At 58.9% G+C, this 42,051-nt stretch carries 42 protein-coding genes and 4 pseudogenes (1 of these 46 cut by a window edge); 28 read left to right on the top strand and 18 right to left on the bottom strand.

Annotation, left to right across the window (positions count from 1 at the left end; all coding sequences use genetic code 11):
• Window positions 1-175: 175 nt before the first annotated feature.
• A complete protein-coding gene (locus GGQ67_RS17620; protein WP_183901426.1) occupies window positions 176-607 on the bottom strand; it encodes a plasmid maintenance toxin (PemK-like) in 432 nt (143 codons plus the stop codon).
• Complete coding sequence (locus GGQ67_RS17615; protein WP_183901425.1) at window positions 594-872, bottom strand: type II toxin-antitoxin system Phd/YefM family antitoxin; 279 nt, start codon at window positions 870-872, stop codon at window positions 594-596. The genes GGQ67_RS17620 and GGQ67_RS17615 overlap by 14 nt, the downstream gene beginning before the upstream one ends.
• A gap of 76 nt (window positions 873-948) precedes the next feature.
• On the opposite strand from GGQ67_RS17615, the gene GGQ67_RS17610 reads away from it, so the two are divergent.
• The 3 genes from GGQ67_RS17610 to GGQ67_RS17600 all read left to right on the top strand — a co-directional run bounded on the left by GGQ67_RS17610 (window position 949) and on the right by GGQ67_RS17600 (window position 4,066).
• Entirely contained in the window at window positions 949-2,112 is a 1,164-nt protein-coding gene (locus GGQ67_RS17610; RefSeq protein WP_183901441.1) for a site-specific integrase, read from the top strand.
• A 22-nt stretch (window positions 2,113-2,134) separates the two neighbouring features.
• Window positions 2,135-2,446, top strand: a complete 312-nt coding sequence (locus GGQ67_RS17605) for a hypothetical protein (protein ID WP_183901424.1) — start codon at window positions 2,135-2,137, stop codon at window positions 2,444-2,446.
• Window positions 2,447-2,533: 87 nt separating this feature from the next.
• Window positions 2,534-4,066: a histidine kinase dimerization/phosphoacceptor domain -containing protein gene (locus tag GGQ67_RS17600; protein WP_183901423.1), complete on the top strand. Its 1,533-nt coding sequence runs from the start codon at window positions 2,534-2,536 to the stop codon at window positions 4,064-4,066.
• A gap of 76 nt (window positions 4,067-4,142) precedes the next feature.
• Here GGQ67_RS17600 and GGQ67_RS17595 read toward each other — a convergent pair whose 3' ends face one another.
• From GGQ67_RS17595 to GGQ67_RS17585, 3 genes are all read right to left on the bottom strand, one after another.
• Entirely contained in the window at window positions 4,143-5,837 is a 1,695-nt protein-coding gene (locus GGQ67_RS17595) for a methyl-accepting chemotaxis protein (protein ID WP_183901422.1), read from the bottom strand.
• Between the two features lie 91 nt (window positions 5,838-5,928).
• Window positions 5,929-7,233, bottom strand: coding sequence for a sensor domain-containing diguanylate cyclase (locus GGQ67_RS17590; RefSeq protein ID WP_183901421.1), 1,305 nt, complete (start codon window positions 7,231-7,233; stop codon window positions 5,929-5,931).
• Window positions 7,205-8,062 (bottom strand): alpha/beta fold hydrolase, encoded by an 858-nt coding sequence (locus GGQ67_RS17585; protein WP_425503795.1) that lies wholly within the window; start codon window positions 8,060-8,062, stop codon window positions 7,205-7,207. The genes GGQ67_RS17590 and GGQ67_RS17585 overlap by 29 nt, the downstream gene beginning before the upstream one ends.
• Window positions 8,063-8,481: 419 nt before the next feature.
• Between GGQ67_RS17585 and GGQ67_RS17580 the strand changes: the two genes are divergently transcribed.
• The gene (locus tag GGQ67_RS17580; protein WP_183901420.1) at window positions 8,482-8,691 is read left to right on the top strand and encodes a hypothetical protein; all 210 of its coding nucleotides are present in this window, start codon (window positions 8,482-8,484) and stop codon (window positions 8,689-8,691) included.
• Window positions 8,692-8,738: 47 nt separating this feature from the next.
• Here the strand turns inward: GGQ67_RS17580 and repC are convergent, their stop codons facing one another.
• The 4 genes from repC to GGQ67_RS17560 all read right to left on the bottom strand — a co-directional run bounded on the left by repC (window position 8,739) and on the right by GGQ67_RS17560 (window position 14,343).
• Window positions 8,739-9,953 carry a plasmid replication protein RepC gene (gene repC / locus GGQ67_RS17575; RefSeq protein ID WP_183901419.1) on the bottom strand — a complete coding sequence of 405 codons (1,215 nt, stop codon included), beginning with the start codon at window positions 9,951-9,953 and terminating at the stop codon, window positions 8,739-8,741.
• Between the two features lie 163 nt (window positions 9,954-10,116).
• Complete coding sequence (repB, locus tag GGQ67_RS17570) at window positions 10,117-11,127, bottom strand: plasmid partitioning protein RepB (RefSeq protein WP_183901418.1); 1,011 nt, start codon at window positions 11,125-11,127, stop codon at window positions 10,117-10,119.
• Window positions 11,124-12,341: a plasmid partitioning protein RepA gene (gene repA, locus GGQ67_RS17565; RefSeq protein WP_183901417.1), complete on the bottom strand. Its 1,218-nt coding sequence runs from the start codon at window positions 12,339-12,341 to the stop codon at window positions 11,124-11,126. The genes repB and repA overlap by 4 nt, the downstream gene beginning before the upstream one ends.
• Window positions 12,342-14,049: 1,708 nt before the next feature.
• Window positions 14,050-14,343 carry a DUF736 family protein gene (locus GGQ67_RS17560; RefSeq protein WP_246400221.1) on the bottom strand — a complete coding sequence of 98 codons (294 nt, stop codon included), beginning with the start codon at window positions 14,341-14,343 and terminating at the stop codon, window positions 14,050-14,052.
• A gap of 892 nt (window positions 14,344-15,235) precedes the next feature.
• Here GGQ67_RS17560 and GGQ67_RS17555 point away from each other — a divergent pair.
• Window positions 15,236-15,520 (top strand): hypothetical protein, encoded by a 285-nt coding sequence (locus GGQ67_RS17555; protein WP_183901416.1) that lies wholly within the window; start codon window positions 15,236-15,238, stop codon window positions 15,518-15,520.
• A 187-nt stretch (window positions 15,521-15,707) separates the two neighbouring features.
• Complete coding sequence (locus GGQ67_RS17550) at window positions 15,708-15,938, top strand: MFS transporter (RefSeq protein ID WP_183901415.1); 231 nt, start codon at window positions 15,708-15,710, stop codon at window positions 15,936-15,938.
• A gap of 293 nt (window positions 15,939-16,231) precedes the next feature.
• Here the strand turns inward: GGQ67_RS17550 and GGQ67_RS17545 are convergent, their stop codons facing one another.
• Window positions 16,232-16,594, bottom strand: coding sequence for a transcriptional regulator (locus tag GGQ67_RS17545; protein ID WP_183901414.1), 363 nt, complete (start codon window positions 16,592-16,594; stop codon window positions 16,232-16,234).
• A 93-nt stretch (window positions 16,595-16,687) separates the two neighbouring features.
• Here GGQ67_RS17545 and GGQ67_RS25370 point away from each other — a divergent pair, with 93 nt between their 5' ends.
• Genes GGQ67_RS25370 through virB11 form a run of 13 tightly spaced genes read left to right on the top strand, consistent with a single transcriptional unit; the run spans window position 16,688 to window position 26,868 of the window.
• A complete protein-coding gene (locus tag GGQ67_RS25370; RefSeq protein WP_246400220.1) occupies window positions 16,688-17,227 on the top strand; it encodes a hypothetical protein in 540 nt (179 codons plus the stop codon).
• 2 nt (window positions 17,228-17,229) lie between these two features.
• Window positions 17,230-17,916, top strand: a complete 687-nt coding sequence (locus GGQ67_RS17540) for a lytic transglycosylase domain-containing protein (RefSeq protein WP_183901413.1) — start codon at window positions 17,230-17,232, stop codon at window positions 17,914-17,916.
• On the top strand, window positions 17,913-18,212 hold the full coding sequence (locus GGQ67_RS17535; RefSeq protein WP_183901412.1) for a TrbC/VirB2 family protein: 300 nt from the start codon (window positions 17,913-17,915) through the stop codon (window positions 18,210-18,212). Before GGQ67_RS17540 ends, GGQ67_RS17535 begins: the two co-directional genes overlap by 4 nt.
• A 2-nt stretch (window positions 18,213-18,214) precedes the next feature.
• Entirely contained in the window at window positions 18,215-18,556 is a 342-nt protein-coding gene (locus GGQ67_RS17530) for a VirB3 family type IV secretion system protein (RefSeq protein ID WP_183901411.1), read from the top strand.
• The gene (locus GGQ67_RS17525) at window positions 18,549-20,930 is read left to right on the top strand and encodes a VirB4 family type IV secretion/conjugal transfer ATPase (RefSeq protein WP_183901410.1); all 2,382 of its coding nucleotides are present in this window, start codon (window positions 18,549-18,551) and stop codon (window positions 20,928-20,930) included. The genes GGQ67_RS17530 and GGQ67_RS17525 overlap by 8 nt, the downstream gene beginning before the upstream one ends.
• Window positions 20,930-21,628 carry a P-type DNA transfer protein VirB5 gene (gene virB5 / locus GGQ67_RS17520; RefSeq protein ID WP_183901409.1) on the top strand — a complete coding sequence of 233 codons (699 nt, stop codon included), beginning with the start codon at window positions 20,930-20,932 and terminating at the stop codon, window positions 21,626-21,628. The genes GGQ67_RS17525 and virB5 overlap by 1 nt, the downstream gene beginning before the upstream one ends.
• A complete protein-coding gene (locus tag GGQ67_RS17515; RefSeq protein WP_183901408.1) occupies window positions 21,625-21,858 on the top strand; it encodes an EexN family lipoprotein in 234 nt (77 codons plus the stop codon). Before virB5 ends, GGQ67_RS17515 begins: the two co-directional genes overlap by 4 nt.
• Window positions 21,859-21,862: 4 nt before the next feature.
• On the top strand, window positions 21,863-22,798 hold the full coding sequence (locus tag GGQ67_RS17510; RefSeq protein WP_183901407.1) for a TrbL/VirB6 family protein: 936 nt from the start codon (window positions 21,863-21,865) through the stop codon (window positions 22,796-22,798).
• 36 nt (window positions 22,799-22,834) lie between these two features.
• Window positions 22,835-23,101, top strand: coding sequence for a hypothetical protein (locus GGQ67_RS17505; protein ID WP_183901406.1), 267 nt, complete (start codon window positions 22,835-22,837; stop codon window positions 23,099-23,101).
• A gap of 3 nt (window positions 23,102-23,104) precedes the next feature.
• Window positions 23,105-23,776, top strand: coding sequence for a VirB8 family type IV secretion system protein (locus GGQ67_RS17500; RefSeq protein ID WP_183901405.1), 672 nt, complete (start codon window positions 23,105-23,107; stop codon window positions 23,774-23,776).
• Window positions 23,773-24,627 (top strand): P-type conjugative transfer protein VirB9, encoded by an 855-nt coding sequence (virB9, locus tag GGQ67_RS17495; protein WP_183901404.1) that lies wholly within the window; start codon window positions 23,773-23,775, stop codon window positions 24,625-24,627. The genes GGQ67_RS17500 and virB9 overlap by 4 nt, the downstream gene beginning before the upstream one ends.
• A gap of 13 nt (window positions 24,628-24,640) precedes the next feature.
• Complete coding sequence (gene virB10 / locus GGQ67_RS17490; RefSeq protein ID WP_183901403.1) at window positions 24,641-25,813, top strand: type IV secretion system protein VirB10; 1,173 nt, start codon at window positions 24,641-24,643, stop codon at window positions 25,811-25,813.
• 8 nt (window positions 25,814-25,821) lie between these two features.
• Window positions 25,822-26,868 (top strand): P-type DNA transfer ATPase VirB11, encoded by a 1,047-nt coding sequence (virB11, locus tag GGQ67_RS17485; RefSeq protein ID WP_183901402.1) that lies wholly within the window; start codon window positions 25,822-25,824, stop codon window positions 26,866-26,868.
• Window positions 26,869-26,875: 7 nt separating this feature from the next.
• Here virB11 and GGQ67_RS17480 read toward each other — a convergent pair.
• Window positions 26,876-27,391 (bottom strand): annotated as a pseudogene (locus tag GGQ67_RS17480) (IS66 family transposase); the annotation flags it as partial.
• Between the two features lie 80 nt (window positions 27,392-27,471).
• Entirely contained in the window at window positions 27,472-29,025 is a 1,554-nt protein-coding gene (locus GGQ67_RS17475) for an ISL3 family transposase (RefSeq protein WP_183901401.1), read from the bottom strand.
• An 89-nt stretch (window positions 29,026-29,114) separates the two neighbouring features.
• On the opposite strand from GGQ67_RS17475, the pseudogene GGQ67_RS17470 reads away from it, so the two are divergent.
• Window positions 29,115-30,047: pseudogene (locus GGQ67_RS17470) on the top strand (ATP-binding protein); the annotation flags it as partial.
• A gap of 169 nt (window positions 30,048-30,216) precedes the next feature.
• A pseudogene (locus GGQ67_RS17465) lies at window positions 30,217-31,198 on the top strand (IS3 family transposase); the annotation flags it as partial.
• Window positions 31,199-31,348: 150 nt separating this feature from the next.
• Here GGQ67_RS17465 and GGQ67_RS17460 read toward each other — a convergent pair.
• Window positions 31,349-31,477 (bottom strand): annotated as a pseudogene (locus GGQ67_RS17460) (IS110 family transposase); the annotation flags it as partial.
• 189 nt (window positions 31,478-31,666) lie between these two features.
• On the opposite strand from GGQ67_RS17460, the gene GGQ67_RS17455 reads away from it, so the two are divergent.
• A complete protein-coding gene (locus tag GGQ67_RS17455) occupies window positions 31,667-32,254 on the top strand; it encodes an NAD(P)H-dependent oxidoreductase (RefSeq protein WP_183901399.1) in 588 nt (195 codons plus the stop codon).
• 22 nt (window positions 32,255-32,276) lie between these two features.
• Here GGQ67_RS17455 and fixJ read toward each other — a convergent pair whose 3' ends face one another.
• A complete protein-coding gene (gene fixJ, locus GGQ67_RS17450) occupies window positions 32,277-32,909 on the bottom strand; it encodes a response regulator FixJ (RefSeq protein WP_343056524.1) in 633 nt (210 codons plus the stop codon).
• Window positions 32,902-34,425, bottom strand: coding sequence for a PAS domain-containing sensor histidine kinase (locus GGQ67_RS17445; protein WP_246400219.1), 1,524 nt, complete (start codon window positions 34,423-34,425; stop codon window positions 32,902-32,904). Before GGQ67_RS17445 ends, fixJ begins: the two co-directional genes overlap by 8 nt.
• Window positions 34,426-34,624: 199 nt before the next feature.
• Between GGQ67_RS17445 and GGQ67_RS17440 the strand changes: the two genes are divergently transcribed.
• Both GGQ67_RS17440 and GGQ67_RS17435 read left to right on the top strand, forming a co-directional pair.
• Complete coding sequence (locus GGQ67_RS17440) at window positions 34,625-35,290, top strand: helix-turn-helix domain-containing protein (RefSeq protein ID WP_183901397.1); 666 nt, start codon at window positions 34,625-34,627, stop codon at window positions 35,288-35,290.
• Between the two features lie 70 nt (window positions 35,291-35,360).
• Window positions 35,361-37,739 (top strand): phosphoketolase family protein, encoded by a 2,379-nt coding sequence (locus GGQ67_RS17435; protein WP_210279686.1) that lies wholly within the window; start codon window positions 35,361-35,363, stop codon window positions 37,737-37,739.
• Window positions 37,740-37,835: 96 nt separating this feature from the next.
• Here the strand turns inward: GGQ67_RS17435 and GGQ67_RS17430 are convergent, their stop codons facing one another.
• Both GGQ67_RS17430 and GGQ67_RS17425 read right to left on the bottom strand, forming a co-directional pair.
• A complete protein-coding gene (locus tag GGQ67_RS17430) occupies window positions 37,836-38,030 on the bottom strand; it encodes a hypothetical protein (RefSeq protein ID WP_183901396.1) in 195 nt (64 codons plus the stop codon).
• Between the two features lie 182 nt (window positions 38,031-38,212).
• Window positions 38,213-40,009, bottom strand: a complete 1,797-nt coding sequence (locus GGQ67_RS17425; RefSeq protein ID WP_183901395.1) for an acetate/propionate family kinase — start codon at window positions 40,007-40,009, stop codon at window positions 38,213-38,215.
• A 201-nt stretch (window positions 40,010-40,210) separates the two neighbouring features.
• Here GGQ67_RS17425 and GGQ67_RS17420 point away from each other — a divergent pair, with 201 nt between their 5' ends.
• On the top strand, window positions 40,211-40,600 hold the full coding sequence (locus tag GGQ67_RS17420) for a hypothetical protein (protein WP_183901394.1): 390 nt from the start codon (window positions 40,211-40,213) through the stop codon (window positions 40,598-40,600).
• 24 nt (window positions 40,601-40,624) lie between these two features.
• Complete coding sequence (locus GGQ67_RS17415; RefSeq protein ID WP_183901393.1) at window positions 40,625-41,074, top strand: universal stress protein; 450 nt, start codon at window positions 40,625-40,627, stop codon at window positions 41,072-41,074.
• A gap of 41 nt (window positions 41,075-41,115) precedes the next feature.
• On the opposite strand, the gene GGQ67_RS25365 is transcribed toward GGQ67_RS17415, so the two are convergent.
• Window positions 41,116-41,397: a hypothetical protein gene (locus GGQ67_RS25365; protein WP_246400218.1), complete on the bottom strand. Its 282-nt coding sequence runs from the start codon at window positions 41,395-41,397 to the stop codon at window positions 41,116-41,118.
• Window positions 41,398-41,486: 89 nt separating this feature from the next.
• Between GGQ67_RS25365 and GGQ67_RS25360 the strand changes: the two genes are divergently transcribed.
• Window positions 41,487-41,933 carry a universal stress protein gene (locus GGQ67_RS25360; protein WP_246400217.1) on the top strand — a complete coding sequence of 149 codons (447 nt, stop codon included), beginning with the start codon at window positions 41,487-41,489 and terminating at the stop codon, window positions 41,931-41,933.
• A 40-nt stretch (window positions 41,934-41,973) separates the two neighbouring features.
• Window positions 41,974-42,051, top strand: the beginning of a protein-coding gene (locus GGQ67_RS25355) for a hypothetical protein (protein ID WP_246400216.1). The gene runs 87 nt beyond the window's last position; only the first 78 of its 165 coding nucleotides appear in the window; the start codon lies at window positions 41,974-41,976; its stop codon lies beyond the right edge, outside the window.

The following is a 42,051-nucleotide window of genomic DNA, read 5'->3' as shown; positions in this document are numbered from 1 at the left end:
GAGTCCGGAGAATTAGGGCGAGTCCGGCGAAATTGGAAAACCCCTTGTCCTGAGAAATCAGTGAGATAGAATCCACTCGATTAAGAATGCCGACACTTAGATTCATGGCAAATCACGGCGGCAACGACCGCTGGACGCGCCGAACTTGAGGGCTAACAACAGGATGAAGAACTGCTTAATCGCTGCGAACGGTGGCCTTGTGACGCTGGCTTCGGGCGAGTTCGACAAATCGGCGCTTCACCTCTTCGAACATGGCCGGTGGCAATGGCCCGTAATATCCGCTCTCGCTGTCAACAGGGCGAACGTCAGGCCCCGGCCAGACGAAGCGATTGCTTTCGCTCAGAACGATCCACGACCGCTCATCATCGAGACCGAGGCGGCGCTTGGTGGCTGGCGGGATTTCGATCGCATCTCGAGGATCGGATGGCGGGGAATGGGTGATCGGCAGGACACGAACCGCAGGTGTCCCGTCCTCAAGCATTGCAACAATGGCCAGCACGAGAGCCTGGCGATCCTTGTCCCCCTCCTCTCGTCCGTCCAGATGCTGCCAGTGCCAGAGATAGGAATAGCGAAAGACCCAGCCGACCTTGGGTTCAGTCGGCAGCATTCTTGTCCATCAGCAGTTCGGCATTGAGATGATCCAGGGCAGGCTCCATCGTCGAAGCCTCGATCGCGGAAAGCTCGTCGTCACTGATCGCAGCCGTCAGATCGACCCGACGGTCCCGCTTGGCGAGGCGAAGGTAATCTTCATAGGCCATGAGCACTGTGCGCGGCCGGCCGTTCTTGGTGATGATCACCGGCTCTCGCACGGCCACGTCCTGGTAGGCGCCGAAATTCTTCGAAACCGCAGCTGCTGTCACAATCGACGTCATGGCAGATCTCCTTGTTCCGGAATATACGGGCTTTCCGGAACATTTGCAAACGCTCCAAAGAATCTGGAAGTACAAGATGACGAGGAAAGCTCCAAACGCCCTTTCCAGCAGCGACACACTCGCGCGCCGCGTGGAAGAGCTCGATACCATCGCGTCCGTCTTGCCGATGGAGCGGCGTGACGAACTCGCCGAGCTGCTGACGGATCAAGATATCGAGACGCTGCGGCATCTCGTCAACGAAGGCATGGGTGCTAATACGCTTCGCGCATTGACCTCCGATCTGGCCTATCTTCAGGCCTGGTCGCTGGCAGCCATCGGTCGATCTCCTCCCTGGCCTGCGCCAGAAGCACTTCTGCTAAAGTTTGTCGCCCATCACCTGTGGGATCCTCAGAAACGCCTGACAGATCCGGACCACGGCATGCCGCCGGACGTGGAGAACAAGCTTCGTCTCCAGGGCTTTCTTCGATCATCTGGTCCCCATGCGCCTGACACCGTACGCCGGCGCCTTGCCACCTGGTCGACGCTGACCAAATGGCGTGGGCTGCAGGGTTCATTCACCTCCCCTGCCCTTAAATCCGCCATCCGGCTTGCGGTGCGTGCGACGCCGCGACCGAGGAAGCGCAAAAGTGCGAAGTCCGTGACAGGCGATGTCCTGCAGAAGCTGATTGGTACCTGCCGGACCTACAGCCTGCGCGATGTCCGGGATAAGGCAATCCTGATGGTTGCCTTTGCCTCGGGCGGCCGGCGGCGCAGCGAAATCGCGGGCCTCAAGATAGAGCAGCTGCAGCCGGAAGAGCCGATCCAGATTGACGAGGCCCCTCCCCTGCTCTCTCGTTCTATTCATCTCGGTCGCACGAAGACCAGCGGCGCCGACGGTGATGAAGTGGTCTACATCAGCGGTCGACCGGTCGATGCGCTGAACGCATGGCTTGCGGCTGCAAAAATCGACAAGGGCAGTGTCTTCAGGGCGATTGATCGGTGGGGCAATGTTTCGCGGCGATCGCTGGACCCGAAGGCAATCAATGACATCGTCAAGCATCGGGCTGACCTAGCTGGCCTCGATCCGGCGGAGTTTTCGGCTCACGGGCTGCGATCCGGCTACCTGACAGAAGCCGCCAATCGTGGGATTCCTTTGCCCGAAGCGATGGAGCAGTCAAGGCATCGATCCGTTCAGCAGGCATCGCGATACTACAACAGTGCCCAACGGCGCAGCGGCCGCGCTGCTCGGTTGATGGATTAGCCATGTGGATGAGGGAGCATAGATGAGTGAATTGCAAAACCGCATCGTAGAACGCTTGGGAGCGCTGGACCCTTTGCGGGAGGTGGCCCTCACCCCGGACAAGCGGGAGAGGCTTATGACGGCAGCAATCGGCCTGTTCTACGCCGCAGGAGGAGATGCAGACGATCTAAAGGAAATTGTTCTCAAGGCCGATGATCGCAACCGCCGTGACGTGGCAGATGCCGCGGCCCAAATGGTCGTCGCAACTGCAGCGGTCAGTTACGCATCCGACCTCGACCTGGTCCAGGCGGCCTATAACTGGATTGACAACACACCGGTCTCGCTCTCCGACTGAGCTGTCTGGATTTCCGTTGATCTTTATGTTCCGTCTCGTTAGCTGTGTTCAGAATTCATCAACCGGACCACATCGGGAGGATGGGAGGTGACAACAGGCGAATCTACCCGATCTGTGTCGAAGGTCGCAGCGGTTGCCACCGCGGCGGCTCTGGTCGCGCTATTGTCCATACTCGGTACGTGGGCCGCACAATCCTATTTTGCAACGATCAACCGGGCCGAAGAGCGCGCCGTTGCATCTGTAAAAATCGTCGCAAGCCATGTGTCTTGGATCCATCAGATGGGTACGCAGACGGCTCGCCGGATTGACGATGCACTTCGCCTAACGGATCTGAGGTTCGACGGCAATATCCGTGATATGGACGTGGCGACCCAAGGATTGCCGAGCGGCGTTCAGGCCTATGTTGTCGATGCTGAAGGCCGAACGCTTTATTCGACCGACCCCGAGATCAAGCCCGTCGACATCACGGATCGGGACTACTTCACAGCCGTCAGGGATGGACAGACAGAGTATGTTTCCTCCCTCCTCATCAGCCGTCTCAACGGCGACCAAATTTTTGTATTCAGTCGACGCATCGTGCGAGAAGGTAGATTCATGGGCGCCATCATGGTGTCCGTTCCTGCGAGCATCACGCGGCCAATATGGGAAACAGTGGATCTCGGCGGCGACTATGCCATCAGTTTTGTTCGCGATGACGGCATGCTGGTGGCGCGCTACCCTCTGCCCGCAACGACTTTGGACATGTCCGGCTACGTCCTCTTCACGGAACATCTGAAGGAAGCGCCGTCGGGGACATATTTCGCGGATGCCTCTCCAATGGACGGTGTAAAGCGTCTGGTGGCGTATCGGCGGGTAGAAGGCAGCCCCTTCGTCGCCGTGGCGGCCGCAGACTACGACTTTCTCATCCAACCGTTCCGGCAGACGCTGCTGATGTTGGGAGTAGTCGCCATCATGATCATCGGCGGTGCTGCCGTTGCTGCTTGGTGGATCCTGCATCTCTTAAGAGCACAAGAGCAGCAATCGGCGCAGCTCGCCAAAGCGCTCGAATCCAACGAGATGCTTTTGCGTGAAATCCATCACCGGGTGAAGAACAACCTTCAATCCGTGATGTCGCTGGTCCGTCTTCAGATGCGTGGATCCGAGGGCTTTGATGCCCTCAACAGTCGGATCAAATCGATGATCGCGGTTCACGAGCAAATCTATAAACACGATGCATATGCGGAGATTGATGCAGCGGAACTGATCCGCGCTGTCGTCTGCAGCGCAGTATCCGCCCATGACGCAAAGCTACGTGTCGAATTCGATCTACAATCTCAACCGGTCGCAGCTGATAAGGCGACAGCGCTTGCCTTGCTGGTCAATGAAGTTGTGACGAATGCCATCAAGTACGCATATCCTACCGGTGAAGAGGGAAGCTTGTCAGTTACCCTGACGACACAAGACGAGTTTGAGAAAAGTCGCCTGAGCATTAGCGACGAAGGTGTGGGCTTCGACGTCAGTGCGGTTTCGCTTGGGACTGGCACGCGACTCGTAGATGGATCCGTTCGGCAACTCGATGGAAGTTACGAGTTCCACTCCGACGCCGGAACGCGATTCTCCGCTGACATCAGACTGGTCTGAACAAACAACCTCGACCAACAATTCGCGAGCGATATAGCAATGTGGCTTTAACTCCTCCAGAAGCCGATGCGCGTTGCTACCTGCTGGACGCAGCCAATCGAGGTGTTCGGCGAATCGCTGCCATCTCTGCCGGACTTTTCCCGAAGCGCGACAGCGACTGTCGCAGACCCTCAGTCTCGTTGAGGAGAGCATTGCTGGCTGCCGTGGACTCCTCCACCATCGCGGCATTCTGCTGCGTTACCTGATCGAGTTGGTTGACGGCACTGTTCACCTCCGACAGCCCGATCGCCTGCTCTTTTGCTGCGCCAGCGATGGCAGTCATGTGCTCGTTGACGCTCGCGACATTGTTCTGGATACCCTCGAGCGCGACGCCCGTATCAGCCACCAACTTAACCCCCGTCTTGACCTCGTCCGAGGAACTTTTGATCAGCTGATTGATCTCCTTGGCGGCCTTCGCCGAGCGTTGGGCAAGTTCGCGGACTTCCTGGGCAACAACAGCAAAGCCCTTACCTGCCTCACCCGCTCTTGCAGCCTCAACGCCGGCATTAAGAGCAAGCAAGTTGGTCTGAAACGCAATTTCATCAATGACACTGATGATGTTCGATATTTCCTTCGAGGACTGCTCGATCTTGTCCATAGCACCGATGGCTTGTGTAACGACCTGAGCAGAATGGCGGGCGCTTCGGCTAGCGTCTTCCGTCGCAGATCGCGCCTCATCGGCCCGCTTTGAGGCATTGGCGACATTAACCGTGATTTCATCAAGCGCTGCGGCTGTCTCCTCGAGTGCGGCTGCTTGCTGTTCCGTGCGACGCGACAGGTCGTTCGAAGCTTGTGCGATTTCCCTCGCCCCCATCTCGATTACGCTTGCGGACCTGGAAACGGCGCCGAGTGCTGATGAAAGCTGGTCGACCGTTTCATTGAAGTTGCTGCGCATCGGCTCGAAGGTGCCGGAGAAAGTCGAGGCGATCTTGCAATCCAGATCCCCGTTGGCAAGCTTCTGGAGTGCGTCTGCAATTTGCGTCACCGCAGACACACGATCACTGACATCGTTGGCAAATTTGACCACTTTCACCACGCGACCGCTGTCGTCGGTGATCGGATTGTAAGAGGCGTTTAGGTAAACGCGACGCCCTCCTTTGCCATAACGGACGATGTCGCCAAGCATTGGCTTGTTAGATCTGAGATCTGACCACATTGCCTCATATTCTGCATCACCGTCAGATCCGCTGGATAAGAACATCCGATGGTTTCTGCCCTTGAGCTCTTCGAGGCCGTAACCCATGGCATTTAGAAAATGCTCGTTGGCCGTGATAATCTCGCCGTCTGGCCTGAACTCGATCACCGCCTGAGCTCTGCTGATGGCTCTCAGCTGGTTGCGGAAATCGGTGTTTTCAATCCGCGCTTTCGCGTCAGCCCACTCGACGACATAGCCAACCGTCTTCTCACCGGTCTTCAAGGGCGTGACGATCAGATCGAAGACATGTGACCCCACCTTGATCGTGGCGTCGTGCCTACTCTTCAAAGCACCCAGCATCTTCCTCTGATGCTGCGGATTTTTATGAAAGATGTCGATGTTCGAACCGACCAGTTTTGCCATGGAAAACTGCGGCAGTTCTGCTCGCATTTCATGCTCGGCGGCTTCAAGCAACCTGCGTGTCGCACCGTTCACGTAGAGGATGTTCAACTTTTCGTCCGCAATCATAATGTTCGCGGAGATCGTTTCGAGAGACGCAAGTTTCGCGCGTTCGAGTTTCGTCGATATGAGATGCATTGGAGCCCCTTCCCCACAACGGGAGTAAAATCAGCTATTTATCAGTTGGTAGTGCAACCGGATCTTCATGACCGGCCGTTGTGGCAACCAGCTATGTTCGCTCGCCCAGTTGTGGGCGGTAGTGAGCGTAACTGTTCTTGCCGGAATTCTTTGCTGCATACATGGCGAAATCGGCGGCGCGAAGAATAGCGTCACTGTCCTTGCCATCAGTTGGAAATGCCGAGATGCCTATCGACGCACTGACATTGACGTCCTGTCTGCCAATGTCGATCGGTCGACATATTTCCGACAGCAACCGGCGTGCAAAATTGTCAGCGGTATCCGCGCCGTGGTGCCGTTCGAGGATCACGGCAAACTCGTCGCCGCCGAGCCGAAAGGTCATCGACGACCCCAGCTTGCTGATCCTTCGGCCAATCGTCCGCAGGACTGCGTCGCCAGCATGATGACCAAACGTGTCATTGATGGCTTTGAAGCCATCGAGGTCAAGTACCATCAAGTTGAATGGTTCAACCGTTCGCGTAGTTCCTGCTCTGCGTCCCAGCTCTGCGTTGAACAGGTACCGATTTCCAAGACCTGTCATCTGATCGATGTGGGCGGCATTCCATAGATCAACCTGGCGATTATGGGCCTCGGTCACATCCTGGAGGACACCCTGTATCACGGGCTCGCCTTGATGGTTCAGGCTGTACTGCCCGGCGATTTTGAAGCGGCGCACCTGTCCCAAGGGATGGCGAAAATCGAATTCCTGCACGATGGGCTCAACACACAGCTCAGGATCCTTTGTGATAGATTCAATGCCCTGGCGAACATCCGCAGAAAGAGGCTCCAGTGCCATTTCCAATGTCACTTGAGCACCATGCGGCACCCCGTAGAGCTCGTAGACCCGGTCTGACCACAACAGTCGGCCGGTTCTGACTTCATAAGTCCAGGCGCCAACGCCAGACAGCTTTTCAAGCTGTGCGAGCCATGATGCACGGCGTTCGGAATCTTGTCTCAGGCCCACGAGTTGCTCTTCAAACGAGCGCCGAGCAGAAGCTGGAAAAAGCGCAACATCGTAAACCCGAGGACCCAGGTGGTTGCGCAACGAGATGTTGACCAAAACCGGCGATGGCTCGGCGTTTCCCTGCACACTAAGTGCGACCTCGTGGCAGCGCCCTTCAATGTGCAGAAGCGGAATGAGAACACTCTCGAGATAGAGCCGACTTGCGGTCGTAAATTTCCGGCTAATTCGCTCGCCGATCATCTCACGTTCGGACGCGCCGGTCAGTCCGCCGAAACAGGCGTTGGCGCGCAGGATACAAAAGTTGGCGTCAACGACTACCAACGCACACGGGGCATCGTTCCAGTCAGCCTCGCTATTGTATGCCTCAGAGATGAGAGTTTGCTGACCCGACATATCGTTCGATCTCTTGGATGACCTCAGCCGGATGACTGACGTGTGGGCAATGTCCCGTTGCTTTGAGTTGAACAAAGGTCGCATTCGGCATTTGATCGGCCACATATTTGCCAACCTCGACCGGTGCGATGACGTCTTCGGCGCACTGCAAGACCAGCGCCGGTGTGCAAGCCTTTGCCAGGTCTGATCGGTTGTCGCTCCAGAAGGTCAAAGCCGCGAAATGCCTAGCGATCTCTGGGTTCGTTCTGCAGAAACTCTCGCGCAGCGTGTCCGTCAGTTCTGGACGCTCGGAGTTACCCATGATCGCGGGTGCCATTTGACCCGCCCAACCGAGATAGTTGGACTGCATGGCGTCGATCAGCCCTTCGATATCCTGTTTCTCGAACCCTCCGAGATAGTTTTCGCCGTCGTTCAGGTAGCAAGCCGAAGGGCCAATGAGGATCAGGTTTCGAAAGAGGTCAGGCCGTTTGCATGCAGCCAATACCCCGATCATCGCGCTCACCGAGTGACCTACGAACACTGCCGGCTCAGAACAAGTTTCCTCGACTACTTCGATAAAGTCATCAGCATAGTCTTCCAGGGACTGGTATCGCTCATAAGAGAAACAGCTTGTATTCGAATCGCCAAAACCCATGAGATCGAACATTACGATCTGATGCGTGCCCTGAAATGCAGGCGCAACATCCTTCCACATCGTCTGATTGCACCCCAGTCCATGAGCAAAAACCATTGGGTTGCTCGCAGAGCCGAAAGTCTTGACAGCGTATTTGTCGTGTGGATCTGGTTGCGTCATGGACTTGCGATAATTTTTCCGCATATGCGAAATCATGGATGTTCAAAGTTTAGGACAAGTAAAAGGTCTGGAAGAGACCCTCATTTGGAACTGACGATTATCAATTTCCGAGACGTTTGTCGGTTTGCACTTAATCGCGAGACTCCGCACGCAATAATTTCAACAAGATAGCGCGGCACCTAATTTGAGATTTGCCAATTAGTTTGAGATTCTGGTTTCGATTTTGGCACTTAATTTGAGATCGGCTGCCGTGGAACGATGACTGAATACGGCCAAGCTTCATCAGAAAAAGTCAAATTTTACAGCAGATTGTTGCCGTTTCGGAAGGCGTCAAGAGCCGAAAATCCCAGCCTAGAATCTCACATTAAGTGCAATCGCTTCTCGGAACTGGCGCATTCTTACAATTAAGTGCCAAACGACACCCGCACCGGAACAGGTCTAAAGAGGGAAAGACGATGGAAACCGCCACGATCGAGAACCGCGCCGACTTCGCACAATGGGCGATCGAGCGCGCTGCAGCGGTCATCGCCGACAAGGGCGGCAATCTTGCCCTTGCTGCACGCGGGGAGGACGACACTAAAATTGCCGAGAGCGCCAATGTCCTGGGCCAAGCCATCGTCGATACGCTCCTCGAGGTATTCGACGTGCTGGTCCCCGAGGACTGAACCGCCCGGGCGGTTCCGGACTTTTCGCTTCTGACGCACCCTCCCCGCTATGCCGACTTCCTGTCCCCGCCGACATGGACCTTCAGCAAAGCCATCAGCATCGGGCCGAGCCCGAATTCGCCCCGCGCCGCTTTGCGGGTGAGGTCCCGCAGATATCCGCCGGCCGAGTTGATGTGGCCTGCCCTTTCGAGGATGCAGGCGAGCGCCGTGGCCGCATTTTCTGGCCCCATCACGTCGCAGGCGTCCTGGTACGCCGACGGACTGACCCCAAGGCTCGACCGGACGACGACGGCCGCGGTCATCAGCTCCCGCCAATGGGTGATCGCGCCTCCCGGCCCATACATCACGATCTCAGGGCAAGCCCGCAGGACCATGCTCAACGGGAACGGCTCTCTCGTCTCGGCCATCGGCTTCGGTTCTTCCGCCAGCCGTCCGCCCTGCTCTTTTTCAGAGCGTGGTTCAGATTCATTGATAGATTCGGGTTTTGAATTCTGTATGTGGCAGCCATTCCGACTACCATTGCCATCCGTATTCTCTGTGTTTTGCTGAGTTTCCAATAGGTTGACGACTTCCTCACGCAGAAGCGTCATTTCATCCAGGGCGGAAACGACATCGTCATGCCTCGGATTGCGAGGCAGCTTGGCGAGAGCGGCAATATACATGGCCTCGATCGCCTCCCAGTCGCCGTCAGCCCCCTCCTCTACCGCAGCCGTGATCAGCTTCCGAACGTCACGACGGCAGATCGTCAGCGCTTCCCTGGCACGCTTGAACAGCCGGCGCTCTTCGGCAACCTGTTGCGCCAACTGGGCTAGCTCTTCGACACGGGCCAGAAGCGGTGCGAGGCTAAAGCCGAAGGCCTGCTCGATCTCGCCTTCCCTGCCACGATGGGCATAGCGCTTTCCGTTCGGGCTATCCCGCCGATGAACCAAACCAGCGTCAACGAGTGCCGCCAGCTGCCGGCGTAACGTGGTGCCTGTGATGCCGTGCGCCCGAACCGAAAGCTGGGCGTTGGATGGAAAGACCACCATACCAAACTCCTCGGACAATTGGCTCTCCGGATAAAAGCTGAGGAGTGCGTCCAGAACCGCGAGGGCACGATCCTGGAGACCGAGCAAGGCGCGGGCTTCGCAAACGTCGCGGAACACCTTCCATTTTTCGGCAGTCTTACCTGCTTTGATCTGTGCCGCGTCCCTCTGCCCTTTCACCAGGGCAAGCGACATCGGCCGCCGCCCGAACGGCGTCGTCACATTTCCAATCTGCATTTCCCTTCACCTCTCATCAGGCAAAAGAAATCCGCTCACCAAAACGGTGCCAAAGACTCTTGACTACGATTCGTGGAAATGCGATTCTCGATCTTGTCACGGAATACGAGAGAGGCTTCCACGGGTAACCGTTCGGGGGCCTTTTTCTTTTGCTGGTCTGCTCCTAGCCTTCAAGTTGTCTTGTGCCCGCCTCTTGCGAGACGTACGCGGCGTAAATGTCGGGAAGCTTCTTCAAAAGAAACTCCGCAAAATCCGGGGAATCCTTGCTCTGGATCGTTAGCCTGACAGCGCGCTTGGCAAACTGCGCTGTGGCGATCCTTCTCCCCTCTTGCGTTTTTATGATCCGTTCGTTGGAAACAGTTTCTCTCCGTGCTGTTATGGCCTTGAGGACAGCGTCAAAACGACCATCGCTTGCAAGCTTCCGAAACTCTTCGTCAGTGGTGACGCGTCGCCAAACGTCGTCATTCTTTGCATTAGTGAGCGTTTGCGCCAATGCTTCCCATCGTGGCCGCCCAACCGCCGGCGCGGGTCCGATCGCCTCAATGAGATCGGTGGGCATTGAACTGGCAAGCGAGATCATGCCTGACAAAACCCCTTTGGACGTCGTGGTCAATGCATCCATTATGACCTGGCGACGAATGCCCTTTTGTTCGAGGCGAAGCGCGAAAAGCGCCTTTTCAATAAAGGAAAGGTCAGTTCGATCAGTATTTTCCTTTCCTTGCGCGACGATAAGATCTTCGTCGGAGAGATTACGGACAATGGCTTTGACCTTGCCGCGGAGTTGACGAAGCGCCTCAACGCGGCGATGGCCGAACGCGAGCTGATATTCGCCCTTTCGCTCCGGATGGGACCGCACAAGAACAGGCACAATCTGCCCGCTGTTACGCATGCTTTCCTTGAGGTCGACGAAGTCTTGTCCTGCGAAATCGTCGAGCCGGTCTCTCACAAATGAGGTGTGGATGAGACCGGGATCGATTTCGATGATCGTCTCGCCGGCTTCCAGTTGCGCCCGTAATTGCTCCGCCTGCTCTGCTTCGGTGGCAAGATTGGCTATGGCCTGGTTCATAGAATTCAGTGCACCCGATTGTACCGCAGGTTTTGCCCGCGGCGCTGGTTCGGTTGCTGTCTGAATGGGTTCCAGAAATCCTTTGAGCGCGTCGCTGCGTTTACTCATGTGGTCCGCCCCCACGCTTGCTTGACGAGTCTTTCGATCTCTCCATTGACGCCATCGAGCGATTCAATGGCACGGTCGTAGGTAGCGCGCGTAAAATTCTCGCGTCCCACCTCGTACAGCGTTTGCTTTGTTATTCCGGCATCTGAGACAGCGGCCGACTTGACCATCGCATTGGTCAAGACACGATCCCCAAAAAGACTTTTCAGCAGACCAACGATCTGGCCTTGGGGACCATCGCTTGGCTCATAACGCGTCACCGCGTAACGAAAGAAATCGTATTCGGCATTGCCGCCTGCCTTTTCGACGACATCGAAGAGACTCGCCGTCATATGTAGGAATTGCGACATCGACGCGACGTCCAGCATCTGCGGATGAATGGTGACCACCACACTCCTTGCGGCGCACAATGCCGAAAGCGTCAGATATCCAAGGGATGGCGGGCAGTCCAGCACCACGACGTCGTAATTCTGTTCCACCGAAGCGAGGGCAGACGCAATTCGGGTGAAGAACATGCGTTCGCGACTACGGGCCTTCTCACCTAGAATTCGGGGGGTATCGTGCTCGAACTCCTGAAGTTCGAGATTTCCAGGTACGATATCTAGGCCCGAGAAGTAGGTCTTGCGAATGATGTCGCTCAACGGTCGCTGTTGTTCGTCGTAGCGGATTGCGCCGTACATTGTTTCGTTGTGGCCAAGATCGAATTCCGGCTGTAAGCCGACCAGAGCAGATAGCGACGCCTGCGGGTCGAGATCCACGGCAAGCGTGCGATATCCGCGCAAGGCGAAATACTGAGCCAGATGCGCGGCCGTGGTAGTTTTACCTGATCCGCCTTTGAAGTTTGTGACCGCTACGACCTGTAGAGGTTCGTTTGCGGTCCGAAGCGGCGAGTAGCCCTTTTTGTTGGCGCTGAGATAGCGACGGATCTCGTGGATTTGTTCTAGGGAATAAAGACGGCGTCCGGCGCCGTTTTTCTCCGCCTCGGGTATATTGCCTTCAGAAGCGAGAAGGCGCAGGTAGGCATCACTTATGCCGATGAGTTTCGCCGCTTCTCCTGCCATGAATTTCCGGAGCTGTTTCTCTGCCGTCGGTGGAAAAGCGCGTGCTCGCAGCTGCTGCAACTGGGCGCTCAACAAGTCTGCGTCTGCTTCAATGAGGCGCGTTAGCGACGGGATCGCGGATGCGCGCGCCTGAAGATGAGTAGCGGGTGAATTCATTTTAAACGCTCAATCCGGTGAAATCGGCAATTGAGCGCAAAAATGACCCGAGTCGACGAGTCGGTCAAGGAAAATTGGGTTAATGAAAGGTTAACGCCCGGGTTGGGAACAGATAGTTTACTTTTGGCAGATCGACCTGTTGTCCTGTGAATGTGATCCGGCACTCGCAACTCGGCAATTTTAGCGCGTCTTTGCCCCTCCTCATGCGTGGATCCAAACAACAATTCCAAACCAGTGGCCGCTGCCACACGGGGCCGGTCCACTGCGAAGCCTTAAGGTGGTTTTGCAACCGTTCAGGCGGCAATAAAGTGAGCGTCAAGAGGGAGGCGTTGTATGGACGCTCGGCAAGCGCCGCCTCCCGCTCCGCTAGCGCGCTCTCAAGCTCAAGTTCGATCTCGCGTCCTTCGTCGGAGTGGGGCCAGCTCAAGCCGAGTTCAAGGATGGTGCGGTCAAGGTCATACGTAATCGTCGTTTCCTGAAGGTTTTGTGAAAGACGACTGACGAGGCATGGGGGTGGCGGGGGCAGGGATCGCGGTAGGCTGCGTGCAGAGCCGAATTCTTGCCGCAGCCCGAAGGGGGGCGTGACAGAAATTTGTTGGAACCGCGTCCTTGATGCCTGGCAGCATGGAAGGAGCGCCATGAGGGGATCTGAGCAGATGTTTTTAGTTCGTATGGCACCAGAAAGCCCAAGCCGGGTTCGATGTCCGGCGCCATGTTCATCAGAGGAAGGGAGGATGCCTCGCCTTCGGGGCGTCGCGCGAGGTGCGCTCGATTGGGCGGATTCCGGGCTTTCATGGAGCCCGTGAGCGTGTGGACCTAGCCGGTGATCGCGCTTCCGTTGGGGGCGAAGCTACCGATGATAGCCATTTTCGGTTCCTTCCGGTTTGTTCGGGTCGCGACCATCGCGAGCTCGATGGCTGTCGACATGATTGGTCACGATCGGACCACACGCCGCCGCAACAGCGTGGAAGACGGCCGGCAGCTGCTTCTTCCCTCAAGACGAATGGCGGTGCAGTCTTCCCGGGGAAGAAAGCCATGGGAGGTCGTTTAGGGAAGAATATTGAGGCGTAGCCTGTCTCTCGACCAGAAATGCCACATCGAGGACGTGTTCGCCGCGCTACGTGTGTTCAAGCCCGACGGGTCTCGGACATGGCGGGCCCCATCATCGACATTAGTTCCTAGCAACGGCAATGCCACCCGCTGACTGTCCGACGCTGCCTCATCATCTCTGACAGCCGCAACACTCCGACGTGCGCTTCGTCACCGACCGCTCTGCAGGAGTCTGAACATCGGCGGAGTTCCTGAAGCACGCAGAACTTCGACGAGCGGCTATGTTGCCGCATTCGCCGTCGGGTCGATGCGAGAAGCCACGGTCGACGTCGGCCCCCCCCTCCCCTCCACAGAAGCGGGCTTGGTCGCACATATTTCGAGCGTTCCAACGTTATTATTTGAAGCCATCCGCATTGCTCGGAAGCCAAAAGTTCTCAACTGAGAACTTTTAAGTGCGCGGTGCAGGCCAATCCCCTCGGTTGGGCAAATTCAAATCGTCAGGCCTGGGCTTAAATAGATAAATGGCCACCAAGTTCTCAGCTGAGAACTTTGTGGCCAATGAGGCATTTGCCCCGCCTTTTGGCGACGAGGTTTCGGTTCAGGCTTCGCGCTTGGCGCAGTTCCAGACCAGGTCGTAGTCGCCTTGGGTCTGGCTCGGCTACAGCGCCGCGTTGATGGCGTTAACGCTCGGGTCGTCGATGATCACAGAGATGAAGGGCTCGCTGTCACCAGAGACCTTGTTCCAGGCGGCAGCGACCTCGGCGGCCCTGACATGATGCGGGCGTCGCGCGAGGCGCGCTCGATTGGGCGGAGCCCGCGCCTTCATGGAGCCCGTGAGCGTGCGGACCTGCCCGGTGATTGCGTTGCTGTTGGGGGTGAAGTTGCCGATGATTTTCGAATCCTTCTGGTTTGTTCGGGTCGCGACCATCGCAACCTCGATGGCTGTCGACATGATCGGGCACGATCGGACGGCACCCACCGCAACAGCGTGGAGGACGGCCGGAACCTGCTTTCTTGCCTAACGAGGAATGGCGGTGCAACCTGCCCGGAGGAAGGCGCGGGCCGCAAGGCGGAATTTCGGGAATGGTCGTCGGGCCGGAGCGGTACCAGAAGCAACCGCATGAGACTCAGCGTAGCGGTCCGAAGGGAGAGCTGGGGCCGACGCCTCTCGCCTATGCGCTCCGCATGCAGCATGACCAGCGGGAATGCGAGCAGGGGGAGCGGCACTGGCTCCTCCCCTCCTACAGTGCCGCCCGTCGATGCGAATCGAAATCGTCATTGGCGGAGTACATCATTTCTACGAAACGAGTGAGGAGAAAGGGGAAATGGCAAGAGGCATTCCTACAGAATGAAACCACCTTTCACAGCGTTCGATGCCTCGTAGTCATGGCCGGCCCGCCTCGGCCAGCATCGCGATCATGTTCGCCCTATCGAGTTCGCGGGCTTCGTAACCCATGGCGCCGCCAAGATAATACTATCCAAATTCGGGAAATTCCTTCGAAAGGGTGGGGGGTAAGATTTCACGCGAGCCGAGGTCTTCATTGGCCTCGAAGCCCTCATGCGGCTGGACAGCCTTCGCGACTTTTCGGCCTGTTTCGTGGCCCGTATTGGACGCTTCTGGCCAACGAAGCCTTTGATGCGAACGCCCCATCGCGCCCAGGGCTGTGTATCCAACATACCGGCCCAAAAGGCGAGTTCGTCGATCCGTATGCGTTGGCACCGGGCGAGTGCGCGCTGATTCGCCCCGACGGATATGTCGGCGCCATCGTTGGTGTGGATGAAGCTACGATGCTCGCATTCCACCTTGCTCGGATGGGCTTGGCCTCTGCCGGGGAGGGTTTGCGATGACCGCCGAAGCCGATCTCAACATTGCAGCTGCAGCGCCTGATAAGCTCGACTGGCAGTTGGGGGCTCCGCCATGCGCCATCTTCGGTCTCTATGCGGCTGGCATCGCCGCGATACTGCCTGTGCTACCCCTTTTCTTGCGTCAGATGGGAGCAAGAACGATTATCCTAGGCATCGTTGTGGGCGTGGAAGCGCTCTCGCATCCGCGCCTCTACTGGGCAAGCTTTCCGACTGTCTTGGCTGCAAGCGCGTTCCTGTGGCCAGCCAAAGTTTGCTTATCGTAAGTCTACTGCTGCTCGCCTTTGGAGCAAACAACAGTTCACCGAACACTGGGCGCCAGGCAAAACGGATCGTGGATGCCGGGGGAGGGGCAGGCGCCGTTGTCGGCGCTGGTGTCTCCAGCGTCCTTTCGAAGGTTTCGCTGACCGCTCCAATTTACATAGCGCTGGCCTTGTTAGTTACAGGGTCGCCGTGATCCCGCTGATTTTCAGCCTTGTCGCCTCCGGTTTCGCCAGCGTCGGCCTGTTAGGCACGATCCTGGCGCTTACCTTTGCTTTCCTCTGCGTCAGCACCGGCGATGCAGTTGCCAAGCCGACCTATTGTGCCGCCCTGTCCATCCACGCTTCATCCGATCGACAGGGCGTCGTCATCGGAACGAGACAAGCGCTCGGAGCAATGACCGATGTGGTTTCGCGGTGCTAGAAAGCCCCGTTCCAGGCGCTGCGTTTTACGGCGCATCGATTGGCAGTGTCGTGTCAATCAGCATGACGGGGCGCTTCTATCGCGGCTATTTAGATCCCTTGCAGCGAGCCCCCCGAAGGACGTCTCGTCCAAGTTCAGGCTGACGCGGCAGCGATCATCGCCCTGCTTTCAAAGCGCAACCTTCCCAATATCGTGGCCTTTTACAGGCCCAGAATAGGGGCACCGGCACCTGCAACGGGGTTATTTGCGCACAGGCGCTCGGCAGATAACATTACAATGTTTCTTAACTAAGATTAGCGTTTTTCATCCCCAGCGACCACGCGCAAACTCTCAAACACTCCCGGTGCAAACTGGAACTGTCGCGCTGTGCCGCGCCCCATCGAGTTCCTGCCAAGCGTCTCGAGCAGGATGCCTCGTTCGACCAGGAGATCCATCGTTTCGATGACGCCGCCGCGCGTCATTCCAGTAATCTCTATTATATTTGATAGTGTTAGCTTCTCGTGGGCCTGGTGCATCATGTAAAGGATATTCATCATCCCGATCTGCTTGATACGGGATTGCGCCGATTCCCCCTCGATCGGCTTTTCCAGGATTTCACGCACCGCGAAAACAGATAAAGCTTGGCTTTGCCATCGGTCGCTCAAATTGCTTGCCATCGGTTTAACTATCTATTATTTGCATAGTCTACGGGTTGAGGCGAGTCGCTTTTCAGTCCCAGCTGACATTGGAGAAACCGGAGGGTAGGGGGCATGAAGAGCCTTTTCTTTCGAACGATCATAGCAGCGTTAGGGTTCGCTTCACTGTATACTATTTCGGAACGAAGCGCTCGCGCCGACGAATGGGGGTGCCAGGTTATCCTGTGCTTATCCAATCCGGGTGGCCCAACGCAATATGGCGAATGCAGGCCGCCGATCGAGAAGCTGTGGAGTTGGTTGGCAAGAGGACATTCGTTTCCGACCTGTGCAGGGGTTGGCTTTCAAAGTTCCCGTCCGCGCTACGAACCATATTACTGCAATGCTGGCTACAGTCTGTCTTCTGGCTACGGGCCACGGGGAAGTGAAGCGACTTGCATTTCGACGTCGTTGCAGACCGTAAGCGACAGTTTCTGCCAGCGAGATCGAGACGGTGGCGGTTCATACGACGGCTCAGTTAGGTCTCCGCGCTGGCAAAAGGAAAACGGTCGCTATCAGTGCATGGCATATGCCGTCGCCCGTCCCTTGGTGCGCGAGAAACCTCGATACATCGATGTTACGATCGACGGGGTTGGTAAGCAGAGGGTGTGGTTCTGAACATGCCCGTTGCGTTCTTAGACCTTGCGCAGACCTGCGCGCCCTATGTCTCATCCGAAACCCTCGCAGGCGTCGTCAGCCTCGAAAGCCGGTTCGCCCCGTTCAATATCCGGATCAATAGCGGCGCACCGCTAAAGCGACAGCCTGCCACGAGGGCCGAGGCAATCGAAGTCGCCACATCGTTGGCGGCAAAGCGCCACGACATCCAGATGGGTCTCGGCGGGATCGGACTGGAAGAACTGCAAAGACTGAATCTTTCGATATCCGACGCCTTCGATCCATGCCTCAACCTGCGGGCCACAGCGACGCTACTCGACGGCTACTATCGCCTCGCCGTGAAGGAGGGAGCGGAGCCGGCCAGGGCCGAGAAAGTCATGCTGCAATCCTATTACGGGCGCGATGATCCATCCGTCGGAGCCATGGTCAGCTACGACGATCAGGTCCGCCGGGAAGTCAAACGGCTCGGTCCGAGGATTGCCAGGTTGACGATCAGCGACACGGGGGAGGGGAGGGGGACCGACGTCGCCGCCAAGGTACCTCAGGCGGATCTCGTCGCCGAGGTGGTTGCGGAGAATTCCGCGGACAAAGTAGCCCCGACCGCTGTCGCGCCGGCGTGGGACGTCTTCCAGACCCGGCGCCGTTCATCCGTCCTGGTGTTTCAGAGCAATCAATTGGAGCAGAGTGAATGACAATGAATTCCCGAATCCGACCCCTTGTTGCTTCGTCTGTGATGGCAACCGCCGTCGTTTTTCTGATGGTCGAGCCGGCCTTCGCGCAATCCGCAGGCATCGAAACGGTGCTCCAGAACATCGTCACAATGCTGACCGGGAACATTGCCAAGCTTCTGGCTGTCATCGCGGTCATCATCATCTGCATTGCCTGGATGTTCGGCTATATGGACCTGAGGCGGGCGGGCTTCTGGATTATCGGTATCGGCGGCATCTTCGGCGCCACCGAGCTCGTCAACACCATCGTCGGCGGCTGAAGATGGCGGTCGAGCGGGCGGTTCTCGAAGAAGATTCACTCTTCATCGCGTGCACGCGGCCGGCGATGATCGCTGGCGTGACCATGGAGGCGATGGGCTTCAACATCATGCTCACGACGATCCTGTTCATCGTCGCCGGATCGATCGCCTACGCGCTCGTCGGCGTCGTGTTTCACCTCATCTTTCGCGCCCTGGTAAAGCACGATCACAACATGTTCCGCATCCTGATGGCCTGGGTCGAAACACGCGGCCGATCACGTAATAGCGCTTATTGGGGCGGAGCCACGCTCTCTCCACTTCGACTGGCCCGCCGCTTTGACGAAAGGGATATCGGTTTTGCCTAACATCGCCACTCTCAGATCCCGCGAACTCGCACCCGAGGCTTTCATTCCCTACGTCCGGCACATCGACGAAGCGACTATCGCACTCGACTCCCGGACACTGATGGTCATGATCGCCCTTGAAGGAGTGTCGTTCGAAACCGCGGATGTGCTCGACCTAAACGCCCTCCATCGCGATCTCAATACGCTTTTCCGGAACATTGCGGATGAGCGGCTAGCCCTCTGGACGCATTTGATCCGCCGCAGAGACAGCGACTATCCGGATGGGACATTTGCGACTCCATTCTCCGCCGCGCTCAATGAGAAATACCGTGAGCGCATGGTGCGCGAAGACCTTTTCCGCAATGATCTCTATCTGACCGTCCTTTGGTCGCCAGCTCGCGACCCCGCCGACAAGGCTGTTAAGCTGCTCTCACGCCTTCGCCGCGCCAATCGAAAAGGCATAGAGCTGGATGAGGAGGCCCTGAAACAGCTTCAGGACAAGGTCATCGATGTAGTCGCTGGTTTGAAGCGTTTTCAGCCACGTGTCCTTGCTCTGTATGACCAGGACGAAATGCTCTTCTCCGAGCCGAGCGAGGTGCTGCATCAAGTCGTCGGCGGCAGGCGCGAACGAGTGCCACTGACCGAAGGCCGCATCGCCTCGGCGATCTACTCGGATCGCGTCATCATCGGTCGCGAGACCATCGAAATTCGCCACGAGGCGGAAACCCGGTTCGCCGGCATGCTGAGTTTCAAAGAATACCCGGCCCGCACCAGGACCGGGATGCTGGACGGCGTGCTGACAAGTCCGTTTGAACTCATGCTTTCCCAATCCTTCTGCTTTGTGTCGAAGGCGGACGCTCGCGTCGTCATGGGGCGGAAGCAAAACCAAATGGTGAGCAGCGGCGACAAGGCTGCCTCGCAGATCGACGAACTCGACGATGCGATGGACGATCTCGAGTCCAACCGGTTCGTGATCGGCGAGCATCACCTGACACTATCCGTCTTCGCGACTACAGTGAAGGAACTGACGGACAATCTCGCGAAGGCGCGCGCCAGCCTGACCAATGGAGGCGCCGTCGTCGCCCGAGAAGATCTTGGCCTCGAGGCAGCATGGTGGGCGCAATTGCCCGGCAACTTCCGCTATCGGGCGCGATCAGGTGCTATCACCTCGAAGAATTTCGCTGCCTTGTCACCGTTCCATTCCTATCCGATCGGACAGAAGGACGGCAACGAATGGGGACCGGCCGTCGCTCTGCTCAAGACGGCCTCGGGGTCGCCGTATTACTTCAACCTCCACTACGGTGATCTCGGCAACACCTTCATGTGCGGTCCGTCGGGCGCAGGGAAAACGGTGATCGTGAATTTCATGCTGTCGCAACTGGAAAAACACGATCCGCACGTCGTCTTCTTCGACAAAGACCGTGGCGCGGACCTCTATGTCCGCGCCGCCGGGGGAACCTACCTCCCCTTGAAGAATGGTATGCCCACCGGCTGCGCTCCCCTCAAGGCCCTCGATCTGACGCCGGAGAACAAGGTGTTCCTGTCGCGTTGGGTTGGCAAGCTTGTGGGATCCGGGACAAGGGAACTGACGGTCAACGAGCTTCGCGACATCTCCGGCGCGATCGATGGCCTCGCCGACCTGCCCGTGGAACAGCGGACTATCGGCGCACTCCGGACGTTCCTTAATAACACCGATCCGGAAGGGATCGCCGCCAGGCTCCGTCGGTGGGAGAGGGGAGGGCCGCTCGGTTGGGTTTTCGACAACGTCATCGAGGATATCGGCTTTGGTGATTTCGGGGGGACAGGCAAGTTTATTGGCTACGATATGACCGATTTCCTCGACAACGAGGAAATTCGCACACCGCTGATGGCCTATCTCTTCCACCGTGTCGAGCAGCTGATCGATGGCCGTCGGATCATCATCGTCATCGACGAATTCTGGAAGGCGCTCCAGGACGAGGGGTTCCGCGATCTTGCGCAGAACAAGCTGAAGACGATCCGCAAACAGAATGGCTTGATGCTGTTTGCAACACAGAGCCCACGCGATGCGCTGATCTCGCCGATCGCGCACACGATCATCGAGCAATGCCCGACGCAGATTTTCCTGCCTAACTCGCGTGGCAATCATGCCGACTATGTCGATGGATTCAAGCTCACGGAGCGCGAGTACGAATTGATTGCGCGCGAACTGTCCGTCGAAAGCCGGCGGTTTGTGTTGAAGCAGGGCCACAACAGCGTGGTTGCCGAGCTCGACCTCAACGGCTTCGAAGACGAACTCGCCATCCTTTCCGGCCGGACCGCCAATGTCGAACTTCTCGACGTGATCCGTGCGGAGGTTGGAGAGGACGTCAAAGATTGGCTTCCCGTTTTCCAACAGCGAAGGAGTGCAAGCTGATGGCTTCCTATCGACTTTACGGCGCAGCGCTCGCCACGGTGCTCATCCTTTCCGCCGAAGGCGCGGTAGGGCAAGGGATTCCGGTCATTGATCAGACGGCTATCGCCAAACAGATCGAAAGCATTGCGCAGCTCAAGTCGCAACTCGATGCGCTCAACCAGCAGATCGAGCAGGCGCAGCAGCTTTATGGCTCGCTCAACAAGCTCACCGATATGGCGGATGTCGCCAGCGTCCTCAACGATCCGGCGATCCGCAAGGCGCTTCCGTCCGATTTCGCCGCCATCGAGGGCCTGCTTAAGGGCAATGGCACCGGCGTGTTCCAGGATTCTGCCTCGAAATTCCTCGACAGCAACTCGACCTACCGCACCAGCGCCGACGATTTTTATGCCAAGGAACTGTCGCGTATTCAAAGCCAGAATGCGGGTCAGATGAGCCTGGGTCAGCAGATCTACGATGCTGCGACCAAGCGCATCGACGGGATCGATGAGCTACGCTCGAAGATATCTTCGGCGAGCGACGCCAAGGACGTTGCGGACTTGCAGGCGCGGCTTCAGGCAGAACAGGCATTCCTCCAGACCGACGTCCTGCGGATGGAAGGGTTGCGAATGGTGCAGCAAGCCCAGACCCAGGTCGATGAACAGCGCAAGGCAGAGGATTGGCGCCAACGCATGGACGCAATGAAGGCGGCGCTGCAGTGAAGCGGCTTCCAATTTTCGTGTGCCTGATACTGCTAGCAGCCTGCTCGCAGGAATCGGAGCGGACTTATACCGTCGATGAGTTCGTCGCCGACAAGGCGCTGCTGAGCCGTACGATCTCTGAGTGCCGCGACAATCCGGGTGAATTGCGCGACAAGCCGAATTGCCGGAACGCGGAAGCGGCGGACGGCAAGCTTCGCCTCCAGAACATGCGCAAAGCGCTGGGAGGTTGAACGGATGTACCAGGTATTCGAATTCATCGATGGGCAGTTCAAGCGGCCGCTGGAGACGTTCGTCTCGGATGGGACATCGAACATCGCCGAATGGGTAACCGGGCCGTTGACGGCGGCCGTCACCCTTTATGTGGTTCTCTATGGGTATCTCGTCCTACGCGGCTCCGTGCAGGAGCCCATCCTGGACTTTGCCTTTCGCGCCATAAAGCTCGCCATCATCGTCATGCTGGTCAAGAACGCCAGTGAATATCAAACCTATGTGACGAACATCTTCTTCGATGTTTTGCCGCGCGAGATCGCGCAGGCGCTGAATTCGGGTGCGGCGCCGAGCGCCAGCACATTTGACAGCCTTCTCGACAAGGGCCAGGCTTCTGCGACCGATATCTGGTCGCGTGCTTCATGGCCGGTCGATATCGTTACCGGCGTCGGGGGCATGATGGTTATCGGCGTCAGCTTTCTTGTCGCGGGGATCGGCTATGTGGTCTCACTCTATGCGCGGTTGGCGCTGGCAATCGTGCTGGCGATCGGGCCGATCTTCATTGCGCTTGCGATGTTTCAATCGACGCGGCGTTTTACCGAGTCCTGGATCGGGCAGCTCGCAAACTTCGTCATCCTGCAAGTTCTCGTCGTTGCGGTGGGTTCCCTGCTGATTTCTTGTATCGACTCAACCTTTACCGCGATCGACAGCTACACCGACGTTCTCATGCGTCCGATTGCCCTTTGCGCCATCGGGATCGCCGCCCTTTACGTCTTCTACCAGCTTCCCAGTATCGCCTCCGCTTTGGCCTCCGGCGGGGCGTCGCTCGCTTATGGCTATGGCGCCGCACGAGATGCGCATGAAGGCATGTTGGCTCGGGGAACATCGTACACCGGCCGGATGATCGGCCGCGGGGCTCGCTTTGCCGGCCGGGCGTTCGGATCAAGAAATGCCGGTGCATGACATGCAATTCAGAACAATAAGAAAAGGCCTGCCTGAATGATGAAGCCTGCCGTGTTTCTCCTCCTTGCAGCCACGCTTGGCGGCTGCGCGTCGCTTACGTACCCATTGCCGAAATGCGACGGTTATTCACGCCGCCCCTTGAACCGTTCGATGTGGGAATGGGAGGGCGACAGCAAGCTGAAACAACAGCAATCCGACGCAAGTCCCTCCATCTCCGTAACGCCGTTTGCCGAAGAGACCAGAGAGCCTGCAGCCTTCGCACATCTGGACATCGACGGTTCCTATCGCCGCTGTAAGGGATGAGACATGGTGACGACAGAAAATCTCAAGAGTTATTTCGATAAAGCGCGTCGGTTCGACCAGGATCGAATGATGCAGATCGAACGATCGAACAGGATTGCCTGGTCGATCGCCATTGCTTCCGGCATCGTCGCCAGCGTTTCCGTCTTTGCGATCGCTGGTCTCACTCCGCTTAAGACGGTTGAACCCTTTGTGGTGCGCGTCGACAATTCGACGGGCATTGTCGATGTCGTGTCGGCATTGACGTCGACGGCCGGCACCTACGACGAGGCCGTAACGAAATACTTCGCAGCCAAATATGTGCGCGCCCGCGAGGGTTATGTCTGGAGCGAGGCACAAGAAAACTTCCGCACCATCGCGCTCTTGTCGACCCAACCGGAGCAGGCGCGGTTTGCTGGCGTATATCGCGGTAGCAACCCGGAATCGCCGCAGAACATCTATGGCCGTGGCGCCACCGCGAGGATCGACATCGCTTCGATCTCCCTCATCAATCGGAATGTCGTCTCTGTCCGCTACATGCGCACCACGACGCGCGAGAAGGAGGTCAGCACCACCCGGTGGGTGGCGACACTGACTTATTCCTATTTCAATGCGCCGATGACATCGACAGACCGGCTCGTAAATCCGCTCGGCTTTATTGTCAGCGAGTATCGGACGGATCCGGAGGAGGTGAAATGATACGCGCCGCAATCGTCGTCCTGATCGGACTTTCCGGCTCGATGCCGCAGGCGCTGGCGCTGGAAATCCCACGGGGCGCTTCAAAAGACAGTCGCGTCCGCTTTGTCGATTACCAGCCTTACGACATCACCAGGATCGTCGGCAGCCTACGCTCGTCGGTACAGGTAGAATTCGCCGCCGATGAGGAAGTTGCCCAGGTGGCGCTGGGCAACAGCGTCGCCTGGGAAGTCGCGCCGGCCGGCAACATCCTGTTCCTGAAGCCGCGCGAGAACCAGCCGGTGACGAACATTTCCGTGGTGACGACGCGCCGGGATGGCTCAACGCGGAGCTACCAGATGGAATTGACCGTGCGCGACGGGTCGGTCGAAGCCGGGCAGAACACCTATTTTTACGTAAAGTACAGATATCCTGAAGATGAAGCCGAGTTGCGCCGAAAACAGGCGGCGTCAAGGTCTCTCGCCGCCCAGGCGAAGGACGCCGACAACGTGCTATCACTCCACGAAGCCTATGGCCCACGAAACTGGCGCTATTCGGCCCAAGGCTCCCAGGCTTTGGAGCCGCAAAGCGTCTATGACAACGGCAAGACAACGACCTTCACCTTCGCCGGCAATCAGGAAATGCCTGCGATCTATATGGAAAATTCAGACGGGTCGGAAAGCCTTGTTCCGAAGTCCATCGATGGCAATCTCGTCATGGTGCACGCAATCAGCCGCAAGTTCATCCTGCGTCGGGGTACAGATGTGCTCTGCGTCTTCAACGAGGCCTACGATCGTGTCGGCATCAATCCCAACACCAACACGACGTCTCCCTCGGTGGAGCGCGTCGTGAAAAGCGATGACAACGCGCAATAGGGAGGCGATATCCATGGCTCAGCAAGACGAAGCTCGCATTCCCGGAGAACGTGCAGAAACGGTCACTGGCGGTCGGATTGACAACAACCCTCTTTTGAAACGAGGGGCAGTCGCTGTGGCGATCGTCGCGTTCATTGGTTTCGCCCTCTGGTCGGCAATAGGCAAGAAGGCCAAGGACGAGAGCGTCCAGTCCGAGCGCGTGGTTATTCGCCAGACAAATCCATTTGAAGCCGCTAAAGAAAAAATCGAGCCGACGCAGGTGGTTCCAGAGGTAAAGTTGCCGACCCCTGCGGTCGAACCGGTTGTGGAAGAGAATGACAAGCTGCTCGATTCCGCCCGCCGCGCCCCGGTCATGGCCTTCAGCAGCGGACGGAACGCCGAGAAAGATCGGAGACAGACTGTTGATTCGAATGCGTCAGAGGATGAGAACTTCGTGCCACTCGACAACAATCTTATGGCTCAAAACCAGCAGAGCAGCGACCAGCAGCGCTTCGACGGTCTGCTGCGACCGACCCGGCTAGAGGGCTCGCGCGCCGGCACGCTTGGCAACCGGAATTTCATCGTCTCGATGGGCACTTCGATACCCTGCATACTCGAAACGGCATTGGCGTCCGACCAGCCAGGGTTCGCCAGTTGCGTCGTCAACCGCGATATCCTGTCGGATAACGGTCGCGTCGTGTTGATGGAGAAAGGGACGCAGGTCGTCGGCGAATATCGCGGTGGGCTTCAGCGCGGCCAAAAAAGGCTATTTGTCCTCTGGAACAGGGCGAAGACCCCAAATGGAGTAATCGTCACCCTTGCGTCGCCCGCGACCGATGCGCTCGGTCGCGCCGGCGTCGATGGGTATGTCGATACGAAATGGTGGGAGCGGTTCGGAAGCGCATTGCTTTTGTCTATCGTGGGTGATGCGACCGGCTATGCCAGCAGCCAATTACAGAACAGCGAGGTTGAGGCACAGAACACCACGAGCGCCGGTCAGCAGGCGGCGGCGATTGCGGTCGAGCAATCGATCAACATCCCACCGACGCTGAACAAGCATCAAGGCGAACTGGTTTCGATCTTTGTGGCTCGCGATCTCGACTTTTCCGGCATCTACCGTCTTCGAGTGACGGAGCCGAGGAACCGTATTTTTGACCGCGCGGTGCTGGGCGATTTTTCCCAGCGGTCGACACTTGTCACGAAGTAGGCTTAGAAATGTCAGAGGGGCAGGATTCGGCGGTTGTAAGAGAACTCTTGAGGCCGTTTTTGACATACCTTCAAGACCGATCCCTTTACGAAGTAATTGTGAATCGACCCGGGCAAGTCCTGACGGAAGGACCCGGAGGTTGGCGGACTTATGATATGCCGGATCTGACCTTCGAAAAGCTCATGCGCCTTGCCCGGGCCGTCGCCAGTTTTTCTCACCAATCGATCGATGAGACACGTCCGATATTGTCGGCGACCTTGCCCGGAGCCGAACGAATTCAGATCGTCATCCCGCCGGCAACGATGAAAGGCGTGGTCAGCATCACAATTCGCAAGCCGTCGTCGGTCGATTTCAGCCTTGATGACCTGGCGGAAAATGGATTTTTTGATAATACACGTGCGGTGACTGGAGCCTCTTCTTGCCAGGATGAAGAACTCAATGAAGCCTATCAAGCTGGGCGCTTCAAGGATTTCCTCCGGCATGCAGTCATCGCCCGAAAAAACATCATCATTTCGGGTGCCACGGGTTCAGCAAAAACGACCCTTTCTAAGGCGCTGCTCAAGCATATTCCTGAGAATGAGAGGGTTATCTCGATCGAAGACACGCCGGAGCTTGTCATCTCTCAACCAAATCATGTACGTCTTTTCTACTCAAAGGGAGGGCAAGGGCTTTCTCTGGCAGGCCCAAAAGAACTGTTGGAGTCTTGCGTTCGCATGAGGCCAGATCGGATCCTGCTTCAGGAGCTTCGCGACGGAACGGCTTTCTACTACATACGAAACGTGAATTCCGGCCATCCGGGCTCGATTACGACTGTTCATGCGAATTCGGCCCAGCTTGCTTTTGAGCAGCTGACGCTCTTGGTCAAGGAGTCCGAGGGCGGCAGCGGTTTTGGACGGGCCGAAATTCTCAAAATGCTACACACCGGGATCGACGTTGTAGCGCAATGCGTCCGAGACAACGGAACGTTCTTCCTATCTGAAGTTTACTATCGCTCGGCTCCCAAGGCCGGGCTTTATGATCAGCTCGCCCACGCTTCCAACCTGCCGGTGAACTGATTGGGTGGATGCCCCCTCCAGCCGGCATCGGAGTATGATTCTGCGGATGTTCGCCGCGCCAGTCACTTGACGCATAATAGATTGCGGCTGGCGGCGCTGCTCCCCCAACGGTCGGTCATCGCATACGTAAGTCCATATGCGTCCGATCGTGCATTTGTCCCTGGCCTGAATGGGAATGGTGGTGTCGTCACCGTGAAGACGCTCGGCCGCAAAAACATGCGCCTCGATCAGATCGAAGACAGGCATGAGAGCAGCTGTTGTATCCGACCTGGTCGGCCAGCGTCGAGGTCGAAAGATCGATCCCCTCGCATTTGAACCGGGCACTCTGCCGGTTGAGCGGGCTGTGCATGCCAAACTTGTCGAACAGGATCGTCGCCAACAGATGAGGACCAATGAAGCCGCGCGGCGTGGCATGGAACGGTGCCGGCGGCTGGCTGATCGCCTCACATTGACGGCACGTGAACTTTTCCCGCACCGTCTCGATCACCTTGACCCGGCGCGGAATCTCCTCGAGCGTCTCGGTGTGTGATTAGGCATGGAATAAGGACCCCGCACATGGGGTGATCGGCGTCCAAACGGGGGTCTGACGCAATCTCGATGACATCAGGGGGCCCCGACGATACGTGCCTCAAGCAAATCGAGCTTCCCGCGCCCGTACATCTGGCGCTTGATGAGTTTGAGTTTGGTGATCTGACCCTCTGTCTGGCCGTTCGACCAAACTGAAGTGATTGCATTCTGAACCGCTGCTCTGTCGCGGATGATGCCGTTGGCGAATGACGCGACCAAGCTTGCTGCTGCGCGGTCGATCCACGTGTCGAGTTCATCTTCAGACCTACGCCGCAGCATATCGTGGAAGCTCTCCACGACGTCTCTTGCCTCGACAAGGTCAGGTAGCTGCTCCTCGATCGCGGCGACCGTCATCGTTTGCGCCTTGGTCAAATTGTTACGCTCAAGGGTCATTAGGCGGACGATGGTGCGTGCCGCCGGCGCGTGGCCGAGCCCGTTCTCGGCCTTTTCGGCCCTTCGTCGTCGTGTTGCCCATTCCGTGACAACGCGGAGACCGCCGCCAAAACCAGCCAGCCGAAGCTGTCGCCAGAGTTCAGCACCATTTCGTAATCCAGCATCCCATTGCGCTTCGAGCCACGGGAGGTGTGGTTCGAGCGAAGTTTGCCGGACGCGGAAGATATCGGTCCTTTGACCACGGACGACGCCGCGAACCAGCTTTCGGCTATGCCCAGTTCTGCGCACGATCTCCTTGATGGACACGCCTTCGCCGACGAGTCCACGAATGACAGAGTTTGTCTCTTCACGCCGCAGATATCCGTCATATTGCAAGCGCTCGGCGGCAGTCAGAAGCTTGGGATTTACGGTTGCTGTACCGACTGCCACGCGCACCCGCCGCATTGACTTCCGAACAGCATCAAGAAAGGCGTGGCTAGCGTTTTCCATGAGATGCCAGCGGTCGGCGACCTGTTCGGCCTGTGGCAGGGCTCGTGCAGCGGCCTGCGCATACCCGCCGCCGCGATCTCTTGCCACGATTTCGATTTGCGGCTGTTGGGCCAGCCAGGCCTTAGCCGTCGCCGGTTCTCGGTCGGGCAGCAGGGCGATCGTCTTTCGCCGCTCAAGGTCGCAGATGATCGTGCCATATCGATGATTGCGACGCCACGCCCAGTCATCAATGCCGATAACGCTCGGCGGCGTTGGTGGTGGTCGATCATATCGACGAACGGTTCGAAGCAGCGTGTCGTTGCTAACCGGAAACCCGAGACGATCTGCGAACCGTGCTGCCGGGCGACCACCCAATGCCAAAGCCAAATGGTGCACCAAGGTGTCCAGACGTGCTGTCCTGCGGGCCATGGGTCGGACTATGTCATCACCGAAACGCTCGGCAAAAATCTTTCGGCGGCATTGATTGGCACTACAGACGAAACGTCGGACGGTCAGATGCAGTTCGACGCTCCGGCCTGCACACGGCAGATCGGCGATCATCCGAGGGTAGCGGCTGTGAACACGATGGGAGATCGTACCGCATTCGGGACACCTGCAATCTCGGGACTGACCATGTGCGGCGACGATGATCACATCTGCGCGGTGGTGCATTGCCTCTACGTTCAACTCGGCAGGGATCAGATCGGAAAGCCGAAAATGGGCTCGCATGGCGCTGATTCTCCATTGGAAACCAGGCCAGTAAAATCCGAAACATCATCGAGAATGAGTCAGAGCCCCGTTACGACGCCGATTGACAGCTTGCGTTTTCTCGTCGCCAGGATCTGCGTGTGGAGCCCGTCGATATGGCCGAACTCGTCGTGGGAATGGAAGATCTGCTGAGGCGCTCTGTGGGCTCCACCATCGTCGTCGAGACGGAGATTCCTGATCATCTGCCGCAAGTCTCGGCCGACGCCAATCAGGTCGAGCTGGCATTGCTCAACCTCGCGGTCAACGCCCGTGACGCGATGGCCGGTGGTGGTCGACTTCACATCGCCCTCAAGGAAGAAAGGAATGATTTACCCACCGAGACGCTTGCCGCCGGACGTTATGTGATACTCTCCGTGGCCGATCAGGGCCACGGCATGGATGAGGCCACGCTTCAGAAGGCGATCGAGCCGTTCTTCTCGACAAAGGAGCTCGGAAAAGGAACCGGACTTGGTCTGTCGATGATCCATGGCTTGGCATCGCAGCTGAAGGGCGAATTGCGGTTGTCGAGCACGATCGGCGTCGGTACGACGGCCGAGCTTTGGATGCCGGTCTCGATATTTGCGGGTCTTGTCGTGGAGCCTGTTCAGACCGAACCGAGCTCACCAGAGCGCCAAGTAGGGCCGATGCGGATCCTGCTGGTCGATGACGACGTACTAATTGCCATGAGTTCAGCCGACATGCTGGCGGACCTCGGGCACGAAGTCGTTGAGGCGCATTCTGGCCAAGAAGCGCTTGGGTTGATGCGAGACACTAAGCGGTTCGATCTGATGATTACCGACTATTCGATGCCCGGTATGACCGGTGGCGAGTTGGCCAAGATCGCGCGAGATCTGATTCCTGATTTGCCGATCCTGATCGCCTCCGGTTATGCAGAGTTACCGCCGGACATCGATCACGACGTGGCACGGCTTGGCAAACCCTACACTCAGGACCAGCTTGCCATTGAGATTGGCCGGCTGAAGGTGGCAAAGCCGAATCCTTGACCGACAGTGGGTGAAGCTGCGGACTTCGATGAATAGGGACAGCGCTTTCACAAAGTCTGACCTGCCACTGCGAATTTCCTCCAGAATGGATTAGAGTCCGGCCCATTATGAACCGCCCCCAAACGTTGGACCAGCGGAGGTTGGAGTTTTCCGCTTAAAGGACGGACGCATGAAGAAGCAGCGATTTACGGAAGAGCAGATTATTGCGGTATTGAAGGAGCAGGAGGCTGGCGCTAAGACGGCCGATCTTTGCCGCAGGCATGGAATTTCAGAAGCAACGTTTTATAACTGGAAAGCCAAATACGGCGGCATGGAGGTCTCTGAGGCGAAGCGGCTGAAGGCGCTTGAGGACGAGAACGCCAGGCTGAAGAAGCTGCTTGCCGAACAGATGCTTGATGCGGCCGCCCTCCGCGAGCTTCTCCAAAAAAAATGGTAGGGCCCGCCGCCAAGCGTGAAGCCGTCACGCACCTGAAGACCGTTATGGGGCTTTCGGAACGGCGGGCCTGCCAGATCATATCTGCCGATCGCAAGACGATCCGTTACCAGTCGCACCGACCGGTGGAGACCGAATTGCGAGCAAGGCTGCGTGAGTTGGCTAATGAGCGACGGCGTTTCGGCTACCGTCGACTGTTCGTCCTGCTTCGCCGTGAAGGAGAGCCGTCCGGCGTCAATCGCATCTATCGGCTGTATCGCGAGGAAGGGTTTACAGTACGCAAGCGGAAGGCACGACGCCGTGCTGTCGGCATGCGTGCTCCGATCCTGGTCGAAGCGAAGGCAAACGCCCGCTGGTCGCTGGATTTCGTCCACGACCAGTTCGCCTGCGGACGGAGGTTTCGTGTGCTCAACATCGTCGATGATGTGACGCGTGAATGCCTGCAGCAATTCCAGACACCTCAATCTCCGGCCGCCGTGTCGCACGGGAGCTGACGATGCTGATCGAACGACGCGGCAAGCCCGGAATGATTGTCTCCGATAACGGAACCGAACTCACCTCGAATGCCATCCTTGCCTGGTCGAAGGATCACAAGGTCGAGTGGCATTACATCGCGCCGGGAAAGCCCATGCAAAACGGTTACGTCGAGAGCTTCAACGGGCGAATGCGCGATGAGCTACTCAACGAGAGTCTGTTCTTCGGCCTCGATCACGCTCGCTTCCGCGCCTTCGAGCGCTATGTAGTGAGCGTTGTAGACAATAACCGTCCAAGATCGCATCTGCTAAAATGACTTCTCCGATCATTTCGTGCCAGGCGCCACGGGAATCCGGGCCGTGATTCACGCCGTGGGCGCTACAGAGCTGGAAAGTTAGGTGGCGGCTGTCGCCCTGCTGAAGAGCTCACCGGAGCGCAGCATCGCATGCATGATGACGGCGAGTTTGCGGGCGACAGCGACAGCGGAACGTTTGAAGCCGATCTTCTCGCGTAGTTTTATACCTAGCGGGGCCGCGTTGGACGAGGCCGATCGCAGCCGGAACTATTTGTTTGGCCCGCCAATTCATAGATATCAAAGATGTTTCTTGACCGACGTCAATGTCGCAATCGGCATTCGTCTTGCATGGTGAAACAGACTAGTGGTGGCGAATGATGGCTGCGCGCCCTGGTACAAGCGGAGGTAAGCCCGGATATGCCGCTCAAGAAGATCATGATCATCGACGGTCATCCCGATCCACATGAGGAACGGTTTTGCCATGCCCTCGTGAACAGCTATGCCTTGGCGGCTGCCGGAGCAGGCCACACCGTGCGGCGCGTCTCGTTGGCTGGCGTCGACATCCCATTCCTGCGATCGGAGGTGGATTGGGATCAGAAACCCGTTCCTGCCGATCTCACCGAGGCGCAGGAAGGCATCGGGTGGGCAGATCATCTGGTCTTGGTCTATCCGTTATGGCTGGGGTCGATGCCCGCCTTGCTGCAGGCCTTTCTCGAACAGGTTCTGAGGCCAGGGTTCGCGATTGCGCCAGATGACCGCAATTTTGAGAAGGGAATGCTGCGAAGCAAATCGGCGCGCATCGTCGTGACCATGGCGATGCCGGCGATGCTGTTTCGGATTTTCATGCTTGCCCGAAACCTAACGATGCCAAGGCAGAACGTTATGTATGTCGCAGGCATCGACCCTATCTTTGCCACGCTGATCGGCGATATCGGCGGGATCGACGACGCACGGCGGCGGCAATGGCTGGCGCGCATCGAACGGCTGGGACGGCGCGGGGCGTGAAGCGGTGCCGGACAATTCCCGGTCAGATCGGCTCGCCGTCCTCCTCGTGCGGCGGCTTGATGATCATGGCCATGCGCACAAGCTCGGAGAGGCTCGAAGCCTTCATCTTGTCCATGACATTGGCCCTGTAGACTTCCACGGTCTTCGGGCTAATGCCGTGCAGATGCGCGATGATCTTGTTCGGATGTCCGGCGATGAGACCGTGGAAGACGTCCCGCTCACGCCCGGAGAGCGTCTCGAACCGGTCGCGGAAGCCACGGCGCTCGGCGTCGAGTCTCTCTGTCTTTTTTGCGACATCAAGGGCGCGACGGACGGACGTGATGAAGAGTTCGTCGTCGAAAGGCTTTTCAAGGAAGTCCAGCGCGCCGATCTTCATCGCCTCCACGGCAAGCGGTATGTCGCCATCACCTGTCATCACGATGACCGGGAGACGAACATCCTCCTGCCTGAGCTGTTTCAAGAGGTCGATGCCGGTCATTTCGGGCATGCGCACGTCGGTGACGATGCAGCCGCCCGAGCCGCGCGGGAAACCGGTCAGGAAGTCGGTCGCGGAGGCATGAGCCCGCGCCTCGATGCCCACGGATGCGAGGAGGAAGACGAGGGCGCGCCGAACTTCGTCATCGTCGTCTATCACATGGACCATCGCTTCACTCATCATCGGCGTCCGTTCTTTGCGTCGCGCGCAGTGTGAAACTGAATATCGTCCCGCCTTTGTCGACGGGTTCGGCCCAGATGCGCCCACCGTGAGCCTCGACCAGCGTCTTGGAGAGCGAAAGGCCGACCCCCATGCCGGTCGGCTTGGTGGTGTGAAACGGCTTGAACAGGTTTTGCGCAATATCGGGATCGAGGCCCGCGCCGCTGTCCGACACGCTGATCCTGACGAGGCCTTCGGCATGAGCTTGCGTCGATATCCGAAGCACGCGCTCCGATGAGCTTGTCATGGCTTCCAGCGCGTTGCGGATGAGGTTCAGAAGGACCTGCTGAACTTGGACCTTGTCGGCGAGCACGTTCGTCCAAGCTCCATCAAGGTCGAAGACGACGCGAACGCCTTTTTCCTTCGCGCCGACCAGTGCCAACGCTGCCGCTTCCTCGATCAGCTTGCGGAGATCGTGGATCTGCTTTCCGGTTTCGCCGCGCCCCACGAATTCGCGCAGGCGGCGGATGATCTCTCCCGCCCGCAGCGCCTGGCCCGCCGCATGCTTCAGGGCCTCGCGGATCATCTCGTCCTGCTCGCCTTGGCGCCCCTCCATCATCCGGCGCGAGCCGTTCAGATAGCTGTTGATCGCCGTCAGCGGCTGGTTGAGCTCATGCGCCAGCGCCGAGGCCATCTCGCCCATGGCAGAAAGCCGTGAGATGTGGATGAGCTCGGTCTGGAGCTCCTGCAACCGTGCCTCGGTCTCCTGGCGTTCGCTGAGGTCACGGATGAAGCCAGTGAAGAACCTCCCTCCGCCCGAATGCATCTCTCCAACGGACAACTCCATCGGGAAGGTCGAGCCGTTCTTGCGTAGGCCGACCGCGATGCGCCCAACACCAATGATGCGCTTTTCGCCGGTTGCAGCGTAGCGCTCGAGATAGCCGTCATGCAGGTCACGATACGGCGATGGCATCAGCAGCTTGACGTTGCGGCCAATGATTTCTCCGGCACCGTAGCCAAAGAGCTTCTCGGCTGCCGCGCTGAACGACTGAATAGCGCCGCGGGAATCGATGACGATCATCGCGTCAGGCACGGTCGCGAGGATGGATTTGAGGTGCGCCTCGCGCGCCTCGGCGCGTGCTCTTGCCTTGCCGGAATATTCGCCAAACCAGGAAATGCCGAGCCCAAGCAATACGAAGGTCAGCGCACGCGTGAAAGCGTTGCTCCAGCCGGCCGACGATGGATCGATAACGGCACTCAGCTCGTTGTTGAGCAGGAGATGACCGGCAAGGCTCGTCGCAGTCGCGAACAGACCGGGCTTTAGCCCACCGATCATCGCCGCGATCAGGACTGGCGGCACGAGGAGCAGGTAAAGCGGTTGGCCGCCTATGGCTGGATCGAGCATCCAGCGCAGGCTGAATGCGATGAGAACGAGGCTGAGCGTCAGAGCGTAAATCCCAGCCCGCTGCCGTTGCCCCAGCAGTGCCGAACGCAAGGTGGCCAGCGAAACGGGGGCGCGCGGGAAGACAGTTTTCATGATGGGCAAAGATGTCGCAAAGTGTCCCGCTCTTCTATCTTGTAAAACTCCGATGATACGGCTTCCTGACCGATATCCAACCCGTCCATCAGAAGTTTTGCACTCTCCTTGCCTCAGGAGAATCCCCTAAGGTCAATGCCTGAATTGGCAAGCGCGCATATCGGCATATCCCTTACAGGCAGAAGGGGACCTTGCAGCCATGTTCATTCAAACGCAACCACCTGTCGGTCATCTGGTAAGGTCCTCTACCTCGACCATCCCGGTTGGCAGCCACCCGAACCTTCTCCTCGACGAAATCGATGACCTGGGAATCATGATGAATTTCGCGCGCAACCAAGTGATTTTCTGCGAGCGCGACCCGGCGGAATACCTCTACAAGGTGGTGTCGGGGATAGTTCGGACATGCCGGTTTCTGGCCGACGGGCGTCGCCAGATCGACTCGCTCCACTTCAAATCCGATATCTTCGGTCTCGCCGCCGGAGCTGAGCATCATCTCTTCGCCGAGGCGGCCACGCATTGCGAGTTGATCGCCGTCAGGCGTCAGGCGCTTTCGTCCGTGGCGGCACGGCGAGCCGAACTCGCGGTGGCCATGTTCGATGCCGCGACCGATGAATTGCGAAAGGTCAGCGATCATCTGTCGCTGCTGGGCCGAACCAGTGCGGCGGAACGAATCATAAACTATCTCCGGACGTTGCCGTCGGAGGGGGCAGGCGATATTCATGTGATTCCGATCTCGCGTCAGGACATGGCGGACTATCTCGGCCTGACGATCGAGACCGTGTCGCGCACTATGACGCAGTTGGAAGGGCACGGCCTGATCGAGCTTTTGGCGGCGCGCAGGGTTCGGTTGTGCAGCATGATGTGATGGCAGGGACCTCGCCTTACAATGCCCGGTTTTGCTGTTTACTTCCCGCCCGATCGAAAGGATTATTGCCATGGACGAAAGCCAGCTCGCACTCATCGACAGATATTGGCGCGCCGCGAATTACCTTTCCGTCGGCCAGATCTACCTGATGGACAATCCGCTTCTGCGCGAGCCGCTTAAGGCCGAGCACGTGAAGCCGAGGCTGCTCGGTCACTGGGGTACGACGCCGGGGCTCAACTTCATTTACGCCCACCTCAACCGGGTGATCAAGGAGCGCGACCTCGACATGCTTTATGTCTGCGGACCTGGTCACGGCGGTCCGGCGATGGTCGCCAATCCCTGGCTCGAGGGGAGCTATAGCGAGATATATCCTGAAATCGGGCGCGATGCCGTAGGCATGAAGAAGCTGTTCAAGCAGTTCTCCTTCCCCGGCGGCGTGCCGAGCCATGTCGCACCGGAGACGCCCGGCTCGATTCACGAGGGCGGCGAACTCGGATACGCCCTGGTGCATGCCTTCGGCGCCGCCTTCGACAATCCCGACCTTGTCGTCGCCTGCGTAGTCGGCGACGGCGAGGCCGAAACGGGGCCGCTGGCCGCGGCCTGGCACTCGAACAAGTTCCTCAATCCCAGGCATGACGGGGCGGTCCTGCCGATCCTGCACCTCAACGGCTACAAGATTGCCAATCCCACCATCCTGGCGCGGATGGACGAGCGGGAACTGAAAAGCCTCTTTCAGGGATATGGCTACGACCCGTTCTTCGTCGAGGGCAGCGATCCGATGGCGATGCATGGCCTGATGGCGGCCACGCTCGACGAGGTAATGGTCCGCATCCGAGACATCCAGGTAGAGAGCCGCGCCGAGGGCTGGTCGGGCGCGCGGCCGCGCTGGCCGATGATTGTGCTGCGCAGTCCCAAGGGCTGGACAGGGCCGGTCGATGTGGACGGAAAGAAGGTTGAAGATTTCTGGCGTTCGCATCAGGTGCCGGTCTCGAACGCCCGCGGCGATGACGGTCACCGCAAAATCCTCGAGGACTGGATGCGCGGCTACCACGTCGAAGAACTGTTCGACGAAGAAGGCCGGCTGCTGCCGGAACTCGCCGCGCTCGCTCCAACCGGAGCGAAGCGCATGGGCGCGCTGCCGCACGCCAATGGCGGTTTGCTGAAGAAGGACCTCATCCTGCCCGATTGGAAGAGCCTAGCCCTCGACGTGCCGAAGCCGGGCGCAGCAAACGGGGAGGCCACGCGCCTCATGGGCGCCTACCTGCGCGAGGTCATGGCGCTGAACGCCGAGGCGCGCAACTTCCGCCTGATGGGGCCGGACGAAACGGCGTCCAATCGGCTCGATGCCGTGTTCGACGTCACCGACCGCATCTGGATGGAACGGATTGAACCTTATGACATCGGCCTGGCGCGCGACGGCCGCGTCATGGAGGTGCTGTCGGAGCATCTATGCCATGGCTGGCTTGAGGGCTACCTGCTGACCGGTCGGCACGGCCTCTTCTCCTGCTACGAGGCGTTCATCCATATTGTCGATTCCATGGTCAACCAGCACGCCAAGTGGCTGAAGACCAGCGCGGAGCTGGAATGGCGCAAGCCGATCGCCTCGCTCAACTATCTTCTCACCTCGCATGTCTGGCGGCAGGACCACAACGGCTTCTCGCACCAGGACCCCGGTTTCGCCGATTTCGTCGCCAACAAGAAGGCCGACATCGTCCGGCTCTATTTTCCGCCGGACGCGAACACGCTGCTTTGGGTGACCGACCATTGCCTGAGGACGTGGAACCGCATCAACGTCATCACCGCTGGCAAGCAGCCGGCGCCGCAGTGGCTGACCGCCGACGAGGCGGAGCGGCACTGCAAGGCAGGGGTCGGCATCTGGGACTGGGCGTCGACATGCCCGGCGGACGTCGAGCCCGACCTCGTGATCGCGTCGGCGGGCGATGTGCCGACCATGGAGGCGCTCGCCGCCACCGAACTCCTTGCGACGGCTCTGCCGGACCTCAAGATCCGGTTCGTCAACGTCGTCGATCTGATGACGCTCCAGTCGAGCAGCGAGCATCCGCACGGTGTCACAGACGCGGTGTTCGATAAGATGTTCACCGCCGACAAGCCGGTGATCTTCGCCTACCACGGCTACCCTTATCTCATTCACCGGCTGACCTACCGGCGCACCAACCACGACAATTTCCATGTGCATGGCTTCCGCGAGGAAGGCACGACGACGACGCCGTTCGACATGGCGGTGCTGAACCAGCTCGACCGGTTTCATCTGGCGCTCGCAGCGATACGGCGTCTGCAAAAGTTCACTGAGCGCTCGGCGCAGTTCGGTGCGGCGCTGGAAAGGAAGCTGGAAGAGCATAAGGCCTATGTCCGGGAACATGGCGAGGACATGCCTGAAATCCGCGACTGGCGCTGGTCGACTACACGCAATTCATCGCTCGGCGAATGATTCCGGCGTTCAAAATTGATCTTAGAGTTTTGGGGCGCGCTGGAAAAACAGCGGCTTCCCGACATGGCGGGAAGCCGCTGATATGCTTGACGTGGCCTACTTCTTGGTAGAGTCGCCTTTATCACGGTGACCATGCGGGTCGAGGTCGCCAGGCTTGTGCCCGGGATGATCATGATGCTCGCCGGGCACCTCCTTCTTGCCGCCCTCCTTGTCCCGGTGGCCGTGGGGATCGAGGTCACCCGGTTTGTGACCCGGGTGGTCGTGGTGCTGACCCGGTTTTTCCTGTGGCATTTGCTTCCTCCGTGTTGACGACGCTCGTGTAGCTTGGGTGCGTCACGGAAAGGAACGCTCGGACGCTGGCTGGCGTTCCCGCCAGGCATTATGGGCGGTCGAAGCGTGCAACTGCCCAGTCCCGCACAGATAGACAGATGTATGTTGGGCGGTGAGCGACCGACGAATGCCCGCCTGTCGGCTTATTGATGATTGGCACGGATAGTTGCCGTTGCGCCGGCGACGATCTGCCCTTCCGCCGCACCTCCGATACCCGCGGCGTTCGCCTCGTCGGTATCGATGTGCATCTCGGTGAAAGAATTGGCACCGATGCGGATAAGAGTGCGGGCGAAGGTCAGGCCGCGGCTGTCGTCGCCGACATGTACGTCGACATGGTCACCGTTCTCGAGCCCCAGCCGGGCGGCATCGGCCGGATTGGTGTGGATGTGACGCGCGGCCAGGATCAGCCCTTCAGTCTCCACCGTGCCGGCCGGACCGACGAGCGTGACGGAAGGGGTGTCGTCGAGTTTGCCGCTGTCGCGCACCGGCACGTCGATGCCGAGCACGAAGCTGTCGGTGCGCGAGATCTCCACCTGCGTGCGCGCCCGCAGCGGACCCAATATGGCGACACGTTCCAACTTGCCCTTCGGTCCTTTCACGACAACGCGTTCTCGCGCTGCCCAGTTGCCCGGTTGCCGCAGTGGTGTTTCGGGCGTCAGCACATAGCCTGCGCCGAAGAGAGCATCGACCGCAGCGCGCGACAGATGCACATGGCGGCCCGAGACGGCCACGGCAATGATCCCATTCGAAGGTTTCGGCCGGGCTAGCGCCTCGGCGGTCTCGCGCGCGATCATCATCTGCTCGGCCGTCTCGGTGACGAGCACCCGCACGCGCGAGCCATAGGCCTGGATTTGCGGCGCCGCCCGTCCGGAAAGGTCGGCAACCTGATTGCGCTCATGGTCGAGCCGGACACCCATGAACTCGAGCCCGTCCAGGATGCGCCGGCGCATGGAGGGCGAGTTCTCGCCGATACCGCCGGTGAAGACGATGGCGTCGAGGCCGGCCATCGCTGCCGCATAGGCTCCGATATATTTCCGCGCCCGGTATGCGTAGATTTCGATGGCGAGTTGCGCGTCGGCATCGCCCCCCGTAGCGGCGTCTTCCAGATCGCGCATATCCGCGGACCCGGCGAGCCCCTTCAGGCCGCTCTGGCTGTAAAGAGCATCCTCGACTTCGGCGATGGAGAGGCCGAGTTGGCGGCTGAGATGGCCAAACGCGCCCGGATCCACATCGCCGGAGCGGGTTCCCATCACGAGCCCTTCGAGCGGCGTCATGCCCATGGAACTGTCCATGCTGACCCCGCGATTGACCGCGCATATGCTGGCGCCATTGCCCAGATGCACGCTGGCTATCCGGAGGTCGGCGAGGTCTATGCCGATCTCCTCGGCGACGCGCGTCGCGACATATTTGTGTGACGTGCCGTGGAAGCCGTAGCGCCGCAATCCCGCATCGCGCCAAGCCTTCGGAACAGCGTAGGTGGTAGCGAAGGGCGGGTTCGAGAGATGAAACGATGTGTCGAACACGGCGACCTGCGGGATTTCGGGCCACAGGCGCCGGCTGAGCGCGATCGCCTCCAGATTGGCGGGATTGTGCAGCGGCGCTAGCGGCGTCAGCGTTTCGATCCGTGCGATCGTGGCCTCGTCCAGGATTGTCGGCGCCGCGAACAGGGCGCCGCCATGCGCTACCCGATGTCCGACCGCCTCGATAGAACTTAGCCCGAAGCGGTCGAGAAGCGCCGGAACCTCGGCGATGGCCGATGAGACGCCGTCGCACTCGGCCGTCCAGCGGTCATCCATGTCCTCGTGGCGGATGCGCACCTCGCACACGCCGTCGCGAAAGCGCTCGTAGGATCCTTTGAGGACCTCCCGGGCTTCGTCATCGACGCGGAAGACGCCGAATTTCAGGCTCGAGCTTCCGACGTTGAAGACTATTACAAGCATGACGGGTCCTTGATTCAATTTATGACTTCCACCGCAGGCAATCGCTGCCCTGCGGCCCGGCATGACCGCGATGAATACTTTCGCCAAAAGGCCAGTGAAAGATATTGATTTTGGTCAAACAAGGAAACGAGAGCGCAGCCTAAAACTCGGCTTGGAACGCGCGCGCAGTCGACACGCAGGCGCAGCGACGAAAGGTGGCGCATGGCTGGCTCCAACAACATCCCCTCGGCTTTCCGTCATGTCTGTCTGATTCTTGCAAGGGAGCCGGGCCATCCTGCCGGCGATCCGAACGATGGCTACGATCTCATGGTGCCGTTGACGCCAGACGGGCGGCTGGACGCGGATCTCTGGCGAGCACACCGCGATGCCTGTCGTGTCCGCCGCTTCACGCCCGGAAGGGAGGATCGGATCGGACGCCTGCGCCGCAAACCCGGCGGTCAATGGTTCGTCGACTATGAAAAAGGCGAACGCGTCGACGAGGCGGGCTTCCGCCTCGGCGAGGAGCGCTTCATTTCCGGCGAATACGTCTCGATCAACCGGGCGGGCCGCATGCACACCTACCAGGTCACGCGTGTCGAGAAACCGACCTGACCTGAACATTTTGGAGCCGCAGCCATGTACAAGCATATTCTCATCTCCACCGACGGATCGGAAGTCGCGCAAAGGGGCGTCGATCATGGGCTGTCACTGGCCAGGGCCTTAGGCGGGCGCGTCACGATCGTGACGGTGACCGACAGCTATCCGCTGCCCGCCGGCGGCCTTGGCGCGGACTGGGCGCCAACAGCCGACGATCTGGCGAGTTTCCAGGAAAGCCAGAGGCAGAGCGCGGAGCGAATCCTGGACGCCGTGAAGCGTGCCGCCGACAAGCTCGGCGTCACCGCCACCACCCTCCATGTTCCAGAGGTTCACCCCGCCGAGGCCATCGTCGATGCGGCGCGGACCGAGGATTGCAGCCTCATCGTGATGGCCTCGCACGGCCGGCGCGGGCTCGGGCGTCTGTTGCTCGGAAGCCAGACGGCCGACGTGCTGGCGCACAGCCCGGTGCCCGTGCTGGTGGTCCGCTGACAGAAGAACCGAAAAGGATGCCTGCCTTGAAGCTCCACGCGTTACTTCCCCTCCTCACTTATCCCGATGCCAACAGCGAAATCATCGCGCCGAATGCCGCCGCGGTCGCGCACTACCTCGGTGCCGACCTCCATGCGCTGGCGCTCGAGGCTGACATTCCGGCGGTTTCCAACGCGTTGTCGAATGTGCTGATGAACCTTCCGGAAATGATCCTTGATGCCGAGAAACTCAGCGCGCGGCGCGGCGCCGACCTTCTCGCCGCAGTCACCGCGGCATGCGCGACGGCGGATGTCGCCCTGACGACGGAGACGATCCGCGGCCACTGCCCGTCCTTTCCGACCTCGCCGCGGAGCATGCACGCTATCACGACATCTCTCTGGTCGGCTGGAGCGGGGGCAATCTCGGGACGCGAATGCTGGCCGAAGCGGTCGTGTTCGCGTCGGGACGTCCCGCTCTTCTATTTCCCGAAGCGCTTTCAGAGGTGAGGCTCGATCACGTCGCCGTAGCCTGGGATGCCAGCAGGGTCGCGGCGCGCGCGCTGGCCGACGCTCGGCCGCTCCTCAAGCGAGCTTCAGCTGTCACGGTCGTCATGATCACGGACGAGAAGCCGCTCAGCACCGTGGCCGGCGAGAAGCTCGCCGGGCATCTGCGTGAGCTGGGGCTGCCGGCTCGGTTGCAGACATTCCGGCTTGGCGAGCGATCCGTAGCCGAAGCGCTGCAGGACAACGCTGCCGCGATCGGCGCGAATGTCCTGATGATGGGCGGGTTCGGCCATTCCAGGCTTCGTGACTTCGTGCTCGGCGGCGCCACCGAAGGAGTGTTGGCCGACCTCAAGATGCCGGTGCTGCTGTCGCACTAACCGGCCGTGGATGGCGGAGGCCGTCAAGGGAGCGGCGGAGATGGTGTTGGTCGACGACACCTTCGGGTCGATCGTTGCCGCCGTGCAGGAGGGCCGCACCGTCTACGACAACATCCGC

This window comes from Rhizobium metallidurans (genome assembly GCF_014196505.1).
GTDB classification, from domain to species: Bacteria; Pseudomonadota; Alphaproteobacteria; order Rhizobiales; family Rhizobiaceae; genus Rhizobium; species Rhizobium metallidurans.
The sequence above is the reverse complement of the archived record's forward strand: the minus strand, read 5'-3'. Positions and strand labels throughout refer to the sequence as shown.

What these genes read in the sequence shown, in the direction of transcription:
- GGQ67_RS17620 (WP_183901426.1), bottom strand. Translation starts at nt 607, where the DNA reads ATGCTGCCGACTGAACCCAAGGTCGGCTGGGTCTTTCGCTATTCCTAT.
- GGQ67_RS17615 (WP_183901425.1), bottom strand. Translation starts at nt 872, where the DNA reads ATGACGTCGATTGTGACAGCAGCTGCGGTTTCGAAGAATTTCGGCGCC.
- GGQ67_RS17610 (WP_183901441.1), top strand. Translation starts at nt 949, where the DNA reads ATGACGAGGAAAGCTCCAAACGCCCTTTCCAGCAGCGACACACTCGCG.
- GGQ67_RS17605 (WP_183901424.1), top strand. Translation starts at nt 2,135, where the DNA reads ATGAGTGAATTGCAAAACCGCATCGTAGAACGCTTGGGAGCGCTGGAC.
- GGQ67_RS17595 (WP_183901422.1), bottom strand. Translation starts at nt 5,837, where the DNA reads ATGCATCTCATATCGACGAAACTCGAACGCGCGAAACTTGCGTCTCTC.
- GGQ67_RS17590 (WP_183901421.1), bottom strand. Translation starts at nt 7,233, where the DNA reads ATGTCGGGTCAGCAAACTCTCATCTCTGAGGCATACAATAGCGAGGCT.
- GGQ67_RS17585 (WP_425503795.1), bottom strand. Translation starts at nt 8,062, where the DNA reads ATGATTTCGCATATGCGGAAAAATTATCGCAAGTCCATGACGCAACCA.
- GGQ67_RS17580 (WP_183901420.1), top strand. Translation starts at nt 8,482, where the DNA reads ATGGAAACCGCCACGATCGAGAACCGCGCCGACTTCGCACAATGGGCG.
- repC (WP_183901419.1), bottom strand. Translation starts at nt 9,953, where the DNA reads ATGCAGATTGGAAATGTGACGACGCCGTTCGGGCGGCGGCCGATGTCG.
- repB (WP_183901418.1), bottom strand. Translation starts at nt 11,127, where the DNA reads ATGAGTAAACGCAGCGACGCGCTCAAAGGATTTCTGGAACCCATTCAG.
- repA (WP_183901417.1), bottom strand. Translation starts at nt 12,341, where the DNA reads ATGAATTCACCCGCTACTCATCTTCAGGCGCGCGCATCCGCGATCCCG.
- GGQ67_RS17560 (WP_246400221.1), bottom strand. Translation starts at nt 14,343, where the DNA reads ATGTCGACAGCCATCGAGGTTGCGATGGTCGCGACCCGAACAAACCAG.
- GGQ67_RS17555 (WP_183901416.1), top strand. Translation starts at nt 15,236, where the DNA reads ATGACCGCCGAAGCCGATCTCAACATTGCAGCTGCAGCGCCTGATAAG.
- GGQ67_RS17545 (WP_183901414.1), bottom strand. Translation starts at nt 16,594, where the DNA reads ATGGCAAGCAATTTGAGCGACCGATGGCAAAGCCAAGCTTTATCTGTT.
- GGQ67_RS25370 (WP_246400220.1), top strand. Translation starts at nt 16,688, where the DNA reads ATGAAGAGCCTTTTCTTTCGAACGATCATAGCAGCGTTAGGGTTCGCT.
- GGQ67_RS17540 (WP_183901413.1), top strand. Translation starts at nt 17,230, where the DNA reads ATGCCCGTTGCGTTCTTAGACCTTGCGCAGACCTGCGCGCCCTATGTC.
- GGQ67_RS17535 (WP_183901412.1), top strand. Translation starts at nt 17,913, where the DNA reads ATGACAATGAATTCCCGAATCCGACCCCTTGTTGCTTCGTCTGTGATG.
- GGQ67_RS17530 (WP_183901411.1), top strand. Translation starts at nt 18,215, where the DNA reads ATGGCGGTCGAGCGGGCGGTTCTCGAAGAAGATTCACTCTTCATCGCG.
- virB5 (WP_183901409.1), top strand. Translation starts at nt 20,930, where the DNA reads ATGGCTTCCTATCGACTTTACGGCGCAGCGCTCGCCACGGTGCTCATC.
- GGQ67_RS17510 (WP_183901407.1), top strand. Translation starts at nt 21,863, where the DNA reads ATGTACCAGGTATTCGAATTCATCGATGGGCAGTTCAAGCGGCCGCTG.
- GGQ67_RS17505 (WP_183901406.1), top strand. Translation starts at nt 22,835, where the DNA reads ATGATGAAGCCTGCCGTGTTTCTCCTCCTTGCAGCCACGCTTGGCGGC.
- GGQ67_RS17500 (WP_183901405.1), top strand. Translation starts at nt 23,105, where the DNA reads ATGGTGACGACAGAAAATCTCAAGAGTTATTTCGATAAAGCGCGTCGG.
- virB9 (WP_183901404.1), top strand. Translation starts at nt 23,773, where the DNA reads ATGATACGCGCCGCAATCGTCGTCCTGATCGGACTTTCCGGCTCGATG.
- virB10 (WP_183901403.1), top strand. Translation starts at nt 24,641, where the DNA reads ATGGCTCAGCAAGACGAAGCTCGCATTCCCGGAGAACGTGCAGAAACG.
- virB11 (WP_183901402.1), top strand. Translation starts at nt 25,822, where the DNA reads ATGTCAGAGGGGCAGGATTCGGCGGTTGTAAGAGAACTCTTGAGGCCG.
- GGQ67_RS17475 (WP_183901401.1), bottom strand. Translation starts at nt 29,025, where the DNA reads ATGCGAGCCCATTTTCGGCTTTCCGATCTGATCCCTGCCGAGTTGAAC.
- GGQ67_RS17455 (WP_183901399.1), top strand. Translation starts at nt 31,667, where the DNA reads ATGCCGCTCAAGAAGATCATGATCATCGACGGTCATCCCGATCCACAT.
- fixJ (WP_343056524.1), bottom strand. Translation starts at nt 32,909, where the DNA reads ATGAGTGAAGCGATGGTCCATGTGATAGACGACGATGACGAAGTTCGG.
- GGQ67_RS17445 (WP_246400219.1), bottom strand. Translation starts at nt 34,425, where the DNA reads ATGAAAACTGTCTTCCCGCGCGCCCCCGTTTCGCTGGCCACCTTGCGT.
- GGQ67_RS17440 (WP_183901397.1), top strand. Translation starts at nt 34,625, where the DNA reads ATGTTCATTCAAACGCAACCACCTGTCGGTCATCTGGTAAGGTCCTCT.
- GGQ67_RS17435 (WP_210279686.1), top strand. Translation starts at nt 35,361, where the DNA reads ATGGACGAAAGCCAGCTCGCACTCATCGACAGATATTGGCGCGCCGCG.
- GGQ67_RS17430 (WP_183901396.1), bottom strand. Translation starts at nt 38,030, where the DNA reads ATGCCACAGGAAAAACCGGGTCAGCACCACGACCACCCGGGTCACAAA.
- GGQ67_RS17425 (WP_183901395.1), bottom strand. Translation starts at nt 40,009, where the DNA reads ATGCTTGTAATAGTCTTCAACGTCGGAAGCTCGAGCCTGAAATTCGGC.
- GGQ67_RS17420 (WP_183901394.1), top strand. Translation starts at nt 40,211, where the DNA reads ATGGCTGGCTCCAACAACATCCCCTCGGCTTTCCGTCATGTCTGTCTG.
- GGQ67_RS17415 (WP_183901393.1), top strand. Translation starts at nt 40,625, where the DNA reads ATGTACAAGCATATTCTCATCTCCACCGACGGATCGGAAGTCGCGCAA.
- GGQ67_RS25360 (WP_246400217.1), top strand. Translation starts at nt 41,487, where the DNA reads ATGCTGGCCGAAGCGGTCGTGTTCGCGTCGGGACGTCCCGCTCTTCTA.